Here is a 56,098-nt window from a genome sequence, read left to right on the forward strand (position 1 = left end):
AAGCGGTCGCGTCCTACATCGAGGCGGGCTTCACCGAGATCGCCCTGATCCAGATCGGCGGCGACCACCAGGAGCCCTTCCTCGACTGGTCGCAGAAGACGCTCCTGCCCGCCCTGCGCGCCCTCTGACTCCGCCGAGGGCCGCGCCGACGTACGGCTCGGCCGCTGCGACCGGGGCCCTCGGTCCTACGCGGATGCCGGGAGCGGCGGGCGCAGGCCCAGCCACTGCTCGGCGTCCCAGGCGTGGAACCGCTCCACCTCGGTGAACCCGAGCTTGGCCGCGAGGCGCATCGAGGCGAGGTTGGCGCTCTGGGTGGCCAGGATCACCGGCTCGCCGGGCAGGACGCCGTCGAACCAGTCGAGCGCCGCCGCGCACGCCTCGGTGGCGTACCCGAGGCCCCACGCCCGCGGCAGGAACAGATAGCCGAGATCGGCCTTCCCCCGGGCGGCCGGGCGGTGGCTCTCCGCCGCTCGCCTGAGCAGGAGCTGGCCGATCATCGCGCCGTCCAGCTCCACGACGAAGCTTCCCGGCCACTGCTCGGGCACCTCGGGCAGCTCGCGCTCCAGCTCGGCACGCGGCCGGGGGCCGCCGAGGTAGGTATGCACCTCCGGCGACGCCAGCAGCTCGATGAACGCCGCCCGGTCACGCGCCTCGGACCCGCGCAGTACGAGCCTCGCGGTCCTGATCGGCTCGGGCGGCCAGACGACGGGCCCCAGGTTCGGCATGCGCGGAGCCTAGCAACGGGGGAAGTGCCGGTAGGCGGGGCGACGGAACCTTTGCATAATACTGCGTTGAAACGTATAGTCATGCCATTGACGAGGAGGGTTCGATGGTGGTGCGGGCAGCGGTGGCCGGGGGCAGCGGGTACGCGGGCGGGGAGGTGCTGCGCCTGCTCGCGGGGCACCCCGAGGTCGAGATCGGGGCGGTGACCGGGAACTCCAACGCCGGGCAGCGGCTCGGCGCGCTTCAGCCGCACCTGCTGCCGCTGGCCGGACGGGTGCTGGAGCCGACCACGGCGGAGGTGCTGGCGGGACACGACGTGGTCTTCCTCGCGCTGCCGCACGGCCAGTCCGCCGCGGTCGCGGCGCAGCTCGGCGACGAGGTGCTGATCGTCGACATGGGCGCCGACTTCCGGCTGACCGACGCCGCCGACTGGGAGAGGTTCTACGGCAGCCCGCACGCCGGGACCTGGCCGTACGGGCTGCCTGAACTGCCGGGCGCCCGCGCCGCGTTGGAGGGGTCCAAGCGCGTCGCGGTGCCCGGCTGCTACCCGACGGCGGTCTCGCTCGCGCTGTTCCCCGCGTACGCCGCCGCGCTGGTCGAGCCGGAGGCCGTCATCACCGCGGCCTCCGGCACCTCGGGCGCGGGCAAGGCGGCCAAGCCGCATCTGCTCGGCTCCGAGGTGATGGGCTCGATGAGCCCGTACGGAGTCGGCGGCGGCCACCGGCACACGCCGGAGATGATCCAGAACCTCAGCGCGGCGGCCGGCGAGCGGGTCAGTGTGTCCTTCACGCCCACCCTCGCCCCCATGCCGCGCGGCATCCTCGCCACGTGCAGCGCCAAGGCCCGCCCCGGCGTCACCGGCCACGACCTGCGGGCGGCGTACGAGAAGGCCCTCGCCGACGAGCCGTTCGTGCACCTGCTCCCCGAGGGGCAGTGGCCCGCGACCGCCGCCGTCTACGGCTCGAACGCCGTCCAGATCCAGATCGCGTACGACGAGAGCACCCACCGCCTGATCGCGATCAGCGCCATCGACAACCTGACCAAGGGCACCGCCGGCGGCGCGGTGCAGAGCATGAACATCGCCCTGGGACTCCCCGAGGCGACAGGACTCTCCACCATCGGAGTCGCACCGTGACGCGCGGCGCGGCTCTGTGCCGGGCGGGCGGAGAAGGGAACGAGGAGAACCGGTGACCGACGCACGCGAGGCCGCCGGGCGGCAGGCAACGACGATCGGCGCGGGTTCGTGCCGGGCGGGCGGAGAAGGGAACGAGGAGAAGCAGTGAGTGTCACGGCAGCCAAGGGATTCACGGCGGCGGGGATCGCCGCCGGGATCAAGGAGAACGGCAACCCGGACCTGGCCCTCGTGGTCAACACCGGACCGCGCCGCGCCGCCGCGGGCGTCTTCACCTCCAACCGCGTGAAGGCCGCGCCGGTGCTCTGGTCGGAGCAGGTCGTCAAGGGCGGCTCCGTCGCCGCAGTGGTCCTCAACTCCGGTGGCGCCAACGCCTGTACGGGCCCGCAGGGCTTCCAGGACACGCACGCGACCGCGGAGAAGGTCGCCGAGGTCCTCGGCGCCGACGACCACGGCGCGGGCGAGATCGCGGTCGCCTCGACCGGCCTGATCGGTCTGCCGCTCCCGATGGACAAGCTGCTGCCGGGAGTCGAGAAGGCCGCGGCCGAACTGTCCGAGTACGGCGGCGAGAAGGCCGCCATCGCCATCAAGACCACCGACACCGTGCACAAGACGGCCGTCGCGGGCGGCGCGGGCTGGACCGTCGGCGGCATGGCCAAGGGCGCGGGCATGCTCGCGCCGGGCCTGGCCACCATGCTGGTCGTCCTCACCACGGACGCCGACGTGGAAGCCCCCGCCCTGGACACGGCGCTGCGCGCCGCCACCCGGCTGACCTTCGACCGGATCGACTCCGACGGCTGCATGTCGACCAACGACACCGTGCTGCTGCTGGCCTCGGGGGCGTCCGGAATCGCCCCGGAGCACGAGGAGTTCGCCGAGGCGGTCCGCGCGGTCTGCGGCGACCTCGCCCGCCAGCTCATCGGCGACGCCGAGGGCGCCTCGAAGGACATCAGGATCGAGGTCGTCAACGCGGCCTCCGAGGACGACGCCGTCGAGGTGGGCCGCTCCATCGCCCGTAACAACCTCCTCAAGTGCGCGATCCACGGCGAGGACCCCAACTGGGGCCGTGTGCTGTCCGCGATCGGCACGACCTCGGCCGCCTTCGAGCCCGACCGGCTCAATGTCGCCATCAACGGCGTGTGGGTGTGCAGGAACGGCTCGGTCGGCGAGGACCGCGACCTGGTCGACATGCGGTTCCGCGAGGTGGTCGTCACGGCGGACCTCGCGGCCGGTACGGAGTCCGCGGTGATCTGGGCGAACGACCTCACCGCCGACTACGTCCACGAGAACAGCGCGTACAGCTCATGACCGACGATCGGAACCCCGGAGCCGCGAAGCCGGAGGGCCGGCCCACCGCGCGCAAGCACACGGCGCTGCCCAAGGCCCAGATCCTCATCGAGGCGCTGCCGTGGCTGACCCGCCACAACGGCAGGGTCGTCGTCATCAAATTCGGCGGAAACGCCATGGTGGACGAGGAGTTGAAGGCCGCCTTCGCGCAGGACGTGGTCTTTCTGCGGCAGGCGGGCCTCAAGCCGGTCGTCGTGCACGGCGGCGGCCCGCAGATCAACGCGCAGCTCGACCGGCACGGCCTGGTCAGCGAGTTCAAGGCCGGGCTGCGGGTGACCACGCCCGAGGCGATGGACGTGGTCCGGATGGTGCTGGCGGGCCAGGTCCAGCGCGAGCTGGTCGGACTGCTCAACCAGCACGGCCCGTTGGCCGTCGGCATGACCGGCGAGGACGCCCACACCATCACCGCCACCCGCCACCGCCCGCGTATCGACGGCGAGTTGGTCGACATCGGCCGGGTCGGCGAGATCACCGCCATCGACACCGGCGCGATCGAGGCGCTGCTGGCCGACGGCCGTATCCCGGTCGTCTCCTCCATCGCGCGCTCCGCAGACGATCACCACGTCTACAACGTCAACGCCGACACGGCCGCCGCCGCCCTGGCCGCCGCGCTGGGCGCCGAGACGCTGATGGTCCTCACCGACGTCGAGGGCCTGTACGAGGACTGGCCGAACAGCGACGACGTCATCAGCCGCCTGACCGCGACGGAGCTGGAGAAGCTGCTGCCCGACCTGTCCAGCGGCATGGTCCCCAAGATGCGGGGCTGCCTGTTCGCCGTGCGCAACGGCGTGAACACCGCCCGCGTCATCGACGGCCGGGTCCAGCACTCGATCCTGCTGGAGATCTTCACCGACGAGGGCATCGGCACGATGGTCGTGCCGGACGACGTCACCGACGCGGCCGGCGCACCGGCCGCGGGCACCGTATCCGACCAGGGAGAAGGAGAAGCGCGGTGAGCGGCAACGAGGGACTGACCCAGCGCTGGCAGGGCTCGCTCATGGACAACTACGGCACCCCGCGCATCCCGCTGGTCCGCGGCGCGGGCGCCAGATTCTGGGACGCCGACGGCAAGGAGTACGTCGACTTCCTCGGCGGCATCGCGGTCAACTCCCTCGGCACCGCGCACCCCGCGGTCGTCGAGGCGGTGACCCGGCAGATCTCCTCGCTCGGCCATGTGTCCAACCTCTTCGTCGCCGAACCGCCCGTCGCGCTCGCCGAGCGGCTGCTCCAGCTCTCCGGCCGCCCCGGCCGGGTCTTCTTCGCCAACTCCGGCGCCGAGGCCAACGAAGCGGCCTTCAAGATCGGCCGGTTGACGGGGCGTCAGCACATGGTCGCCACCGACGGCGCCTTCCACGGCCGCACGATGGGCTCGCTCGCGCTGACCGGCCAGCCCAAGAAGCGCGAGGCGTTCGAGCCGCTGCCCGGCGACGTCACGCACGTGCCGTACGGCGACGCGGACGCGCTGCGGGCGGCCGTCACCACCGACACCGCGCTGGTGATCATCGAGCCGATCCAGGGCGAGAACGGTGTGGTCGTGCCGCCGCCCGGCTACCTCGCCGCCGCCCGCGAGATCACCGCGGCCACCGGCACGCTGCTGGTGCTCGACGAGGTGCAGACCGGCATCGGCAGGACCGGCCACTGGTTCGAGTGCCAGGCACAGGGTGTCGAGCCGGACGTGGTGACCCTGGCCAAGGGCCTCGGCGCGGGCCTGCCGATCGGCGCCGCCCTCGCCTTCGGCCCGGCCGCGGAGCTGATGACGCCCGGCGCCCACGGCACCACCTTCGGCGGCAACCCGGTCGCCTGCGCCGCCGCGCTCGCCGTCCTCGACACGATCGCGGCCGACGGCCTGCTCGACCACGTCAAGCGGCAGGGCGAGAAGCTGCGGCAGGGCGTCGAGGCGCTGCGACACCCGTTGGTCGATCATGTGCGCGGTTCGGGCCTGCTGCTGGGTATCGTGCTCACCGAGCCGCTCTCAGCGCAGATCCAGAAGGCGGCTCAGGATGCCGGGTTCCTGGTCAACGCCGCCGTGCCCGACACGGTACGGCTCGCGCCCCCGCTGATCGTCGGCGACGACGACACGGACGCGTTCCTCCAGGCGCTGCCCGGCGTCCTCGACCAGGTGCACCGGGCCTCCGGGGCGAGCGGAGCCGGAGAATGACGGAGTTGACACGACGATGACCGAGGCGCAGCAGCACAACGGCAGCCAGGCCGTACCGCAGACCCGTACCGCGCGGCACCGCAGGATCGTGGACATCCTCGGCCGCCAGCCGGTCAGGTCGCAGAGCCAGCTCGCCAAGCTGCTCGCCGACGACGGGCTGAGCGTCACCCAGGCGACGCTCAGCCGCGACCTCGACGAACTCGGCGCGGTCAAGATCCGCACCAATGACGGCGAACTCATCTACGCCGTCCCCTCCGAGGGCGGCTTCCGCACCCCGCAGGCCCCGCTCGGCGAGTCCGTCAAGGAAGAGCGCATGCGGCGCCTGGCCGCCGAACTCCTCATCTCCGCCGAGGCGTCCGCCAACCTCGTCGTCGTCCGCACCCCGCCCGGCGCCGCCCAGTTCCTCGCCTCCGCCATGGACCAGGCCGAGGTCTACGACATCCTCGGCACCATCGCGGGCGACGACACCGTCGTCCTGATCAGCCGCGACCCGGCCGGCGGTCAGAAACTCGCCGACCACCTGCTCCGTCTCGCCCAGGGCGAGGCATAGCTCCGGTCCGGCCGGTTATACGGTCTCACACCCCCTCTGACCTGCCGCGTTGACGAAGCATACGGTCGAGTGCATACTTATACCAGTCAGCGTATGCATCGTAAGGAGAGCCCCGTGACCGAGCGCGTCGTACTCGCCTACTCCGGCGGTCTGGACACGTCCGTCGCCATCGGCTGGATCGCCGAGGAGACCGGCGCCGAAGTCATCGCGGTCGCGGTGGACGTCGGCCAGGGCGGCGAGGACCTGGACGTCATCCGCAAGCGGGCGCTCGCCTGCGGGGCGGTCGAGGCCGAGGTCGCGGACGCCAAGGACGAGTTCGCCGACGAGTACTGCCTCCCGGCGATCAAGGCCAACGCCCTCTACATGGACCGGTATCCGCTGGTGTCCGCACTGTCGCGGCCGGCCATCGTGAAGCACCTGGTGGCCGCAGCCAACAAGCACGGCGCCACCACCGTCGCGCACGGCTGCACCGGCAAGGGCAACGACCAGGTGCGGTTCGAGGCGGGCATCTCCTCGCTGGCGCCCGACCTGAGGTGCATCGCGCCGGTCCGCGACTACGCGATGACCCGCGACAAGGCCATCGCCTTCTGCGAGGAGAAGAACCTCCCGATCGCGACCACCAAGAAGTCGCCGTACTCCATCGACCAGAACGTCTTCGGGCGGGCCGTCGAGACCGGCTTCCTGGAGGACATCTGGAACGCGCCGATCGAGGACGTGTACGAGTACACGCAGAATCCGGCCGAGCCGCGCGAGGCCGACGAGGTGGTCATCACCTTCAAGCAGGGCGTCCCGGTGGCCATCGACGGCAAGCCGGTCAGCGTGCTCGAAGCCATCCAGCAGCTCAATGTGCGGGCCGGGGCCCAGGGCATCGGCCGGATCGACATCGTCGAGGACCGGCTGGTCGGCATCAAGTCCCGTGAGATCTACGAGGCGCCGGGCGCCATCGCGCTGATCACCGCGCACCAGGAGCTGGAGAACGTCACCGTCGAGCGCGAACTGGCCCGGTACAAGCGGCAGGTCGAGCAGCGCTGGGGCGAACTGGTCTACGACGGCCTGTGGTTCTCCCCGCTCAAGCGGGCGCTCGACGGCTTCATCGCCGAGGCCAACGAGCACGTCTCCGGCGACATCCGGATGACCATGCACGGCGGCCGGGCCGTCGTCACCGGCCGGAAGTCCGGCGAGTCGCTGTACGACTTCAACCTGGCGACGTACGACACCGGCGACACCTTCGACCAGTCGCTGTCCAAGGGCTTCATCGAGATCTTCGGCATGTCCAGCAAGATCGCCGCGAAGCGGGACCTGACGAAGTGACGGACACGAACACCGGCGGCCCCGGCGGCGGCAACGACAACCTGCGGCTGTGGGGCGGCCGGTTCGCCGACGGCCCCGCCGAGGCGCTGGCCAAGCTCTCCGCCTCCGTGCACTTCGACTTCCGGCTCGCGCCGTACGACATCGCGGGCTCCCGCGCGCACGCCCGGGTGCTGCACAAGGCGGGGCTGCTGACCGCCGACGAGCTGGACCGGATGATCGCCGGACTCGACGCGCTCGAAGCGGACGTGGCCTCCGGCGACTTCGCCGGCGCCATCGCCGACGAGGACGTGCACACCGCGCTGGAACGCGGCCTGCTGGAGCGGGTCGGCGCCGACCTCGGCGGCAAGCTGCGGGCCGGACGCTCGCGCAACGACCAGGTCGCCACGCTCTTCCGGATGTACCTGCGCGACCACGCGCGGACCATCGGCGGGCTCATCGCCGACCTCCAGAGCGCGCTGGTCGGCCTCGCCGAGGCGCACCCGGACACCGCGATGCCCGGCCGCACCCACCTCCAGCACGCCCAGCCCGTGCTCTTCGCACACCACGTACTCGCCCACGTACAGGCGCTGTCACGGGACGCGGAGCGGCTGCGGCAGTGGGACGACCGCACGGCCGTCTCCCCGTACGGGTCCGGCGCGCTCGCCGGGTCCTCGCTCGGCCTGGACCCGGAGGCCGTCGCCAAGGAACTCGGCTTCCAGCACGGCTCGGTGGGCAACTCCATCGACGGCACCGCGTCCCGCGACTTCGCCGCCGAATTCGCCTTCGTCACCGCGATGATCGGCGTCAACCTCTCCCGGATCGCCGAAGAGGTCATCCTGTGGAACACGAAGGAATTCTCCTTCGTGACCCTGCACGACGCCTTCTCCACCGGCTCGTCGATCATGCCGCAGAAGAAGAACCCCGACATCGCGGAGCTGGCGCGCGGCAAGTCCGGACGGCTCATCGGCAACCTCACCGGACTGATGGCCACGCTCAAGGCGCTGCCGCTCGCGTACAACCGCGACCTCCAGGAGGACAAGGAGCCGCTGTTCGACTCCTGCGACCAACTGGAGGTGCTGCTCCCGGCGTTCACCGGCATGATGGCCACGCTCACCGTCCACCGGGAGCGGATGGAGACCCTGGCACCGGCCGGTTTCTCGCTCGCCACCGACATCGCCGAGTGGCTGGTCAAGCAGGGCGTGCCCTTCCGGGTCGCGCACGAGGTCGCGGGGGAGTGCGTCAAGGTCTGCGAGGCCGAGGGCATCGAACTCGACCAGCTCACCGACGAGCAGTTCGCGAAGATCTCCGCGCATCTGACGCCCGAGGTACGCCATGTCCTCGACGTCCCCGGCGCGTTGGCCTCCCGCAACGGACGCGGCGGCACGGCGCCTTCCGCCGTCGCCGTACAACTCGCCGAGATCAAGGCGGATCTGACGGTGCAGCACACCTGGGCGCACGCCTGGGACGGGGCGGACGGCGACGCCGTCTAGTCGCGGTACTGGGCGGCTCATCGGTGAAACGTGGGCCGGTCAGTGTGGTGTTGGGGTCCCGCGCGGCCAGTCCGATCAGGATGGTGTCGTCGGTCGAGGCCGCGTCGACCTGGCCGGGCTGCATCAGCATCAGGCAGTCCGTCCAGTCGTCGACACCCGCGATCAGCCGGCCGCGGCGAGCCGCCAAACCGGCCACCGCCAGCCGCGAAACCGGCCCCCGCGAACCCGCCATGTCACAGCGGGCGCCGGGCGCGGCCCCCGCTGTGTCAGGCGGCCTTGGCCTTCGTCGCGTAGATGTCCACGTACTCCTGGCCGCCGAGCCGCATGACCTCGCTCATGACCTCGTCGGTCAGGGCGCGCAGCACATAGCGATCGCGGTCCATGCCCTCGTAGCGGGAGAAGGTCAGCGGGGAGCCGAAGCGGATGGTGACCGGGGCGATCCGGGGCATCCCCTTGCCGCCGGGCTGCACCTTGTCGGTGCCGACCATCGCGAAGGGCACCACCGGGGCGCCGGTCATCAGGGCCAACCGGGCGATTCCGGTCCGGCCGCGGTACAGACGGCCATCGGGGGAACGGGTGCCCTCGGGGTAGATGCCGAAGATCTTGCCCTCGTCCAGCACGCGGCGGCCGGTCATCAGCGCCGCGACACCGCCGTGGCCGCCGTCCCGGTCCACCGGGATCATGCCGCAGGTGGTGAAGAACCAGGCCATCAGCCGGCCCTTGACGCCCTTGCCCGTCACGTACTCGTCCTTGCCGATGAAGTACACCTGCCGGTCCACCACCAGCGACAGGAACATCGAGTCCACGAAGGTGACGTGATTCCCGGCCAGGATCACCGGACCGTCACCGGGGATGCCGTCCACGCCCTCGACCACGGGGCGGTACAGGACGCGCATGAGCACTCCGAGAATCGCCTTGAGCAAGCTGCGGGACATGCGGGACAACGGATCCTCCGGTTCGGACACGCCTGGGCGGGACGGACGGCGGCGGTGCTGCGATGTCGCGGTACGACGGCAGCCTGACCGCAGGACCGGCGGGACCGCGGGACGCCGCACCGTACACAAGGACGATACTTCCGCGCGGGGCCCCGCCGCACGCCGGGTTCACACGTCCGCTACGCAGTGTTGACACGCGTTAGGTGTGTGTTACGGCTGATGTCGACGGGGCGACAGACTTTCACGGCACGATGCGCGCATGACGGATGACCAGCACAAGACCGGCCTCGGCAGGCGCACTGTCCTGTCCGCGGCGGCACTCGGCGCGGGCGGCGCGGTACTCGGCACGGCCGGTACGGCGCAGGCCCGGGAACAGTCCACCGCCCGGCCCCGGCACGGCGCCCCCGGCCACGGCGGCGCGCCCAAGCTGCCGGTCCCTACCATCGTCGGGCACCGCGGCAGCGCCGGATACCGGCCCGAGCACACCTTCGGCTCCTACGAGTACGCGCTGGAGATCGGCGCGGACGTCGTCGAGCAGGACGTCGTACCCACCAGGGACGGCCACCTCGTCTGCCGCCACGAGCCGGAGATCGGCGGCACCACCGACGTCGCCGACCACCCGGAGTTCGCCGGCCGCAAAACCACCAAGACCATCGACGGCACCCCCACCACCGGCTGGTTCACCGAGGACTTCACCCTCGCCGAACTCAAGCGGCTGCGCGCCGTCGAACGGCTGCCCGCCGTCCGCCAGCGCAACACCGTCTACAACGGCCGCTGGGCGATCCCCACCTTCGAGGAGGTGCTGGCCTGGGCCGACCGCGAGGGCCGCAAGCGCGGCAAGCCGGTCTGGCTGCACACCGAGACCAAGCACCCCACGTACTTCCGCGGCATCGGCCTGCCGCTGGAGGAGCGGCTGATCAAGCTGCTCAAGCAGTACGGCAGGCACCGCGCCGACGCCCCGCAGTTCCTCCAGTCCTTCGAGGCGCAGAGCCTCCAGCGGCTCGGCGCGCTCGGCGGCGCCGCGCCCAAGATCTTCCTGCTCAACGGCCTCACCTCGCGGCCCTGGGACTTCGTCGTCTCCGGCGACAAGCGGACCGTGGCCGACCTCGTCACCCCGGCCGGGCTGCGCTGGATCGCCGGATTCGCCCAGGGCATCGGCCCGACCACCGACGTGATCATCCCGCGCGACGCCTCGGGCAGGCTGCTCCGGCCCACCGCCGTCGTCAAGGACGCGCACAAGGCCGGTCTGGTGCTGCACCCCTTCACCGCGCGCAACGAGAACCAGTTCCTGCCCGCCGACTTCCAGGTCGGCACGGACCCCAACGCGTACGGCGACCCGCTGGCCGCCTTCAAGACGTGGTTCGCGACCGGCATCGACGGCCTGTTCACCGACAACGCCGACACCGCCGTACTGGCCCGCGAGGACTTCTGGACGTCCTGAACCCGGACGTCCTGAACCGCCACCGCCACTCCATGTGGTGAAAACGGCCGCGCCGGGCAACCGCCCGGCGCGGCCGTCTCGTGCCAGCGGATATGCAGATCCCCATGGACCACCCCGACCTGCCCGCGGCCCCGCACGCCGACGACCGCGCCCGCCGTCCCGCGGACGCCCCCGCGGACCCCTACGCGCCGCTCGGGCCGCTGCTGGCCGCCGAGGCCGCGGCCGAGGCGCTGCCCGGCGGCGGTGTCGAGGCCGCCGACCTCGAACAGGCCGTCTGGCTGCGGCTGCTGGAACTGGGCGGCCCACCGCCCGAGCCGGACCGCTGGGTGCGCCGCGCGGTCCGCGCCGAGGCCCGCGCCCACGCCCGCCGCATCCGCAGCGAACGCCCGTACGGGGACCCGGACGCCGCGGGCCAGCCCGCGCAGCTGCGCGGGGTCGAGGAGTTGGTGCTGGCGGCGGAGCAACACCGTACGGTCCAGGCGGCGGTACGGCGGCTGCCCGGCCGCTGCCCGCAGGTCGTCACGGCCCTGATGTCCCGTTCCGACCCCACTTACCGGGAAATCTCCCGCGAGTTGGGAATCTCACAGGGCAGCATCGGACCGCTGAGGTCGCGCTGCCTCGGCTGTCTTCGGACGATCCTGAATTCGAGGGTTGGATCCCCGGTGAGACGGGGTAATGCACGGTAAACAGTCGGCGGCAGTGGGCACCCTTGGCGCGCCCGTACGAGACTGAACTGGGTGGGGCGCAGGCGGTACCCCACCGAAGGGTTTGTGCGATCATCGGCGCCACGGAGGCGGCGCATATCCGCACCAACTCCGTTCAGGCACTCGTTCCGGGCGCATACCTCACCCTCAAACTGCCCGGACGGATTCGAAGGGGAGGCCTGCGCGCATGGGCATGAGCGTGACCATCTCTACGGCGGAGCACTCGGACGCCGAGAAGATCCTCAAACTCCAGTACCTCTGCTACCAGAGCGAGGCGGAGCTGTACGGCGACTACAGCATCGAACCTCTCACCCAGACCCTGGACGAGCTGCGTGCCGAACTCGCCGGGGGGTGCGTCCTGGTGGCGCGCCTGGGCGACGAGGTCGTCGGCTCGGTACGCGGAGTCGTCGACGACGACGGCACCGCGCGGATCGGGAAACTGATCGTCCACCCGCGACTTCAACGACACGGCCTCGGCGGGCGGCTGCTCAACGCCGTCGAGGAGCGACTGGCGGCCGAGGAGGAGGCCAAGCGCTACCGGCTCTTCACCGGCCACCGCAGCCAGGTCAATCTGCGGATGTACCGCAAGCTCGGTTACGAGCAGGTGGGCGCCGCGGAGCCGGTCAGCCGTCGGCTGAGCCTGGTGACCATGGAGAAGGCCGCCGCCACGGCGGGCTACGCGGCCACGGCCTGAGCCGCGTTCCACGGCGCCTCGCGTACGGATCAGGCCCCGGACCCGGTCTGCTGTTCCTGTGGCCGCCCCGCCTCGCGGGCGGCACGGCGCAGCCACAGCAGACCGGCCACGGGGAGGGCCAGCGGCAGGAAGAGGTAGCCGATCCCGAAGTCCGACCAGACGGTCGCGTCGGGGAAGGCCGAGGAGTCCACGACCGTCAGGGTGCCCACCGCGATCACACCGGCCAGCTCGGCCGAGCAGCACACCAGCGCCACCTTGCGGGCCGCCTCGCCGCCCTTCCACAGCGCGACGGTGATCACCGCGTAGACCACGCCCGCGACGCCCGACAGGACGTACGCCAGCGGTGCCTCGTGGTACTTGGTCGCGATCTGCACGATCGACCGGGACAGCGCCGCGACGGTGAAGACCGCGTAGAGCGAGAGCAGCAGCCGGCCGGGGCCCTGGCCGATCCGCGTCCCCGGCGCGTCCTGGGCCGCCTCGGCCGCGGTGCCGTCCCCCGTGTCCTTCATGCCGTCCGTGCCCTTCGTCAGCGTCTTCGTCCGTGCCCGTGCCCGTGTCGCGCGTGTGCCGTCAGCCATGGCCGGCTCCCCAGATCTCGTTGAGCCGCAGTTCGAGCACGGCCAGCACCACACCGCCGGCCGCCACGATCGCCGAGCCCCAACGCGTCCGCTCGGCAAGGGACATGAAGGCCGCCGCCGGGATCGTCACGGCCGCGCCCAGCAGATACGGGAGGAAGACCGCCATCCCGTGCTGCGGCCGGTCGCCGCGGGCGAGCTGCACGATCGCGATCACGAGCTGCACCAGCGCGGCCGCGGTGACCACGGCCATCGCGATGAAGTGCCAGTCGTTGGTCGGCTGGTCACGGTACGCGGCGAAACCGCACCACGCCGCGAGCAGCAGCGCCGTGACCGAGACCGTGATGAGGACCGCGTCGAGCATGCGGCGACTCTATTACGGGGCGTGACGCCCGGATCTCCCACCCCTGCCCGCCCGGATCTCCCGTCCCCGCCCGCCCGGCCGCCCGCCGGGGCGGCCCCGTGAGTGTGTCCGCATAATGAACAATCGGACCGGATTTCGGAACGCGGCCACCCGTCTGGTTTACTGGAACGCATGACCACGACGAACAGCCGCAGCCGCGCGACCGAGGCGATCACGCCCGGTGTTCGTTGTGCGTGTCGAATGTGTGACTGACCGAGGGCCCACCTCCACGCCTCGCGCCCCGAAGCGAGTGCCCCGCGTCACGCACCGGCGCAGCGCCCAGAGCGCCGCCGAAATCCTTTGAGGCCCGCCGCCCTTTCCGGTGTGCCGCCGCGTGCCGCGTCCCGAGAAGAACGCCCCCGTGCGCGGTGGTACGTCCGCCGCGCGCTCGACCCCGATGGACGCTCCTGTGATCACCACCACCGACCTGAGAAAGGTCTACCGCTCGCGCGACCGTGAGGTCACCGCCCTGGACGGGGTGGACCTGCGGGTACGCGAAGGCGAGGTCTACGGCGTCGTCGGCCGCAGCGGCGCGGGCAAGAGCACCCTGATCCGCTGCGTGAACCTGCTGGAGCGCCCCACCTCCGGCACCGTCGAGGTGGCGGGCCGCGACCTGACCGCGCTGGCCGGACGCTCCGACCGCGCCCCCGCCGCCCTGCGCGCCGCCCGCGCCGGGATCGGCATGGTCTTCCAGCACTTCAATCTGCTCTCCTCGCGCACCGTGCAGGACAACGTCGAACTCCCGCTGGAGATCCTGGGGATCTCCGGCCGCCAGCGGGCCCGCAAGGCCGGTGAACTCCTCGACCTGGTCGGCCTGTCCGACAAGGCCCGCGCCTACCCCGCGCAATTGTCCGGCGGCCAGAAGCAGCGCGTCGGCATCGCCCGCGCCCTGGCGGGCGACCCCAAGGTGCTGCTCTCCGACGAGGCCACCTCGGCACTCGACCCGGAGACCACCCGGTCCGTGCTGCGGCTGCTGCGCGACCTCAACCGGCAGCTCGGCCTGACCGTCCTGCTGATCACCCACGAGATGGACGTCGTCAAGCAGGTCTGCGACTCGGCGGCACTCATGAAAGGCGGACGCGTAGTGGAGTCAGGCACCGTGGCCGAACTGCTGGCCACCCCCGGTTCCGAACTGGCCGACGAGCTGTTCCCCGTGGACGGCGACGCGTCGGGCCCCGACCGTACGGTGGTCGACCTCACCTTCCACGGCGACAGCGCGACCCGGCCGGTGATCTCCCGGCTGGCGCGCACGTACAACGTGGACATCTCCATCCTCGGCGCGGCCATGGAGACCTACGACGGACGGCAGATCGGCCGGATGCGGATCGAGCTGCCGGGCCGCTTCGAGGACAACGTGGTGCCGATCGGCTACCTGCGCGAGCAGGGCCTGGACGTTGCCGTCGTCGCCGCCAAGGCCGAGCCGGTCGCGGCAGGAGACACGGCGGGGAACACGGCGGGGAACACGGTGGGGAACACGGCGGGGGAGAAGGCCGGGAACACGGTCGGGGAGACGGCGAAGTGACCTGGTCCGAGATGCACCCGCTGCTCACGCAGGCGGGTGGCGAGACGCTGCGCATGGTCGCCTGGGCCACGGTCATATCGGTGGCCGCGGGGCTGCCGATCGGTGTCCTGCTGGTCCTCACCGACCGGGGCGGCCTGCTGCGCTGTCTGCCCGTGAACCGCGTCCTCGGCGTCGTCGTGAACATCGGCAGGTCGCTGCCGTTCGTGATCCTGATGATCGCCCTGATGTCCTTCACCCGGGCGATCGTCGGCACCACCATCGGCTGGGAGGCGGCCGTCGTCCCGCTGGCCGTCGGCGCGATCCCGTTCTTCGCCCGGCTGGTCGAGACGGCGGTCCGCGAGGTGGACCACGGCCTGGTGGAGGCCGTCCAGGCGATGGGCGGCAGTACGTGGACGGTGGTCCGCAAGGTGCTGCTGCCGGAGTCGCTCGCCTCACTGATCGCCAGCGCCACCACCACCGTCATCGCGCTGATCGGCTACTCCGCGATGGCCGGGGTGGTCGGCGGCGGCGGCCTCGGCGACCTCGCGCTGCGCTACGGCTACCAGCGCTTCGAGACCGGCTTCATGTGGGTGATCGTCGCCGTGCTCGTCGTCGTGGTCACCCTCGTCCAGCTCGTCGGGGACTTCGCCGCCCGCACCGTCGCCCGCCGCGGCCGGTCCGGCGCCGCCCCCCGGCTGCGCCTGCTGCGCCCGGCGACAGCCTCCTGACCGCCCGACTCTCCCGTCCCGACCCGCTTCTGTCCCCCTGGCACCGCAGCGTCGCGGCGCCGCACCACCCAGCACGACCCGGATAAACCAGAAAGAGGCACTTTTCGTGCGAAAGAACACCACCATCACCGCCGCCGTCCTCGCCGCCGCCGCGCTCTCGCTCGGCCTCACCGCCTGCGGCTCCGACTCCGACTCCAAGGCGAGCGCCAAGGACACCAGCGGCCCGCTCGTGGTCGCGGCCAGCCCCACCCCGCACGCGCAGATCCTCGACTACGTCAAGGACCACCTGGCGAAGAAGGCCGGACTCGACCTCCAGGTCAAGGAGTTCTCCGACTACGTGCTGCCCAACACCGCCACCGAGCAGGGCGAGGTCGGCGCGAACTTCTTCCAGCACAAGCCCTACCTGGACGACTTCAACAAGAAGAACGGCACCCACATCGTGCCCGTCGTCAACGTCGAGCTGGAGCCGCTGGGCCTGTACTCCCACAAGATCACGTCGATCGGCGCGCTCAAGGACGGCGCGAGCGTCGCCGTACCGAACGACACGACCAACGAGGCACGCGCGCTCAAGCTGCTCGCCGACAACGGCCTGATCACCCTCAAGGCGGGCACCGACCAGACCGCGACCCCCGCCGACGTCACGGCCAACCCGAAGCACCTGAAGTTCAAGGAGCTGGAGGCCGCCCAGCTCCCGCGCTCCCTGGACGACGTGGACGCGGGCGTGATCAACGGCAACTACGCGATCCAGGCCGACCTCAGCCCGGCCAAGGACGCGCTGGCGCTGGAGAAGGCGGACGGGAACCCGTACGCCAACTTCCTGGCCGTCAAGAAGGGCAACGAGAACGACCCGCGCGTGAAGAAGCTCGCGGAACTGCTCAACTCGCCCGAGGTGAAGCAGTACATCGAGACGACCTTCAAGGGCTCGGTGATACCGGCCTTCGGCGCCCCGGCGGCCTGACCGCCGCGCACGGGCCCCGCTCCCCCCGAGGGCGCGGGGCCTCAGCCGTGCCGCACCCAGTACACGTCCGTCACGTACGGCATCTCGATCGCGCCGCTGCTGCGCGTCGCGTGGTGCGCCCCCAGCACCGCCTCCAACTCCGCGCGCACCCGCCCCTGGGCGGTCGCGTCGAGGACGGCGATATGGCTGGACGACATCATCCGGTCGACGATGTCCGCGACCGTCGTGGAGTGCGGATTGGGCCAGTGCCGCTCCTCGATCGCCCCCCAGCCGGGCCGCGACTCGAACGGCTTGCGCCAGCCCGCGTCGCCGAGGCCGGAGGACAGCGGCGGGCGGGGCAGATCGCGCGGCGCCAGCCGGAAGTAGATGTCCTGGAAGTCGCGCATCCACGGCTCCGAGGTGTCGAAGGTGTTCCACACCAGCGCCAGCGCGCCGCCCGGCCGCAGCAGCCGCTCCACCTCGGTCAGCGCGGCCGGCTCCTCGAACCAGTGCCAGGACTGCGCCGCCACCACGGCGTCCGCGCAGCCGTCGGGCAGCCCCGTCGTCTCCGCCGTCCCCGCGTTCACCGCGACCGCGGGCAGCAGCTCGGCGAGCCGCTCCCGCATCTCCTTCACCGGCTCCACCGCGAGCACCTCGGCCCCGGTCAGTGCCAGCAGACGGGTGAACTTCCCGGTGCCCGCGCCGAGATCGACCACGGTACGGCCCGCTTCCAGGGGCAACGCGTCCGCCAGCGCGGCGAGCGCGGCGAGCGGATAGGAGGGCCGGGAGCTCTCGTAGACCTCCGCTGCCCGTTGGTAGCCGACTCCTGCTGCGTGGTGCACTGTCACGCGGGCTGACGGTAGCAGGATCGGATGACGTTCACGGATACCCGCCCTGACCGGCATTCGCCCTACTCTGGAAGGGCGTTCGCCGCCGCGCACCCCACTCCCGCCCCGGCGACCCTGCCCGGCCCATGCCGTGCGGGATGCTGCATGCTGTGCAATCCACACATGCCCTGGTTACGGAGCAGCGAATGACGCCCACCTTTCCGGACATCTCCATCAGTACGGAGCGGCTGGTGCTGCGCGCGTACGAGGAGGCCGACATCCCCGCCCTGGCGGAGATGATGAACGACGAGCTGATCATCGCGTGGACCGGCGTACCGCAGCCGTATTCGCAGGACGACGCCCGCGCGTTCGTCACCAGGACCGCGCCGGCCGAGCGCGAGTCCGGCCGCGGCATCGTCCTGGCCGTCACCGAATTCCTCACCCAGCGGCTGGTCGGCACCGTCCACCTGCACAACACCGACTGGCGGATCCGCGGCAGCGAGGTGGGCTACCTCACCGCCGCCTGGGCGCGCGGCGAGGGATACGCCAGCGAATCGGTGCAGGCCGTCTGCCACTGGCTCTTCACCGACCAGCGCTTCGAACGGCTGGAGCTGCGCACCGCGGCCGACAACACCGCCTCCCAACAGGTCGCGCAGAAGATCGGCTGCGTCAGCGAGGGCGTACTGCGCAACGCGGGCATCGTCCGCAGCCAGACCGAGGACGGCCGCTGGGCCGAGATCCGCACCGACCTGCTGGTGTGGAGCGTGCTGCCCGAGGACCTGGACGAGGGTCCGGGCCAGGCTTCCGGCGACGGCGGATACGACGCCCACGCCGACTTCAGCGCGTACGCCGACTGGCGCTGAGCCCTCCCGCCCACCGGCTCCGAGGACGCCGTGGCGGATACCTGCCCCCTCGCCTCGTCCCCGGGCACCCGGGCCCGGATAGTGTTCTCCCCCCGGGACCGGGGCGCGCCACGCCGCCGTGCCGTGACCTGGTCCGCAGCGATCCGCACAGCCATGGAGGCAGACGACGATGGCCGACCGGGTCACCGTGATCGGATGGGACGGCTCACCTCCGTCCGACGCGGCCCGCGCCGCACTGAACGCCGCCACCCTGGTCGCGGGCACCAAACACCATCTCGCGCTGTCGCACGTCCCCGAGCACGCCGAGCGGATCGTGCTGGGCAGCATCGAGATCGCCGCCCGCAGGATCGCCAAGCACCGCGGCAGCGCCGTCGTACTCGCCGACGGCGACCCCGGCTTCTTCGGCGTCGTCCGCGCGCTGCGGGCGCCGGAACACGGCCTGGAGATCGAGGTCATCCCCGGCGTCTCCGCCGTCGCCACCGCCTTCGCCCGCGCCGGAATGCCCTGGGACGACGCCCGCGTGGTGGTCGCGCACGGCCGCTCCCTGCGCCGCGCGGTCAACGTCTGCCGCGCCTACCCGAAGGTCGCCGTGCTCACCGCGCCCGGCGCGGGCCCGGTCGAACTCTCCCTGCTGCTCACCGGAGTCCACCGCACCTTCGTCATCTGCGAAGCGCTCGGCACCGAGCAGGAGCAGGTGACAGTTCTCACCTCCGACAACGTCGCCGACCACATCTGGCGCGATCCGAACGTCGTCCTGGTCGTCGGCGGCACCACCTCCGCCGGTTCGGGAGCGGCCGGTCTCGGCGTACCGTCGGCGGAGCGCGGCGGCTGGATCGCCGGGCGCGACCCCGGATTTCCCGGCCCGGTCCGCGGCTGGGCGCTGCCCTCGTCCGAATACGGCGGCGACACCTCGGCGCATCTGCGCGCCTTCCAACTCGCCCGGCTCGGCCCGCGCACCGGCGACCTCGTGTGGGACATCGGCTCCGCGGACGGCGCCGTCGCCGTCGAGGCCGCGCGCTTCGGCGCCGCCGTCATCGCCGTCGACCGGGACGCCGACGCGTGCGACTGGATCACCGCCACCGGCCGCAGGGCCGGGGTCCAACTCCAGGTCGTACACGGCCCGGCGCCCCAAGTGCTGGACGACCTTCCGGAGCCCGACGCGGTACGGATCGGGTGCGTCGACGCCGAGGTGACGGCCGCCTGCGCGGCCCGCCGCCCGGAGCGGATCGTGACCGGCGCGACCACCCGCGACGAGGCCGAAGCGGTCAGCAGGGCACTGGAGGAAGGCGGTTACGAGGTGGAACGCGCTCTCCTGCAATCCGTCGAACTGGATTCCGAGTGGGCCGAGCGGGAACGCTCGGTGACCTTTGCCCTCTGCGGCACGCGCCGCTGATCTGTGCATGATCAAAAACGCCTGCGCAGAAGGCGTTTGCGCCGGTCGCGGACGTGTGTCGGGGCATCGTACGCGGGGCGTCCCGAGGTGCGGACCACCGGACGGGCCGCCGCGCCGAGCGGGGTAGGCTGGCGGATCGTTGTGCCGTCGTCGTGCGTTGACGGGTCGTCGAGAACCGCGGCGTCCGGCGCTCACGTGCCCGCTGCTCCGCACGCTCGTTCTCTTGCGTGAGGGGGTCGGGCCGCGCGCGGTGCAGCGCTGGAAGGAGCGAAACCGATGGGCGAGGGGCACGCATGACGGACACCGGTCGGATCCCCGGCGAGGGGCTGCCGGAGAACGCAGTCGGGGAAGCGGTTCGCCAGCCGCACTCCGAGCTTCCCGGCACTGCCGTACCGCAGCCGTCCGTCCCCGGCTGGGGCGCGGAACCGCTTCCCGACGAACAGGGCGCACCCGCGTACACCTACCTCGACCAGCCCGCCGCTCCCGGCGCGGGCATCGACGACGAGGACGACGTGCTGCTCATGCCTGGCCCGCAGGGGTCCTGGAGCGACCCGCAGCCGGTGCCGCCGCAGCCCGTACCGGCCCACGCCGACGCGCACGAGGCGGGCGGCCGGGACTCCGGCTCCATCGACTACGCGGCGGTGCTCGCGCCGCAGCCGTTCCCGCAGGGCGTGCCCCAGGACGTCCAGCAGGCCGCCCAGCAGGGCGGCGAGGCGCTGCCCCCGGCCGTGCCGCCCGTGGCCGAGGCCGCGACGCCCGCCGCGGGGAATCCGGCGCCCGGCTACGGCTTCGACACCGGTACCGAGCACGCGGCCCCGGCCGCCGAGTTCGCCGGCCCCGGCGACACGGGCGCGGTCCCGATGCCGTCTGCCGGTGTGCCGCAGCCGGCCGGCGCCCAGGCCGCCCAGACCGCCGCGCCGCGCCGCCCGCTGCACATGGGCCCGCCGATGCCCGACAGCATCGGCGGGGGCGTCTCGGTACGCTCCCTGGCCGACCGCGGTCCCGCGCACGCCCAGGCACCGGCGCAGACCCCGGTACGGGCCTCGGGCCCGCCGACCTCCGGCCCCGAATACCTCGACGTGCCTCAGGACGACACCTCCGGCATCCCGGCCCAGCAGACCGGCGAGGCCGCGGACCGGACTCCCGCCTCCGGTACGGCGGGCGCCGAGCAGGTCGGCGGCTGGCCCGCCGCCCCCGCCGCCTCCCAGCCGTCGCTGATCCCGCACGCCGACAGCGTCGTACCGCCGCGGCCCGCTGACCCGTTGCGCGCGTTCCTCGCGCCCGACGACGCGCCGGAGGAGACCGCGGCTCCGGTCGCCGCCGCCCCGGTCGCCGCCGTCCCGGCCCAGGCCCCGGCGCCGGTGGCCGTCCCCGAACCCGCCGCGCAGCCCGAACCCGCCGCGCAGCCTGAGGCCGTGGCGCAGCCCGAGGCCGTGGCGCAGCCCGTGGCCGTCGAGCCGGTCCGGCCCGTGCCGCCCGCTCAGCCCGTCGCAGCCGAGTACGCGCCCGCTCCCGAGCAGGCCGCGCCCGCGGCCCCGGTCGAGCAGGAGGCGCCGCACGTCGCGCCCGAGCAGCAGCCGTCGGCGGCCGTACAGGCTCCGGCGCCGTTGCCCGAGGCCGTACCGGTGGAAGCGGCGCCGGCCGAGGCCGCGCCCGTGGAAGCCGTACCCGTGGAGGCCGTCCGGCAGACGCCCGCCGAGGGGACGCCCGCGCCCGCCGCGGCCGAGCCGGTCGCCGTGCCGGAACCGGCGGACGTACCGGAACAGGCCGCTGCTCCGGCGCAGTCGGCCGAGACCGCGCCCGAGGCGACTCCCGAAGCCGAGGCGACTCCCGAAGCCGAGGCCGCGCCCGTGGAGGCCGTACCCGAGGCCGTCGTCGCGGAGCCCGTCGCCCCCGAGCCGGTCGCCGCCGCTGTCGCCGAGGCCGAAGAGGCCCAGCCGCTGCCGGTCGCGGTCGCCCCGCAGCAGGGGCCCGCGGCGGAGGCGTACGAGCCCGCCGTCCGGGACGCCGTGCACCGGGTGATCCGCGAACGGCGAGACATCCGCAACGGCTTCCGCTCCGACCCGATCCCGCACGACGTGCTGCTGCGCGTCCTGGAGGCGGCGCACACCGCGCCCAGCGTCGGGCACTCGCAGCCGTGGGACTTCGTCGTCATCAGGTCGGCGAAGACCCGCGAGAAGATGCACGAACTGGCCATGCAGCAGCGGGAGGCGTACGCCAAGTCGCTCCCCAAGGGCCGGGCGCGGCAGTTCCGCGAGCTGAAGATCGAGGCGATCCTCGACACCCCGGTCAACATCGTGGTGACCGCCGACCCCACCCGTGGCGGTCGGCACACCCTCGGCCGCCACACGCAGCCGCAGATGGCGCCGTACTCCTCCGCGCTCGCCGTGGAGAACCTGTGGCTCGCCGCCCGCGCGGAAGGACTCGGCGTCGGCTGGGTCTCCTTCTTCGACGAGCGCCAGATGGTCACCGAGCTCGGCCTGCCCGAGCACCTGGAGGTCGTCGCCTACCTGTGCGTCGGGTACGTCGACGAATTCCCCGACGAGCCCGAGCTGATGCAGGCCGGGTGGTCGCAGCGCCGCCCGCTGTCGTGGGTCGTGCACGACGAGGAGTACGGCAACCGCGCGCTGCCCGGCGAGGAGCCGCACGACCTGCTGGAAGAGACGCTGCGCGGCATCCGCCCGCTGGACGCCAAGGCGCTCGGCGAGGCGTGGGAGCGGCAGAAGCGGATGACGAAACCGGCGGGCGCGCTGGGCATGCTGGAGATCATCTCCGCGCAGCTCAGCGGGCTTTCGCGGCAGTGCCCGCCGCCGATCCCCGAGCCCGCGGCCGTGGCGATCTTCGCCGGCGACCACGGGGTGCACGCCCAGGGCGTCACCGCGTGGCCGCAGGAGGTCACCGCGCAGATGGTGGCCAACTTCCTCGGCGGCGGCGCCGTCTGCAACGCCTTCGCCAACCAGGTCGGCGCCGAGGTCTGCGTCGTGGACGTCGGCGTCGCCTCCGAACTGCCCAGCACCCCGGGGCTGTTGCCGCGCAAGGTCCGCGCGGGCACCGCCGACTTCACCGCGGGGCCCGCGATGACCCGCGAAGAGGCGCTGCGCGCCATCGAGGTCGGCATCGAGACCGCCCGCGACCTCGTCGCCGCGGGCAACAAGGCGCTGCTCACCGGTGAGATGGGCATCGCGAACACCACGACGTCCGCCGCCCTCATCGCCGTCTACACCGGCGTCGACCCCGCCGAGGTCACCGGGCGCGGCACCGGCATCAACGACGAGATGCACGCCCGCAAGGTCGAGGTCGTCCGGCGCGCCCTCGACCTGCACCGGCCCGACCCCGGCGACCCCATCGGCGTCCTCACCGCCATCGGCGGTCTCGAACACGCCGCCATGGTCGGGCTCCTGCTCGGCGCCGCGGCCCTCCGTACCCCCGTCATCCTCGACGGCGTCAGCGCCGGTGCCGCCGCCCTGGTCGCTCGCGCCATCGCTCCCGAGGTGCTCGCCGCCTGCATCGCCGGGCACCGCAGCGCCGAGCCCGGTCATGTCGCCGCGCTCACCACGCTGGGGCTGCGGCCTCTCGTCGACCTCGACCTCCGCCTCGGCGAAGGCACCGGGGCCTTGCTCGCGCTGCCCCTCGTCCAGAGCGCGGCGCGCGTCATGCACGAAGTCGCCACCTTCGACGCGGCGGGCGTCACCGAGAAGGGGTAGCCCCCGCACGGGGTGCCGCCGCCTGAAGCTCAGGCCCTCACCGGGCCCTGCTCCTCCTCCCCGCAGGGGGCGCCGCTGACGGCGGCATGCACCCCGGCGGCGCGGTCGTGGCCCCAGGGGGTGCCGCCTGCTGTGGCGTGCACAGTCGCGGTGCGTCCTGGCCGAGTGCGCAATTCCCCGCGCCCCCAGGAGGTGCCGCCTGCTGTGGTGTGCACAGTCGCGGTGTGTCGTGGTCGGCCGCGCGGTTCCCCGCGCCCCCAAGAAGGACCGCTCACCCTTCTGCGGAAGAGGACGCGTCCCGGAGGGCGCGGGGAACCGCGCGGCCGGGCACGGTGGGGCCGACCGGGTCCGGGGCCGAACGTAGGATCGCCGCACGCAGTGGAAACCGTTGAGAAGGAGCCGGACCGCATGGATCGCAAGGACGCCCCGGCGTACCCCGTAGGGCTGCGCCTCGCCGGACGGCGCGTCGTGGTGGTCGGCGGTGGCCAGGTGGCGCAGCGGCGGCTTCCGGCGCTGGTGTCGGCGGGGGCGGACATCGTGGTGGTGTCGCCGACGGCGACGCCGTCGGTGGAGGCGATGGCCGACGCGGGCGAGCTGCGCTGGGAGCGGCGGCCGTACGAGGACGGGGACCTGGAGGGCGCCTGGTACGCCCTGGTGGCGAGCACCGACGCGGCGGCGAACGCGGCGGCGTCCGCGGAGGCGGAGGCCCGCCGGGTGTGGTGCGTGCGCAGCGACGACGCGGAGGCGGCCACGGCGTGGACGCCCGCGACGGGCCGTTCGGAGGGCGTGACGGTGGCAGTGCTGACCGGCAGGGACCCCCGGCGGTCGGCGGCGGTACGGGACGCGGTCGTCGAGGGGCTGCGGGACGGCACGCTGGTGGCGCCGCACCACCGGACGCGGACGGCGGGCGTGGCGCTGGTCGGCGGCGGCCCCGGCGACCCGGACCTGATCACGGTGCGCGGACGCCGCCTCCTGGCGGAGGCGGACGTGGTGATCGCCGACCGGCTCGGCCCGCGCGACCTGCTGGACGAACTGCCGCCGCACGTCGAGGTGATCGACGCGGCGAAGATCCCGTACGGCCGGGCGATGGCCCAGGAGGCCATCAACAGCGCGCTGATCGAGCACGCCAGGGCGGGCAAGGCCGTGGTCCGGCTCAAGGGCGGCGACCCGTACGTCTTCGGGCGCGGTATGGAGGAGGCCGAGGCGCTGGCCGCCGCCGGTGTCCCGGTCACCGTCGTACCCGGCATCTCCAGCTCCATCAGCGTGCCGGGCGCGGCCGGTATCCCGGTCACGCACCGGGGTGTGGCCCACGAGTTCACGGTGGTCAGCGGCCATGTCGCGCCCGACGACGCGCGCTCGCTGGTCGACTGGACGGCGCTGGCCCGGCTGCGCGGCACCCTCGTGCTGCTGATGGCGGTCGAGCGGATCGGCCCGATCGCGGCGACGCTGGTGGCGGGCGGCCGGTCCGCCGACACACCCGTGGCCGTGGTGCAGGAGGGCACGACGGCCGCGCAGCGCCGGGTGGACGCCACGCTGGCGACCGTCGCGGACGTCGTGGAAGCGGAAGGCGTACGTCCCCCCGCCGTGATCGTGATCGGCGACGTGGTCACCGTGGGCGGCGGCGTCGCACAGGGCCGTACCGGCCGGTGAACGGCTTGTGGATGCGCCGTTGGCAGGTGCCGGAGGACAGGGCAGTATCAGGCTGTGGCTGAGCTCATCACGATCGACGACCCCGACGACCCGCGCCTGCACGACTACACGTCGCTGACCGACGTGGACCTGCGGCGTCGTCGCGAACCCGCCGAAGGTCTCTTCATCGCCGAGGGCGAGAAGGTCATCAGGCGGGCCCGGCACGCCGGTTACCGCATGCGCTCGATGCTGCTGTCCGCCAAGTGGGTGGACGTCATGCGCGATGTCATCGACGAGGTGCCCGCTCCCGTCTACGCCGTCAGCCCCGACCTCGCGGAGCAGGTCACCGGCTACCACGTGCACCGGGGCGCCCTCGCCTCCATGCAGCGCAAGCCGCTGCCGACGGCCGAGGACCTGCTCGCCGCCGCCCCCGCCCAGGGCGCCGGACGCCGCGTCGCGATCTTCGAGGACATCGTCGACCACGCCAACCTCGGCGCCGCCTTCCGCAGCGCCGCCGCCCTCGGCGTGGACGCCGTCTTCCTCTCCCCGCGCTGCGCCGACCCCCTCTACCGGCGCGCCGTCAAGGTCTCCATGGGCGCCGTCCTCCAAGTCCCCTGGACCCGCCTGAGTTCCTGGCCCAAGGACATCGAACGCTTCCGCCAGCAGGGCTTCGTCACCGCGGCGCTCTGCCTCGCCGACAAGTCGATCACCATCAACGAACTGGCCGCCCGCCGCTACCCCAAACTCGCCCTCATGCTCGGCACCGAGGGCGACGGCCTCTCCGTGGACGCCCTGCGCGCCGCCGACGAGTGGGTCAGCATCCCGATGGCCCCCGGCGTCGACTCCCTCAACGTCGCCGCCGCGTCGGCCGTCGCCTTCTACGCCACGAGGCTGTAGCCGCGCGGGGCGGCGGCCGGGGCCAGGTCTTCAGGCGCGCTGGGGGCACCTCCAGCGCGCCCACGGGCCCGCGTCCTCACGGGCGGGGCGGGAGCCCCACCAAAGAGGCCAGCGCCGCGCGGTGGTACCCCGGTGTGCCGAGGGCGATCTCGTCCGCCTTGGCGCGCTTGAGGTAGAGGTGGAGCGGATGCTCCCACGTCATGCCGATGCCGCCGTGCAGTTGAAGGGCCTCTTCCGCGGCGTGGACGGCCGTGGCGGCGACGTACGACTGCGCGACGGCCACGGCGACGGCGGTGTCGGGCGCGCCGGTGGCCAGGGCGTCGGCGGCGGAGCGGGCGGCGGCGCGGGCCGAGACGACCTCGAGCCAGAGGTCGGCGAGCCGGTGCTTGAGCGACTGGAAGGACCCCACCACGCGCCCGAACTGGTGGCGCTCACCGAGGTAGCGGACGGTCTCGTCCAGGCACCACTGGGCGATGCCGAGCTGTTCCGAGGCGAGCAGCCCGGCGCCGGTGAGCAGGGCGCGGTCCAGCGCGGCGGCCGGGTCTGCGGCGGGCAGGAGACGCCCGGCGGCGCCGGAGAGCTCCAGATCGGCGAGCGGCCGGGTGAGGTCGAGGGAGACCGGCCGTACGGTACGGACGTCGGCCGCCGCGACCTCGTAGAGCCCCGGGCCTTCCGGGCCGACAGCGGGGACGACGAGCACGTCCGCGACGAGGGCTTCCACGACGCTGGTGACCCGGCCGGTCAGCGGACCGCCCGCGTCGGCGCGTACCGCTGTGGGGAAGGCGCCGCCGGGAGCGGCGGACAGCGGGACGGCCAGCGCCGCCGTGGCCGTGCCTGCGGCGAGGCGGCCGAGCAGCGCCGCCGTCCCCGCGTCCTCGGTGTCGCAGCCGAGCAGCGCGGTGGTGGCGAGGACGGCGCTGCCGAGGAAGGGCGTGGGCGCGGCGCCGCCGCCCAGGACTTCGAGGACGACGGCGGCCTCCCGCGCGGAGGCGCCCTGGCCGCCGAGCTTCTCCGGCACCAGCAGCCCGGCGAGGCCGAGTTCGGCGGCGAGCACCCGCCACAGCGCCGGGTCGTACGGTGTGTCGGTCTCGATCGCGGCCAGCACGGCCGTCGGCGGGCAGCGGTCGGCGAGGACGTCGCGCACGGCGGCCCGCAGGTCGTCCTCGACCTCGGAGTAGAGGAGGTCGGCGGGGCCGGGGGAGGGGACGGAGGCGGCGGTCATCGGGGGAGGTCCTTCCAGGCGGCGTCCTTGTCGGTGCGGGGCTCGGAGGGCAGGCCGAGGACCCGCTCGGCGACGATGTTGCGCAGGATCTCGGAGGTGCCGCCCTCGATCGAGTTCCCCTTGGCCCGCAGATAGCGGTAGCCCGCGTCGCGGCCGTAGAAGTCGACACTGCGCGGCCTGACCATCGTCCAGTCGCCGTAGCGCAGACCGTCCTCGCCGAGGAGTTCCACCTCAAGGCCGCTGATCTGCTGGTTGAGCCGGGCGAAGGCCAGCTTGAGCCCGGAGCCCTCGGGGCCCGGCGCGCCGGACACGAGCTGCTGGCGGACCCGCTCGGCGGTGAGCCGCGCGACCTCCGCGTCCACCCACAGCCGCATCAGCCGGTCGTGCAGCTCCGGCGTCCGCAGCTCGGGCCGCTCGCGCCAGGTCGCGGCGACGGGGCCCATCATGCCGCCCTCACGCGGCAGGCTCTGTCCGCCGATCGCCACCCGCTCGTTCATGAGCGTGGTCTGCGCGACCCGCCAGCCGTCGCCGACCTCGCCGAGCCGGTGCGCGTCGGGAATCCGCACCCCGCTGAGGAACACCTCGTTGAACTCGGCCTCACCGGTGATCTGCCGCAGCGGACGCACCTCGACGCCGGGGTCGGTCATGTCGCACACGAAGTACGTGATCCCTCGGTGCTTGGGCACATCCGGGTCGGTACGGGCGATGAGGATCGCCCAGCGCGCGGTGTGGGCGCTCGACGTCCAGACCTTCTGGCCGTCCACGACCCACTCGTCGCCGTCGCGGACCGCCCTCGTGCGCAGTCCGGCCAGGTCCGAGCCCGCGCCCGGTTCGCTGAAGAGCTGGCACCACACCTCCTCGCCGGTCCACAGCGGTCGCAGAAAGCGGGACTTCTGCTCCTCGGTGCCGTACCGCAGGATGGTCGGCGCCGCCATGCCGAGCCCGATGCCGATTCGCCGGGGATCGTTGTCCGGTGCCCCGGCCGCCGTCAGCTCCGCGTCCACCGCCGCCTGCGCCGCCCTCGGCGCTCCCAGGCCCCCGAGGCCCTCGGGGAAGTGCACCCACGCCAGCCCCGCGTCGAACCGCGCCCGCAGGAACTCCAGCGGCTCCGTCCGCCCCGGCTCCCACGCCGCCAGCAGCGCCCTGGCCCGCCGGCGCAGCTCCTCCTCGCCGAGGCCGTCCTTCGCGGTGGTGGTCGTCATGCGCCGCGTCCTTCCGATCGCCCGAGCCTACTAAGCAAGCGCTTGGAAACCTAGCCGAAGTCCGCCCACCCACGCCAGCCCCCCTGCGGGGGAGGCTTCACGAGTACGGACGCCCGCGCGAGTGCCACATCCCGTCGCGGAGACAGCCCCGCCCCGCCCTGGCCACCCGCGCAGTTCCCCGCGCCCCTTCGGGCCTCGTACCTGCCGTCCTTCACCCGCGCCCCGGCGTGGCCTGGTCGCGCAGTTCCCCGCGCCCCTCAAAAGCCCGCCCCACCCGGCGTCCGCACTGGGGCCCCGTAGGGGCGCGGGGAACTGCGCGGGCAACCACAGCGGACCGGTGTTGCTCGCGCGGCGGAATGTCGCACCCACCTGGGGGCGCGGGGAACTGCGCGACGAGCCACGTCATGGCGGGACTGTCTACGCGACGCCGGGTGGGGCCCCGTAGGGGCGCGGGGAACTGCGCGACGAGCCACGGCCGGCCGGGACTGTCCGCACGGTCGAAAGTGGCACCCCACCCGGGGGAACGGCGCGATCGGCCGTGACGGAAGCCGACATCGGGCCGCCCGGGCGGCAGCCCTAGGGGCCTGAATCCCCGGCGGAAGCCGAGACGGTGACCGTGGGCGGGACGCCGAGTCCACGGGAGAGCCGGTGGCACCCCTGGGCGGCGGCGATGATGACGGCCGCGAGAAGGGTGACGATGACGAAGACGAAGACGCGCTGGCGCAACAGGCGCCGCTTCGGGCTGGCACCGGGACGCCGCCCGGTCGGCGTCCGGGCGGCGGGGGTGCGGGTCCCGGAGGACCGGGGGCCGGGCGGCCGAGGCGGCGGCGTACGCGACCCGGAGCGCCCCCCTGACGTGCCGGCGCCGCCCTGCCCCCCGGCACCGGCCCCGGTGCCGTGCGGCCCCTGGCCACCGCCCGTACGGCTGCCGCGGCCGGGCGCGGTACCGGGACCCGTACGCCCGTTGGTCGGCCCGCCGGCCGGCCGCCGTTCGGTGTGCTGCTGCGCGTACTCCTCGGCCCTGCGGCCGGTCGGCCGCTCCGGGCGCGGCCCGGCCGCCTTCGGCAGCCCCTCACGGCGCGGCGCGCCGATCCCGCGGGCCTCGCGGGCGGCGATCTCGGCGAGCCGTTCCGAGAGCTGCACGGTGCTCGGCCGCTCCTCGGGGTCCTTGGCCAGGCACGCGTAGACCAGCGGCGCGAGCGCGTCGGGCACGCCGGTCAGATCCGGCTCCTCGTGCACCACGCGGTACAGCATGACCTCGGAACTGCCCTGCCCGAAGGGCGAGTCGGCGGTCGCCGCGTACGCCAGGGTGGCGCCGAAGGCGAAGACGTCGGTGGCCGGGGTGACCGCGGCGCCGCGCACCTGCTCGGGCGCGAGGAAGCCGGGCGAGCCGACCGCCGTACCGACGTGCGTCAACGTGCTGGCCCCGGTCGCCCAGGCGATGCCGAAGTCAATGATCCGCGGGCCCTTGGGGGACAGCAGGATGTTTGACGGCTTGAGGTCGCGGTGCACGACCCCGGCCTCGTGCACGGCGACCAGCCCCTCGGCGAGGGCCGCGCCGATCGTGGCGACCTCGGCGGCGGGCAGCGTGCCGCCCTCGGCGACCTTGTCGTGCAGGGAGGGCCCCGGCACGTACTGGGTGGCGAACCACGGGCGTTCGGCCTCGAGGTCGGCCGCCACCAGCCGGGCCGTGCAGCCGCCGCGGATCCGCCGGGCGGCGGACACCTCACGGGCGAACCGCGAGCGGAACTCCTGATCCTCCGCCAGCTCGGGCCTGATGACCTTCAGCGCGACGCGCTGCCCGCGCTTGTCCGCGCCGAGGTAGACCACGCCCATGCCGCCCGCCCCGAGCCGCCGGTGCAACCGGAACGCGCCGACGACCCGCGGATCCTCGCGCCGGAGCCGCATCATCGCCATGTCCGTCCGTCCCCTGCCTCCGGTGGGGGAGGCCCCACTCCACTGAACTGACCCGCCGCTGGGCCGGCCGCCCACAGCTTACGGACTCAAGTCCCCCCGCGCGCTGATGCCCCGCAGGCGCGCGGGCGCTAATTGTCAGTGCCCGGTGGGATCCTTGAGAGGTGGGAGCGCGCCCGTCCGACGGGTGGTCAGCACCGCGCCCGCTTCGCCAACGGACCGTCTGCCAAGGGGGAATGACGCCGTGAAAGGTGATCGTGTGGAGATAGTCGTCGACGCGGGGGACACCACCCGCACCTATGAGGTCATCGCCACCCGGGCGGGCCGCAGAGTGGAGACGGCGGTGCGCCGAGGTGTCGTGGAAGTGAGTGAAGTCACCCGCAATGGGACGGTGGTCCGCACCGCCCGCTTCATGTCCACCAGGGTGCTCGCCCTGGTGGAGCAGCCGGTACCGCGCGAGGTCGAGCAGGCGGGCTGAGCGCCGCCCCGCCACCGCACCGTCGCCCGACCCCGTCACCGCCCTGTCACCCGCCCCGCTACCGACGCCGTCCCGGACCCCTTCTCAGGAAAGCCGCCCCTCCGGCCGGGTGTCCCCTCCGGGATACCCCTGGTGACCTAGGTCGCCTCCTCCACCCAGGGGAGTATCCGGGCCGCTCGCCGTCATCCTCCGGGAGGCCGGTAAAGGGGTACGAGGGCATGACGACCGGCCGCCGTCGCGCCCCTAATGTTGAGGTCAAGCGGCGGGCGAAGCACTCGTCCCCCGAGGTCAAACGTCCGCCGCCCCAAATCTGACAACAGAAGATCTGACCACACCACACCTCTGGAGAGGGCCATGGCGAACACGGTGGAACGCACCGCGCGTGCCGTGCGCGGCGGCAGGGCGCTGATCGTCGGCGCCCGTCCGACCGGCACCCGGCATCCGCTGGTGGCGGCGGCCATGGTGCTGCCGCTGGCAGCGCTGCTCGCCTACTTCTTCGGTGGAGTGGACGCGGTGGTCACACAAGCGTCGTCCGTAGCCGGCCTGATGGGGCGCTGACACAACGCCCCAGGCCCGGAAGAGCGGTCCGGGCCGGGGACATACCGGTGAACCCCGTGGGGACGGGGGTACGGCGGACGACTGCGTTTGCCCGGGTATCGCGAGATACCCGGGCATTGCGCTTTTCCGGGGTCAGTTGACCCCGATCCCGACGACGGAGGCGGTCCTCCCGCGACCGAGGGGACCCGCACCGCCGAGGGACCCGCACGACCGAGTGGACCCGCACGACCGAGGGCCGGAAGCTCGATCGCTTCCGGCCCTCGGTGTCCTGCGCGTGGACGATACTGGGATTGAACCAGTGACCCCTTCCGTGTCAGGGAAGTGCTCTCCCGCTGAGCTAATCGTCCTCGGTCGTGCGGGTGACGCGGATGGTGCTGATGACGCGTGCGCGATACTGGGATTGAACCAGTGACCTCTTCCGTGTCAGGGAAGCGCTCTCCCGCTGAGCTAATCGCGCGGGATCTTTCTCCAGGACCCTGTGGGGTCCAGTGGACGATACTGGGATTGAACCAGTGACCTCTTCCGTGTCAGGGAAGCGCTCTCCCGCTGAGCTAATCGTCCTTGGAGGTGGAGACGGGATTTGAACCCGTGTAGACGGCTTTGCAGGCCGTTGCCTCGCCTCTCGGCCACTCCACCAACACAGCGGGGGTTCGGGAAGATCCCCCACGTCGAGCGGACGACGAGATTCGAACTCGCGACCCTCACCTTGGCAAGGTGATGCTCTACCAACTGAGCCACGTCCGCAGGCGCCGTAGCTCCGGGGCACTCTCGTGTCCCGGCGACGTGGTGAACTCTAGCGGATTCCCGGTCAAGCTCAAAAACTGGTTTCCGCAGCGTGCCGGGCCAATGACGGGCGCATGACCGGCGGAGCACCGCGACGGCGCCCCGCCTAGACTCGGCTCCACCTGCCGCCGAGCACCGGTTCGGCCCTCTCGTCGTCCACTCGCCGTCCACCAGGGAAGCCCCGTGCGTGACCTCGCCCCCATGGCCCGCTTCGGCGGCCTCGTCGCCTCCGACCTGCGGGATGTCACCGCGGACCTGAGCGCGCTCGACTCCACGGGCTTCTGGGCGGTCGCCGCCGACTTCGAGGGCCGTACGGTCTGCGCCCGCTTCGGCGACGTACGCCGCGACCCCGCCCCCTCCACACCCCGGACCCGCCCCTGGCGCGGCCCCGACCCCGCCGCGTGGACCTCCTCGCTGGACCGCGCGGCCTATGTGGCCGGGGTGCGCGCGATCCGCGAGCGCATCGCGGCCGGAGAGGTCTACCAGGTCAACCTCTGCCGGGTCCTGACCGCGCCGCTGCCCGAGGCGGAGAGCCGGGGCGGGTACGGCGGCCCGGACATCGACGCGCTGTCCGCGGTCCTGGCCCGCGGCAACCCGGCCCCGTATGCCGGAACGATTCGGCTGCCCGCGCACGGCGTCGAGATCGCCACCGCCTCGCCCGAGTTGTTCCTGCGGCGCGACGGCGCGACGGTCGAGTCGGGGCCGATCAAGGGCACCGCGCGGACCGCGGACGAGCTGCTGCCCAAGGACCACGCGGAGAACGTCATGATCGTCGACCTGGTGCGCAACGACCTCGGCCAGGTCTGCGCCACCGGCTCGGTGACCGTGCCCGCGCTGTGCGCGATCGAGCCGCACCCCGGCCTGGTGCACCTGGTCTCCACCGTCCGCGGCGAGCTGCGCCCCGACGCCGGATGGCCGGAGCTGTTCGCCGCCGCCTTCCCGCCCGGCTCGGTCACCGGCGCGCCCAAGTCGAGCGCGCTGCGGGTGCTCGGCGAGCTGGAGACCGCCCCGCGCGGCCCGTACTGCGGCGGGATCGGCTGGGTCGACGCCGACCGGCGGACCGGTGAACTGGCCGTCGGCATCCGGACGTTCTGGATCGACAGGACGGGCCCCGGCGCCCCCCTGCTGCGCTTCGGCACCGGTGCCGGGATCACCTGGGGTTCGGATCCGGAAGGCGAGTGGGCCGAGACCGAATTGAAGGCGGCCAGGCTGCTGGCGGTAGCGTCGGGAGTCCAGGAGACAAGCGGAGGGATGCTTCGGTGAAGATCTGGGTGGACGGCGGACTGCGGGACACCGCGGACGCCACCGTGTCGGTGTTCGACCACGGACTGACGGTCGGCGACGGCGTGTTCGAGACGCTCAAGGCCGTCGAGGGCCGGCCCTTCGCGGTCACCCGCCACCTGGAGCGGCTCGCCAGGTCCGCCCGCGGCCTCGGCCTGCCGGAGCCCGACCAGGACGAGGTGCGCCGCGCCTGCGACGCCGTGCTCGCCGCGAACCCGATGCCGCTCGGACGGCTGCGGATCACGTACACCGGCGGCCCGTCGCCGCTCGGCTCCGACCGCGGCGACGCGGGCACCACCCTGGTCGTGGCGCTCGGCGAGGCGTCCGTACGCCCCGACACCACCGCCGTCGTCACCGTCCCGTGGGCGCGCAACGAGAAGGGCGCGCTGTCCGGGCTCAAGACCACCTCCTACGGGGAGAACGTCGTCGCTCTCGCGCGGGCGCACGAACACGGCGCCAGCGAGGCGCTGTTCGCCAACACCCGGGGCAGGCTCTGCGAGGGCACCGGGTCCAATGTCTTCGTCGTCCTCGACGGCCGGCTGCTGACCCCGCCGCTGGCGTCCGGCTGCCTGGCCGGGATCACCCGCGAGCTGGTGATCGACTGGACCGGCGCGCAGGAGACCGACCTGCCGCTCGACGTCCTCGACCGGGCGGAGGAGATCTTCCTGACCTCGTCGCTGCGCGATGTGCAGGGCGTGCACCGGACGGACGACCGTCGGCTGTCCGCCGCTCCGGGGCCCGTCACGGCCAAGGCCATGCGGATCTTCGCCGAGCGCGCGGCGGCCGATCCGAACCCGTAGGTCCCCCAAGTCCCGGCACGGCGGCCGCCGGGCGCGGTAGAACGTCACCCGGCACCCCATGCGATCGGTACGGCGACATCCCGGGAGCGCGACCATGACGACGACCCTCAGACCCGCGGGCCCGGAGCGGCGCGCGCCCGACGGCGGTCGCGCCCGCGCCTTCACCGTCTGCGTCAACGGCCGCCCGGTCGGCGGTGTCGAGCTGAGCGCGGAACCGGGGCTCGGCCCCGGCACCGGGCGGATCGCGGCGCTGGCCGTCGACGAGCCGGACCGGCGGCGCGGGCGCGGCACCGTGGCCGCGCTGGCCGCCGAGGAGGTGCTGCGGCTGTGGGGCTGCGCGCGGGCGGAGGTCTCGGTCCCTGCCGCCGCCGAGTACGGGCTGCGGCTGGCCACCGCGCTCGGCTACGTCGAACGCGCCCGCGGCATGCTCAAGTCACTGCGCGAGCCCGCCCCGCCGCACCCGCTGCCGCCCGGCAGCCGCACCCGCCCGCTGACCGCCGCCGAGTACGGGCCGTGGCGGGCGCACAGCGCGGAGGAGTTCATCGCCTCGCTGGTCGACCGCGGCATGCCGCGCGAGCAGGCGGCGGCCCGCGAGGCCGCCGCCTTCGACCACGTGCTGCCGCGCGGCCGGGAGACTCCGGGCGCCGCGCTGTACGCCCTCGCGCACGACGGTGTGACCGTCGGCCGCGTGGCGCTGCGGCTGTACGACGAGGCCGACCGCGCCGCGCCCGCGTGGGTGCTGGCCGTCGAGGTCGACACCGCGCACCGGGGCCGCGGACACGGCCGTACGCTCATGCTCGCCGCCGAGAACGCCTGCCGCGAGGCCGGGGCCCCCGCCGTCGCCCTCGACGTCTTCGCGGGCAACGCACCGGCGCTGCGGCTGTACGAGTCGCTGGGCTACGGCACGACGGTGCGGCACCTGTCGAAGCCGCTGCTGTAGCCCGGACCCGAGCCCGGACGGTGCCCGCGTCTGAGCCCGGACCCGTGCCCGCTGCCCGCGTCTGATCCCGACCCCGATGGGCCCGGCGCCGGTCTAGTCGCGGCCGGGGATCCGGCAGACCTGCGCGTCGTCGCCGGTGGCCGGGCCGGGGCCGGGGACGGCCGAGCCCGCCTCGGCCAGCAGGCGGTCGGCGATGGCGGTGATCCGCTCGCGCAGCCCGTCCTGGCTCTTGCCGCCGTCCAGACGCTCGCCGCCGATCACATACGTGGGCGTGCCGGTGACGCCGATGGCCTTGCCCTCCGCCTCGTCGGAGTCGACGACCAGCAGGTGGCGGCCGTCGATCAGCGCGGTGTCCACCTCGTCGGCGTCCAGGCCGAGATCGCGCGCCACCTCGACCAGCACCGCCTCACCGCGGCTGTCCAGTTCCTCGACCCTGGCCAGCACGGCCTCCGCGTACGGCCAGCCGCTGCCCTGCTCGTACGCCTCCTCGTACGCCTGCGCGGCGGCCAGGGCGTGCGTGTGCTTGGGCAGCGGGAAGTGCCTGAGCTGGATGTCGAGCGTGTCGCCGTACCGCTCGCGCAGCGCGCGGACGTCGTCCAGGGCGGTGCGGCAGTCCGGGCACTGGAGTTCGCACCAGACCTCGAGTACGGGGGGACGCGACACGGCGGGGGAGGGTTGATCCATGGTCCAAGTCTCCCACTCGGGGAGGAGGCACCCCCGAGATCCCCCTGAACCCGGCCCCCCGCCGTGGCCTCGCACGCCCGTGTCGAGGCAGGATGGGAGGACGCGACCTCGTGCGGGCCCTTGGCCGGACCTCACGGGGCCATCCGCAACTGCCGCAGGAGCCTCGGGATGCTGACCACCGCCCTATGCGCCGTCCTGTCCGCCGCGGGCCTGGCCATCGCCGTGCAGACCGCCTACCGCCGACGCTATCTGCGGGCCACCCGCATCGCCGCCGTGTCCCTGCTGCCGGTCGGCCTGGCCATGGCGGGGCTCGTGACCCTCGGCCGCAAGATCGGCACCGCCACCGGCGACTGGGCGGCCGACCTGATCTTCAAGCCCACCGTCTGGCTCGGCTTCGGCGTCATCGGCGTCTCCGTGCTGCTGTACGGCGTCACCCGGCTGATCGCCGCGCGCGTCGGACCCGAGGAGGGGCAGCAGCCCCCGGCGGCCGTGCCCGGCGCCTCCAGCCCCGCGCTGCCCGCCTCCTCCCGCCCGAGCACGAAACGGCGCGCCTCGGCGGACAGCGGTCTGTCCGACTTCGCCGACGTCGAGGAGATCCTCAAGCGGCGCGGTATCTGACCGGAAGGCGTGGGCCGCACGGCCCTCTTCGAACGGGTGTGGGGGTCCGAAACACCCCTGGGAGTTGGCGTGTTGGGAGACGAGTGATCGTTCTCTGCGCGATCATCGGCCTGTGCTGCCCACCTCCGGGGATCGTCTCTCCCCTCCGCGGCCGGACCGTGCCGAATCCACTGTCGAGAACGTCGTTCCAGGCCCGCGCGCCGAGGGTCGTGAACCCGCCGCGAGGGCGGGGGAGGGAGAGCCGCAGGGGTGCCTGTACGCCCTCTCGCAGCCCCCGCTGATGCTGTTCCTGTGCGTGATCGGAGGGCTGCTCGGGGCAGGCGCGATCTACGACCTGCTGCTGCTCTGACGCCGCGGGACGGGGGCGGACGCCCGCGGCGGCGTCCGCGGTCGGCTGTTCGCGCCGCCCGCGCTCAGGCGCTCGCCTCGCGCTGGCGGGCCCGGTAGGCCGCCACATGGAGCCGGTTGCCGCAGGTGCGGCTGTCGCAGTAGCGGCGTGAGCGGTTGCGGGACAGGTCGACGAAGGCCCGGCGGCAGTCGGGCGCGTCGCACCGCCGCAGCCGGTCGCGTTCCCCGGCGACGATGAGGAAGGCCAGGGCCATGCCGCAGTCCGCGGCGAGGTGGTCGGCCAGCGAGGCGCCCGGCGCGAAGTAGTGCACGTGCCAGTCGTAGCCGTCGTGGTCGGTCAGCCGCGGCGTGGTGCCCGCCTCGGCGACCATCGCGTTGAGCATGGTGGCGGCCGTCGCGTTGTCGGCGGCGCCGAAGACGGCGGTGAAGCGGGCGCGTACGGCGTGGACGGCGGTGAGGTCGCGCTCGTCGAGCCGTCCGACCTCGCTGACCTGGTTGCGCTCCACGAAGCCGCGGAGGTCCGCGACGTCCGCGAGCGATTCCCGGCCCTCGATCTGCGGCGCGGTGTTGACGAGGTCGACGACGCTGTCGAGCGCGCACCTGGTGTCATGGTTGATCAGCACGGAACTGCTCCCTGCCGGCGTGATCGGTCGGCTGCGTTCCGGTGACTCTAGCGCGCGAAAGCCGCCGCCGTGGGGGTGCAGGCCCCACGGAGACGGCTGTCGTGCGTGTCTCGTACGCGACGGGTGACGGTGTCGTGCGTGTCGCGGCGAGCGACGTCACGAGCGATGTCATGAGCGAAATCGCGTGCGAAGTCGTGTCGAGATGACAGGCGGCCGGGCCGGGCGCGAGCGTCCGGCTCCGCTGGTCGGGTCCGGGCGTCCCCCCGAGTAGGACGGCCGCGGACTGCGGTGACGGGCTGGGTCTCAGCTCTCCGCGAGGATGTGGGAGAGCTCGGTGTCGAGGTCGAAGTGACGATGCTCGGTGCCCGGCGGAACCGCGGCGTCCGTCCGCTTCAGGAAGGACTCCAGGGCCCGCGCCGGTGCTTCCAGCAGCGCTTCGCCCTCGGGGGAGCTGAGGGCGATGCAGACGACGCCCTGACCGTGGCTGCGGGACGGCCAGACTCTGACGTCTCCGGTGCCGGTGGGGCGGTGCAGCCCCTCGGCGAGCAGGTCGCGGGCGAACACCCATTCGACCGTCTCTTCGGCTCCGGTGTGGAAGGTGGCGTGCACGGCATACGGATCGGCCGTGTCGTACCGCAAGCCCGCGGGTACAGGCAGTGAGGATTCGCTCGACACAACGAGGCGCAGGTGCAGCTCGCAGCTGACCGTGGTGTTCATAAGCGCCAGGGCCTTTCGCTCAGTGTGCGCTCGGGGATTCGCACGTCGGCGAAATCGACATGCCACCTGCGAGGACGTTGTAAACCCCTCTGAGGGGTTTGTGAGGCTTCTGGTACCTCGTCCGGCCTAGTCCCGAGACGGGCCGATCAGCCATTTCGGTGACGAACGCCGGTCGGGTAAATTGTCGGTATGACTGCGGAGAGTGACGAGTTCGATGGAGCCGTGGCCAAGGATTCGCGGCTGGGGTCACGGGCCCCCGGCTTCATCAGGAAGTCACGGCTGCTGCACCAGTCCTGGCGGGTCGGCGTCTTCCTCGTCGGCCTCGCCGTCGTCGCGGGCGGAGTCGTCCTGCTCCCGCTGCCCGGCCCCGGCTGGGTGGTGATCTTCGGCGGCATGGCGATCTGGGCCACCGAGTTCGCCTGGGCCCAGCGCGTCCTGCGCTGGACCCGCCGCAAGGTCGCCGACGCCGCCAGGGCCGCCCTGGACCCCCGCGTACGGCGGCGCAATCTGCTGCTCACCACCGCCGCCGTGCTCGCCCTGGCCGGACTCGCCGGGTGCTACCTGTGGCAGTTCGGCCTCGACACGCCCTGGGCCGACAGCTAGGCCCCGCGCGCCCGTCGCGGGCCCTCGGGAGCCTGGTCCGAGGCCCCTCCCACGTGCGGTAAAGTTGTCCACGCGTCCGGGCGATTAGCTCAGCGGGAGAGCACTTCGTTCACACCGAAGGGGTCACTGGTTCGATCCCAGTATCGCCCACCGGATTCGAGGATCCCGGGGACCGGTTTCCACACCGCTCCCCGGGATCCTTTGCGTTCCCGCGCCGTACGCGGATTCGATCGCGCACACTTGCGGTATGGACTGGAGTCACTACCGATTCCGCAGGACGTGGCAGCTCGACGCGGACCCCGACGCCGTCTACCGGGTGCTGGAACGGCCCGACGACTACCCCGTCTGGTGGCCCCAGATCCGCGAGGTGCGGCAGACCGGCGACACCACCGGCATGCTGCGCTTCCGCTCCCTCCTCCCGTACGACCTCGTCGTCAGCGCCAGATCCGTCCGGCACGACCCGAGTACGCGGGTCCTGGAAGCCGCGATGACCGGCGACCTGGAGGGCTGGTTCCGCTGGACGATCACGCCGGGCGGCCTCCCGGGGACCCGCACCCGGCTGCTCTACGAACAGGAAGTCGTCGTCCGCAAGCCGTTGATGCGGCTGCTCGCCGTCCCCTGCCGCCCGCTCTTCCTCGCCAACCACGCGCTGATGATGCGCGGCGGACGCCACGGGCTGCTCGCGCGGCTCGCCGCCGACGCCGCGCATGTGGTTTGAACGGCGGGCCCGTCGCGCTGTATGGTTCGAGGCGTCCCGGGCGATTAGCTCAGCGGGAGAGCACTTCGTTCACACCGAAGGGGTCACTGGTTCGATCCCAGTATCGCCCACCGAGGCCCACCGGCCTCGAAGTACCGTGACGGCCCGCCGACATCAGTCGGCGGGCCGTTGTGCGTTCCGCGGCGGCCGTCGCGGAACGCCGGCCTGTGAGACCGTCAGGCGGCAGCGCCGGGCGCGGCGAACGCCGAGATGTCGTCGGTGGATTCACCGTCCAGCGCCAATTCGGCGAGGATGCGGCCGATGGCCGGGGTGAACTTGAAGGCGTGGCCCGCGCCGAGGGCGACGATGATGTCGGGGTACCGCGCGAGCGGGCTCAGCACGAATTCCCGGTCGGGCGTGATCGCGTACTGGCAGGTGACGGTGCGCAGCACATGGCCGCTGGCGGGGATCGTGGCGCCCATGAACGCCGAGAGCTGGTCGAGCAGTTCGGCGGACGGCTCGAAGGTCCGGTCCTCGGGCGTCATCAGGTTGTTCGACACGTCGCGGGCGGCTTTGACGGTGGGTTCGCCGTAGGCGGGGAATCCGTAGAAGCAGTCGGTGTCCTCCCAGATCCACACCGGGAAGCGGTCGGGGTCGAACGCCTCGGCGTCGGCGGGCTTGAAGTACGTGACCTGCTCCTGCATCGTCTCCAGCGGTATCGCGGCGTCCAGCGGGGCGAGCAGCCGGTTCGTCCACGCGTCGGCCGCCAGGACCACCTTCCTCGCCCGCACGGGACCGGCCGCCGTCTCCAGTACGGTGCCCGCGCCGTCCGGCCTCAGCGCCGTCACGGGCGTGCGCGCCCGCAACTCGGCGCCGTGGGCCCGCGCCTGCATCTGGAGCGCGGCCACCGTACGGGAGGCGTTCACGATCCCGGTGTCGGGCGTGTAGACGGTCTCGACGTTCTCGGGGATGTCGAACTGCGGCCACCGCGCCCGGACCTGGTCCGGGTCCAGCAGCTCGTACGGGACGCCGACCTCGTTCAGGCTGCCGGTGAAGTCACCGGAGCTGTAGGGGCCGTCGGCGGGCAGGAAGATCACCCCGCCGGTCACCGTGACCAGCCGCTCGCCCGCGACCTTCTCGAAGTCCGCCCAGTCCTGGTACGCGGACGTGGCGAGCCGGACGTATCTGGTCGCGCCGTAGGACGTCCTGATGATGCGTGAGGTGTCGTGCGACGCGCCCCGTACGTGTCCGAGGTCGAACTGCTCGAACGCGACGGTGCGGACTCCGCGCTTGGCCAGGTGGTACGCGGCGGCGCTGCCGAGGGCGCCCAGGCCGACGACGGCCACGTCGAAGGTCTCCAGCGGGTTGCTCACGGTGCTTCCTTCCGGATTCGATGAGTTGTCATGACAGGACCTTCGCCAGGAAGGAACGGGTGCGCTCGTGCCGCGGACTGCCCAGCACCCGCTCGGGAGGGCCGCTCTCGACGACCACGCCGTCGTCGAGGAAGGCCACGGTGTGGGCGACCTCGCGGGCGAAGCCGATCTCGTGGGTGACCACGATCATGCTCATGCCGTCCGCGGCGAGACCCCGCATCACGTCGAGCACCTCGCCGACCAGCTCCGGGTCGAGCGCGGAGGTGGGCTCGTCGAACAGCATCAGCTTGGGGCGCATGGCGAGCGCCCGTGCGATCGCGACCCGCTGCTGCTGGCCGCCGGACAGCGCCCGCGGGTACGCGTCCGCCTTGTCGGCGAGCCCGACGCGGGTGAGCAGCGCCCGCGCGTGTTCGACGGCCGCCCCGCGCTTCTCCCGGCGGACCCGGAGCGGGGCCTCGATCAGGTTCTCCAGCACCGTCATGTGCGGGAAGAGGTTGAAGTGCTGGAAGACCATGCCGATCTCGCTGCGGCGCTTGGCGGTCTCCGCGTCGCGCAGTTCGTGCAGCCACCCGTTGTGCTCGCGGTAGCCGACCAGGTCGCCGGCGACGCTGATGCTGCCCGCGTCGATCTTCTCCAGATGGTTGACGCAGCGCAGGAACGTGCTCTTGCCCGACCCCGACGGGCCGATGAGACACAGCACCTCGCCCTCCGCGACCGTCAGGTCGATCCCCTGGACGACGCGATTGCCGCCGTAGGACTTGTGCACGCCCACGGCCTCGACCATCGGCCGGGTGGAGACGGCGGTCATGCGCGGCCTCCCTCGGTGCCGGCCGGGCCCGTCGGCGCGGCGGCCTTCGCCCTGCGCGGGACGATCCCGGCCCGCAGCGCCGCCAGCAGCGACGGCTCGGGGGATTGGGTGTCACCGCGCTTGAAATGCCGTTCGAGGTAGAACTGGCCGGTGCTCAGCACGGTGGTCACCACGAGGTACCAGAGGCTGACGGTGATCAGCAGCGGGATCACCTCGTACGTCCGCGAGTAGATCTCCTGCACCCGGAAGAGGATCTCCGGGATCGCGATGACGCTGACCAGCGACGTCGTCTTGAGCATCGAGATCGTCTGGTTCCCCGTCGGCGGGATGATGACCCGCATGGCCTGGGGGAGCACGACGCGCCGGAAGATCTGGCCCCTGCGCATGCCCAGCGCCTGCGCGGCCTGCGTCTGGCCGGGGTCGACCGACTGGAGCCCGGCCCTGACGATCTCGGACATGTAGGCGCCCTCGTTCAGCCCGAGGCCGAGGATCGCCGCGACATACGGCGTGATCAGCGTGTTCGCCTCACCCGACACCAGCGTCGGGCCGAACGGGACGCCGATCGACAGCACCGGGTACAGGGCGGCCAGGTTGAACCAGAAGATCAACTGCACCAGCAGCGGCGTGCCGCGGAAGAATCCGGCGTAGGCCAGCGCCGCGGCGGCGACGGACCGGTTCCTGGAATCACGGCAGACCGCGACCAGGACGCCGATGACGATTCCGACGACCATGGCGACGACGGTCAGGACGATCGTCGTGACAAGTCCGTGCACCACCTGCACATCGCGGAAATAGCTGAATACGACGTCCCACTGATAGCGGGGATTCGTGATCAGCGAATTGACGACGAGGGCCGCCAGGGAAATGATGACGAAGGTCGCGATCCACTGACCGTAATGCCGGGTGCGCGCGACCTTGAGCACGCCGCCGTCCGGGCCGCCGGTTCTTTGCGCGAGCGAGGGCATTTCAGCGTTGGCCATCGGTGTGCACCTCTGACTTCGCGATCTCGCCCTGGTTCACTTTCCACTTGGCCAGGATCTTGCCGTACGTGCCGTCGGATATCAGATTGTTCATCGCGGCGGCGACCGCGGGCGCCAGGGCGGAGCCCTTCGGGAGCGCGTAGCCCCATGTGGTCGGCAGGTAGTTCGCGTTCAGCACGTCGAGCCGGCCGTTGGACTGCCCGGCGATGTAGGACAGCGGGCCGTAGTCGGACATGCTGGCGTCCGCGCGGCGGCTGCTGACCGCGAGCGTGGCGTCGGCCTGGGCGGGGAACACCGAGACGGTGATGGCGGGCTTGCCCGCACGCACGCAGTCCCGGTCGAACGTCGGCATGTAGTTCTCGGCGTAGATGCTGCCCTTCATGACGGCGATGGTGTGTCCGCACATCGTGTCGAGGGTCAGCTTCTCGGGGTTGCCCGCGTCCACGATCAGCGAGGTGCCGCCGGAGTACTCGCTGACGAAGTCGACCTGCTTCAGCCGGGCGGGCGTGATGCTGAGCGCCGCGGCGACCATGTCGTAGCGGTTGGTCTGGAGGCCGGGGATCATCGCGTCGAACTTGACGTCGGCGAACCTCACCTTCAGCCCCAGCACGTCGGCGACGGCCCGCAGAAGCTCGGGTTCCGCGCCTGCCAGGGTCTTGCCGTCCTCGGCGAGCAGCAAGAACGGCGGATAGCCGGGCCCGCTCGCCACGTCGATCCCGCCCTTTCCCGCGATGTCCGAAGGAACCAGTCGTGCGACGCTCTTGTCGTACGTCCCCCGGATGAAATCCTCGCCCACGGAATCGGCGGTCGCGGTGGCATGCGAGGTGCAACCGGTGAGGACGCCGACGGTCATGGCGAATCCGGCCACTACTGTCACGGCTGTCGCCGGTCTACCAGTAAGGTGTTTGCTGAACACGTGAGTCGGGCTCCTTGCGGCAGTCGGGAACAACATGCGAGGACCGATACGCCGTTTTCCGTTCTGTGGAAAAGGGAAATCCGGCGGTGCTCAAAACGAGTTGGCTCACTATAAGCACCGCGGAAGTGCTGTCACGCCGCGCGATGCGTTTCCGGCAAACCGCGGCACGGCGAATTGACGGTTCTGCGCGAACGCCCGGGCCGGGCGGTCGCCGCGGCGGCGCACCACCGGGCGCGCGGGCGGGCCACTGCTACGGTGCGGGGAACGCACGTCGCCCCGGCCACGACGGAAGGCCCACGCGACACGGATCGTCGAGGACCCGGTGATGACGACACATGTGTTGTCGGGACTGAACGCGGTGCAGCAGGTCGGCAATCGTCCCGACCCCACCCTGCCGATGCCGGTCGGGGAGATCGCCGGACGGTTGGGCACGGTGCTGAGCAGCGCTTCCCGGCTCTGTGGTGAACTGGCGGAACTCGAACTGCTGGAGCGCGGGAGCGCGTACGGGACCTACCGCATCGGACGGCGGGCCATCGAGCTCTCCGGCCGCGCGGCGGCCCCGTTCGCCAGGTCCGTCCGGTCCGCGCTGACGCTCGTCGCGACGCTCACCGGCGAGACCGCGTGCCTGGCCGCACCGACGGCGCAGGGCATGCGGGTGGTCGCCTCGGTCGAGTCGGTGTGGCCCCTGCGCGCGCACGCCAAGGTGGGCGAGTCGGTCGACGACGCCCGGCGCGCGATCGTGCGCGCGGCGCGCCTGGAAGCCACCGACGGCCCGTCGCGGGCGCTCCGCGCCGAGTCGACCATCGGCATGGGCGTGGAGATCGCCGTGCCGGTCATGAGCCCCGTCGGCGAATGTGTCGCCGTACTGGCGGCCCGGCTGCCGGTCAGCCGCGCCGCCAAGGTCGTACCACGGGCGCGCCGCGTGCTCGACGAGGCGCGGCGGCTGCTCGAACGCACGGTGGACGACGAACTGGACCAGCCGAACATCGCGGCCGGAGGTCCGCTCGGCCGCGACGGCAGCCCGCTGGGCCTTGAGGCGGCACTGCGGATCGTGTGGCATCTGTCCGCGGGGCGCGACTCGTTGGCCGGTATCGCGACCGGGACGGGGCTGCGGCCCGACCGGGTCCGCCGCCTGCTGGAGTCGTGCGGCCGGGCGGGAGTCGTCCGCAGGAGCAAGGACGGCGCGCGGTTCGAGGCGAGCTGGGCGGTGCACGGCTGGCATCGCGCCGCGACCCTGCCGATGATCCTCGAAAAGGGCCGGCCGCTCGTGGCCGAAGCGGCGGCGACGACCGGGGTGTGCGCGTTCATCACCGTGCTGAACGGGATGCACAGCCTCACGCTCGTCGAAGAACTCCAGAGCGTCGGCGAGGGGTTGAGCATGACGCCGTGGCTCGGACGCCTCGCCCCCATCATCGGCTCCGACGGCGGACCGACCCTGGCCTCGGACTTCGAGGCCGACGAACTGCGCCGGGTCCTGCCGAACAGGCACCCGCCGGAGCAGGTCGAGAAGTTCCTGCGGCGCTTCGCCCGCGCCGGGCGCGACGGCGTGCTGTCGATGAAGTCCATCGACGAACTGGGGATCATCTCCATCTCCGCGCCGGTACGCGACTCCAGCAACTCGGTCGCCGCCGCGGCCTGCCTGGTCGGCTCGACCGACAGCATCAGGCCGCGGACACGGGAACTGGAGGGCGTCGCACGGCGGTTGGGCGCCCGCGTGTCGCGGCTGATCGGCGCCCCCGAGGACGCGCCCGGCCCGTAGGCAAGCCGTCGCCGGGGACGGCACCCGACCGCGGCCGGGCGGGCCCGACGCGGGGGCGGCCCCTCAGACCGACCGGTGCGTGAGCGTGCCGCCGACCATCGTGGTCAGCACCGGCATGGTCCGCAGCGCGGCGCGGTCGAACGCGCGCGGGTCCCCGCCGATGACCACGAGGTCGGCGACGTCGCCGACGGACACCGGACCCCGGCCCGCGGCGGCCGCCGCGAACGCCACCTCCAGCGGGACGCTCTGCTCGGGGTGCCACGCGGGCCGGTCGTCGTCGGTGCGGAAGACCGCGTCGGCGATGGCCAGCCTCGGGTCCAGCGGGCTGACCGGCGCGTCGGAGCCCAGCTCAAGCCGGGCGCCGGCGGCGTGCAGGGAGCGGAAGGCGTAGGCCCGGTCAGTGCGGCCCGGCCAGTGCAGGTCGGCCACGTCCCGGTCGGTCACGGCGTGCTGCGGCTGGACCGACGCGACCACGCCGAGCCGGGCGAAGCGCGGCATGTCCCGCTCGCTCACCAGTTGGGCGTGCTCGATCCTGCCGGGGCACCCGACCCGCTCGAACACGTCGAGTACCGCGGAGTTCGCCCGGTCGCCGATCGCGTGCACCGCGGGTTCGAGACCGGCCGCCCACGCCCTGCCCATCAGCTCGACCAGCTCGTCGAGCGGCACCAGCGACAGCCCGCACGCGTCACCGGCCCCGGCCGGGTGCGGATACGGATCGACGCACCACGCCGTCCTCGTGTTGAGCGACCCGTCGCTGACGATCTTGTACGGCCCGACCCGCACCCGCCCGTGGGTTCCCGCGACGACCTGCCCCGTACGGAACCCCGCGGCGATGGCGCCGTCCAGCCACGGCGTCCAGATGCCGGCCAGCACCCTGACCGGCACCGCGCCGGGCCGGGACCGGCGGCGCCACGCCTCGACGTTGTCCGCGTAGGCGAGGTCGGTCAGGCCGGTGACGCCCAGCGCGGGCAGCGCGGCGACGGACTCCCCTACCCAGGCGTCGAGTTCCTCGGGCGGCACCATCGCCGCCAGCCGCGCCTTGGTCTCGATCGACGCCGTCTCCCGCAGCACCCCCGTGGGGTGCCCGCGCAGGCCGACCAGGTCGAGCGCGGCGCTGCTCAGCCACGTGGTGTGCAGGTCGATGGTGCTGACGGCCACCGCCGCGTCGCCCACCAGCTCGTCCAGGACACGCTTGTGCGGAGCCTCCTCCCACAGCGCGGGCACAATGCCCTGACCCCAGACGATCCCGGTACGGTGCGCCGCGCGTATGCCGTCCCGCATCATGACCGCGGCCTCGCGCGGGCTCCGCGCGGCGCCGAGATCGACGGCGCGCAGATTCCGTACCCACTGCTCGATGTGCACATGGCCGTCGACGAAACCGGGGACGAGGGTGGCGTCGGCGAACGCGATCACCTCGGTGTCCGGCTCGGGCGGGACGCCGCCGACGGCGCCGATCGCCGTGACGCGCCCGTCGCGGACCAGGACGTCGCGAGGTGGGCCGCCGAGGCCGACGCGGACGTGGGCGAGCAGGGTTGATGTCATCTGATTCCTCCGTTCCGCCCCGAACGGTAGAAGGCGCGGGCGCCCCCGCCGTTGTCGTCAGGCCACGGGCCCGACCCCGCGACTTGTCGGTCCCGACAAGGGCCTCAGCCGCGTGCGCCCCGGGGGCCGCGCACGGCGTTGCGCAGTTGGAGCCACGTCACGAGCGTGTCGTCGCCCGCGTCCAGGGCGACCCCGAACATCTCGGTCAGCCTGCGGACCCGGTAGCGGGCGGTGTTCTCGTGGACGCCGAGGGCACGGGCGGTCGCGGCGACGCTCCCGGCGGACCCCAGATACGCCAGCAGCGTCCCGGCGTAGTCGGTGCCCTGGTCCGCGTCGTGGCGCAGGACGGCGCGCACGGCGGGCAGCCGCAGCACGTCCTCGTCGATCGGCGCCCCGGACCGCAGACAGGCGAGGACGACCTGAGGGCGCACGTCGTGGAGGGTGGCGACACCGCCGTGGGGCGGGTCGGCGCGCGGGTCGAGCAGCGTGTCCACGACCCGCCGGGCGAGCGGCCGGGACCCGGCGACGGCAGCGAGGCCGTCGACGACGGCGCCGAAGCCGACGACCAGTTCCACCCCGGCGGACCTGCGGGCCGCCGTCACCAGGTCCGTGCCCAGCCTGCGCAGCCGCGCGGCCAGCCGCGCCTGGCCCCGGTCGTCCTGGGGCGGGTCGAGCACGGGCAGCAGCAGGACGACGTCGCCCGCCTCCAGCACGGCCGCCGACTCCGGGTGCCAGTGCTCACCGTGCAGCGTGATCAGGTCGCGGACGCGGGCGGCGTCGGCGGCCCGCAGCTCACTGGCGACCGGTCGTACCGTCGCGAGGACGAACGAGGCACGCGCGGGCAGCGCCAGCGCCGCGGCGGCGCTCGCCGCGTCCAGCGAGGAGGCCAGCAGACCGCGGAGCGCGTCGCCGCGCCGCTCCCGCTCGGGGCTGACCGCCTCCCGCGACCGCAGCAGGTGCAAGGCGACGCTGCGGGCGGCGTCCAGCAGCGCGCGTTCCGCGTCGTCCACCAGCTTCGGCCGGTCCGCCAGGACGAAGATCACGCCGAGCACCTGGTGCCCCGCCCGTACGGCGACGGACATCCGGTCGGCGTACTCCGGACCCGAACTGGCGAACCGCACCGGGCCCTGCGCGGCGATCACGGCCTGGTACTTCGCCGCGTCGCCAGGCCGTTCCGGTGTCCGGCGGCCGAGGATCGCCAACCGCCGGATCTCGTCGATCTCCTGGTCCGGCAGGTTGGAGTACGCCAGGATCCGGCCGTCGACCTCCTCGATCGTGACCGGCCCGCCCAGCGACGCCGCGATCGCGTTGGCCAGGCCGAACAGGTCGCCGATGCCGCCCGCCTCCCCGGGGACGGCGGCCCGAGCGGCACCGGCCGCGGTGACGAACGCGTCCAGGCGCCGCCAGGCCATCTCGTCGGGCGTGCACAGCAGGGCGATGTCCGCCTCGCGGGCGGCCTCGACGGCCCGGCCCAGATCCCGGCCCCACGCCTTCACCACGACCGCGCTCGCGCCCGCGGCGGCGGCCTGCCGTATCCGATCGGTCACCTCGGCGGGATCGGAGCTGCCCCCGGTGAGCAGTACGACAGCCCCCGCCACGTCGTGGATCGGCTCGTCGGGACCGTGGACCACGGGCTCGCCCGCGGGCCGGGCCAACCGCGCCCGGTCACCGCCGACGAGCCGCAGCGTGTGCGGTCCCAGGCTCTCCAGCAGGTCGCGCAGCGTGCCCACGGCCGCCGAGGACGCGGCGGCGGGGGTCACCGACCGCGCGACGCCCTCGCCAGTGTCCATCACCCCAGGCTATCGGCGCCCTTTGTGGCTGAGCACAAGTCGGCGCCGCCGAGTGCGTGGGCAACTCCAGGGCGGCGCCGGGGCTGTCCTGGAGACGATGCCACCGCGCCCCCGGCGCACAAGTGGCCCGGTTCCGGGGCCGAGACCGACGTCTTCGAGGAGACCGCGTGCCGACAGGAGATTCCGTGCCGACGCGATACGCGGCCCCGCGCGGCGGTCCGCTGGCGGGCACCGTCGTGATCGACTGCACGTCGGTGGTGATGGGGCCGTACGCGACCTCGCTGCTGGCCGACCTCGGCGCCGAGGTCGTCAAGGTCGAGCCGCCGGGCGGCGACATCGGGCGCCGGATCGGGCCGACGGCGGCCGACGGTCTCTCGGCCCTGTCGCTCCGGCTGCTGCGCAACAAGACCTCCGTGGTGCTCGACCTGGCCACGGGGGAGGACCGACGCCGCTTCACCGACCTGGTGACCGGGGCCGACGCGGTGGTGACCAACATCCTGCCGAGCGCACGCGAACGGCTCGGCCTCGACTACGACGCGCTCGCGCGGGTCCGTCCCGACATCGTGCTCTGCACCGGACAGGCGTACAGCTCCCGCTCCGGCCTGCGCGACGTCTCCGGCTACGACGACACGGTCCAGGCGCTGTCCGGCATGGCCGACAGCTACCGCCTGCGCGGCGGCGAACCGGCGTACTCGCCGTCGGTCACGGCCGACAAGACCTGCGGCCTCCTGATGGCGCTCGCGACGGTCTCGGCCCTGTACAGCCGCCTGCGCGACGGCCACGGCCAGTGGGTGGACGTGCCGATGGTCGACAACATGGCCGCGTTCAACCTCGTCGAGCACCTCGCGGGCCACACCTTCGACCCGCCGCGCGGCGACATCGGGTGGGCGCGGTCGCTGGCACCCGCCCGGCGCCCGCATCCGGCCCGCGACGGCTGGGTCTGCGTCATGCCGTACACCGACGCCGACTGGCGGCGCTTCCTCGTGCTCGCCGGGCGCGACGACCTGCTGGACGACCCCCGGTTCGCCACCGCGGGACAGCGCGGCGGCCGGTCGGACGAGGTCCAGGCGGTCATCGCGGACTACGTGTCCGGCCGGACCGTCGCGCGGATTGTGTCGGCGTGCCGGACCGCGAGGATCGCCTGCGCGCCCGTACGCACCCTGGAGTCCCTGGCCGACGACGACTATCTGCGCGAGCGGCGCACCGTGGAGACCCTGGAGCATCCGGCGGTCGGCCGCTACCGGAACGTGCGGCTGCCGCTGGACTTCAGCCGGACACCGCTCGGCGACGACGCCCCGGCACCGCCGCTCGGCGGCCGTCCCCAGGGTCGTCCTCAGGACCGGCCCCAGGGATGAGGACCGCGATGCGGCCGGTCGTCGGGGCTCACGGCACCTCGCGCCGCCACCCCCGCGGGTTATCGCTTCGCGGGCAGCCCTCGCGGCTCGGTACGATTCAGCGGTGCGGCGCCCGCCGCCGCCGAGTCACCACAGCCAGCAGGACCTGAGTCAGGAGCAGACCGGTGTCAGATGTCCGTGTGATCATCAAACGCGATTCCGTTGAGCTGGAAGAGCGGACGGTCACGACGGGCACGACCGCGGCCGAACTGTTCCCCGGCGAGCGGTCCGTGATCGCCGCCCGCGTCGGCGGCGAGCTGAAGGACCTCGCGTACGCCCTCGCCGACGGCGACGAGGTCGAGCCGGTGGACATCACCAGCCAGGACGGCCTCAACATCCTGCGGCACTCCACCGCGCACGTGATGGCGCAGGCCGTACAGGAGCTGCACCCCGAGGCCAAGCTCGGCATCGGGCCGCCGGTCAAGGACGGCTTCTACTACGACTTCGACGTCGAGAAGCCGTTCACCCCCGACGACCTCAAGGCCGTCGAGAAGAAGATGCAGGAGATCCAGAAGCGCGGCCAGCGCTTCTCGCGCCGGGTCGTGACCGACGAGGCCGCCCGCGAGGAGCTGGCCGACGAGCCGTACAAGCTGGAGCTGATCGGCCTCAAGGGCGGCGCCGCGTCCTCGGACGACGGCGCGGACGTCGAGGTCGGCGCCGGCGAGCTGACCATCTACGACAACCTGGACGCGAAGACCGGCGAGCTGTGCTGGAAGGACCTCTGCCGGGGCCCGCACCTGCCCAGCACCCGCAACATCCCGGCCTTCAAGCTGATGCGCAACGCGGCGGCGTACTGGCGCGGCAGCGAGAAGAACCCGATGCTCCAGCGGATCTACGGCACCGCCTGGCCCACCAAGGAAGAGCTGAAGGCGCATCTGGACTTCCTGGAGGAGGCCGCCAAGCGCGACCACCGCAAGCTGGGCAATGAGCTGGACCTCTTCTCCATCCCCGAGCAGATCGGCTCGGGCCTCGCGGTCTTCCACCCCAAGGGCGGCATCATCCGCCGCACCATGGAGGACTACTCGCGCAGGCGGCACGAGGAGGAGGGGTACGAGTTCGTCTACACCCCGCACGCCACCAAGGGCACCCTGTTCGAGACCTCGGGCCACCTGGACTGGTACGCCGACGGCATGTACCCGCCCATGCAGCTCGACGAGGGCACGGACTACTACCTCAAGCCCATGAACTGCCCGATGCACAATCTGATCTTCGACGCCCGCGGCCGGTCCTACCGCGAACTGCCGCTGCGGCTCTTCGAGTTCGGCACCGTGTACCGGTACGAGAAGTCCGGCGTCGTGCACGGTCTGACCCGGGCCCGCGGCTTCACCCAGGACGACGCGCACATCTACTGCACCAAGGAGCAGATGGCCGACGAGCTGGACACCACGCTCACCTTCGTGCTGAATCTGCTGCGCGACTACGGACTGACCGACTTCTACCTGGAGCTGTCCACCAAGGACCCGGAGAAGTTCGTCGGCTCCGACGAGGTCTGGGAGGAGGCCACCGAGACGCTGCGCAAGGTGGCCGAGAAGCAGGGGCTGCCGCTGGTCCCCGACCCGGGCGGCGCCGCCTTCTACGGCCCGAAGATCTCCGTGCAGTGCAAGGACGCCATCGGCCGCACCTGGCAGATGTCGACCGTGCAGCTCGATTTCAACCTGCCCGAGCGGTTCAACCTGGAGTACACCGGCCCCGACGGGACCAAGCACCGCCCGGTGATGATCCACCGCGCGCTGTTCGGCTCGATCGAGCGGTTCTTCGCCGTGCTGCTCGAGCACTACGCGGGCGCCTTCCCGGCCTGGCTCGCCCCGGTGCAGGCGGTCGGCATCCCGATCGGCGACGCGCACGTGCCGTACCTCCAGGAGTTCGCGGCGGAGGCCAGGCGCAAGGGCCTGCGGGTCGACGTGGACGCGTCCTCCGACCGCATGCAGAAGAAGATCCGCAACCAGCAGAAGCTGAAGGTGCCCTACATGGTCATCGTCGGCGACGAGGACATGTCCGGCGGCACGGTCTCCTTCCGCTACCGCGACGGCTCGCAGAAGAACGGCATTCCGCGCGACGAGGCCATCGCCGAGATGGTGGACGCCGTGGAGCGCCGCATCCAGGTCTGACGGCGCCGACGTCCGCCGCCCGTGAGATCCGGGACTTCCCCCGCAGCACGCGTGCTCCGGGGGAAGTCCTATGCTGAACGGCATGACGAGTGAGCCGGAACAGCAGATCGGAGCGGGGGTGCCGGACGCGTTCCAGCGCCTGTGGACCCCGCACCGGATGGCGTACATCCAGGGCGAGAACAAGCCCACCGGCCCCGGTGCCGGTGATGGATGTCCGTTCTGCGCGGTCCCGGCCGAGTCCGACGAGGACGGCCTCGTCATCGCGCGCGGCGAGCACGTGTACGCGGTGCTCAACCTGTACCCGTACAACAGCGGGCACCTCATGGTGGTGCCCTACCGGCACGTCGCGGACTACACCGAGCTGGACGGCGCCGAGACGGCGGAACTGGCCGTGCTGACCAAGCAGGCGATGACCGCCCTGCGGTCCGCCTCCGGCGCGCAGGGCTTCAACATCGGGATGAACCAGGGCGATGTGGCGGGCGCCGGGATCGCCGCGCACCTGCACCAGCACGTGGTGCCGCGCTGGGGCGGCGACGTCAATTTCATGCCGGTCGTCGGACACACGAAGGTGCTGCCGCAGCTCCTCGCCGACACCCGCAAGATGCTCGCGGACGTCTGGCCCTCCTGACGGACGTCCCGTCGCCCTGAAACGTCCCGTCCCCCTGAACCCCGCATGAGCGGGAGCCGGAGCCGGAGCCCGGACAGGTCCTAGGCGTCGTACGCGTCGGCCTTCCTGGGCTCCACGCTCTGCGACAGACCGCTCAGCATCATCGAGCGGCTGGTGAAGTGCGAGGTGTCCACGCCGTTCTCGCTCATCACCTGGATCGCGGCGGCGTGCACCGCCCGCAGCACCGGAGTGGCCGCGCGCAGCGCGTCGTCGGCCATGAACCGGTGCTTCCACGGCTTGTCGGCCCACGTGTGCCGCAGCCCGAACGGCTCGGGCAGCTTCAGCGTGCCGCCGAGGTAGTCCAGCACGGCGGGGAAGCGGGTCAGCGGCGCGCGGGCGGCCAGCCGTACCACCTCGTCCGACTCGATCAGCGGGAGCTGTACGGTCCTGGTCTCCCAGAACTTCACCGGCTTGGTGATCGTCTTCTCCTTCGCGGGCGGCCCGGAGGTGAAGATCCCGTGGATCGGGCCGAGCGCGTGCCCGGTGACCTCGATCCGCAGGGTGTGCGCCAGCACCGTCACCGTCGTCATCAGCGTGATGACGAGATTGCCGTCCCAGAGGGTGAACTGGATGCCCAGATAGTGCCGGTTGCCCTTGCCGAACTGCTGCGTGTTGCAGATCCGCTGGATCTCGAAGTCCTTGACCGAGAACGAGTCGACCTCAGGCCCGGTGGGCCGGGAGATCTTGCCCGCGCCCTCGCCGACCGGCACCACGACCCAGTGCTTTATCGACGGCTTGGGGAAGCCGCCGGTGTGCAGCGGGCCGCGCTCGATCATCCGTAGCTGGTCGTGGATGGCGCGGATGACGTCCCAGCTCCGGAACGGGTGGATCTCGGCCAGTCCCTCGCGCGGGATCAGCTCCTCGGCCATCTGCCAGTTCGCCCACCGGCTGCCCATGCCGAGTATGCCCTTGGGCCCCGCGTAGAAGACGACATTGCTGTTCTGCTCCGCGGACAGCTTGGCCAGGCTCTGCCGCAGCAGCTCCGCGCGGGTCTGGTTGGGGTTGCGCGGCACCGCCTCGGGGATCTTCGCGCCGACCGCGGTGCCCGCGACCAGGCCCGCCCAGCGGCTGCGCAGATCCTTCGCGGTGGCCTCGCAGATCCGCTTCGCCCAGAACCAGCCGATGATCGGCGCGATCATCAGGACGCGGAAATACTGCTGCCAGAAACCGCTGAACGGCGGCCGTACCGCGAGCAGCACGGTGAAGGCGGCGGCCACGGCCAGCACGACGGCCCCGAAGGCCCCCGACTTGTTGCCCCGCGCCTTCAGCGACCCGAGCGACTTGCGCAACTGGAAGGCGCCGAGCCAGAGCAGCACGCCGGGCAGGAACAGCACCCCGCACACGCCCATCACCACGGTCAGCCGGTTGTCGCGCTCCTGCCGGATCCGGTTGGCGGCCAGCGCGTGCTCCACCACGGTCTGCGGCACCACACCGAAGGACTGCACCAGTTCACTGCGCGCCGCGCCCAGCATCCTGACCTGGATGGCGCGGGAGAACGCCTCGCCCAGATTCGGCGCGAACAGCGACAGCCGCGGCGCCTTGACGCTCGCCTCGCTGTTGGCGTCGACCAGCGTCGTCACCGGAGTGTCGCGGTACGCGGCGGACGCCAGCGCCTGGGTCGCACCGGTCTCACCGTCGCTGCCGGTCAGCGGAATCTGCGCACCTGGGCTGAAATCGAACCCGATACCGTCCGTCACCACAGGCCCCCAGTCGCCAGTCCCGTACATCCACCGGTTCACCGGTCCATACGGCTCCGACCGGCCCATTCCCCGCACGGGTGAACGTCACACGTTCGGAGCAGTCTCCAGATTAGCGGCGCGACGGCCCGCGGCGTGGCCGCGAGCCGCCGATTGGCCAGCGGACATGTCCACTTGGCGACTTACCGGCGCTGTTCCGGCGTCCGCCGGCGCTGATTCTCCGTCGCGCGCCCGTCATCTGCCGTGCGCGGTCGCCTCGTCCTTCTCCTCCTGCCGGCGCAGTCTCGTGGCCAGTTGGGCGGGCATCGGCTCGTGCCGCGCGTAGTGCCGGCTGAACCGGCCGGTGCCGTGCGACAGCGACCGCAGATCGACGGCGTAGCGGCCGATCTCGATCTCCGGGACCTCGGCGCGCACCACCGACCGCCCGTCTGCGGCCGGTTCGGTGCCCAGCACCCGGCCGCGCCGCCCCGACAGATCGCTCATCACCGAACCGACGTACGCGTCCGGCACCAGCACGCCGACCTCGCAGATCGGTTCCAGCAGATGGATGGGCGCGCCCGCGGCGGCCTCGCGCAGGGCGAGCGCGCCCGCGGTCTGGAAGGCGGCGTCGGAGGAGTCCACCGAGTGCGCCTTGCCGTCGGTGAGGGTGACCCGGATGTCGACCACCGAGAAGCCGAGCGCGACCCCGCGGGCGGCCTGGGTGCGGACGCCCTTCTCCACCGACGGGATGAACTGCCGCGGCACCGCCCCGCCGATCACCTTGTCCACGAACTCGATGCCGGAGCCGACCGGCAGCGGCTCCACCTGGATGTCGCAGATCGCGAACTGCCCGTGCCCGCCGGACTGTTTGACGTGCCGCCCGCGGGCCGTCACCGGCTCGCCGAAGGTCTCCCGCAGCGACACCTTGTGCGGCACCGCGTCGACCTGCACCCCGTACCGGTTGCGCAGCCGCTCCAGGGCGACGTCGGCGTGCGCCTCGCCCAGGCACCACAGGACGACCTGCCGGGTGTCCGGATTCTGTTCGAGACGCATCGTCGGGTCCTCGGCGACCAGCCGCGCCAGGCCCTGGGAGAGCTTGTCCTCGTCGGCCTTGCTGTGCGCCTCGATGGCGATCGGCAGCAGCGGGTCCGGCATCACCCACGGCTCCATCAGCAGCGGCCCGTCCTTGGCCGAGAGCGTGTCGCCGGTCTCGGCGCGGGTCAGCTTGGCCACGCACACCAGATCGCCCGCACCCGCCGAGGGCACCGGCCGCTGGTGCTTGCCGAAGGGCGACGACAGCGCCCCGACCCGCTCGTCCACGTCGTGGTCCTCGTGCCCGCGGTCCTCCATGCCGTGGCCCGACACGTGCACCGTCTCGTCCGGCCGCAGGGTGCCGGAGAAGACCCGCACCAGACTGATCCGGCCCACGTACGGGTCCGAGGACGTCTTGACCACCTCGGCGGCCAGCGGCCCCTCCGGGTCGCAGACCAGCGCGGGGCGCCCGCCGCCGTCCGGCGTCGTGACCGGCGGCGCCTCCCGCTCCAGCGGGGTCGGGAAACCGCCGGTGATCAGCTCCAGCAGCTCCACGGTGCCCAGGCCCTGCCGGGCGCCGTCCGCGGCGGGCGCGGCGGCCAGCACCGGGTGGAAGGAGCCGCGCGCCACCGCCCGCTCCAGGTCGTCGACGAGCGTCTTGACG

General features: G+C 72.5%; 51 protein-coding genes and 7 tRNA genes (2 of these 58 only partly in view). 34 read left to right on the forward strand and 24 right to left on the reverse strand.

Annotated elements, in window-relative coordinates:
* Positions 1-128: the 3' portion of an LLM class F420-dependent oxidoreductase gene (locus ACIO6U_RS21695; protein WP_401721391.1), read on the forward strand. It extends 838 nt beyond the left edge of the window; only the last 128 of its 966 coding nucleotides appear in the window; the start codon falls outside the window, past its left edge; its stop codon occupies positions 126-128.
* Positions 129-185: 57 nt separating this feature from the next.
* Here the strand turns inward: ACIO6U_RS21695 and ACIO6U_RS21700 are convergent, their stop codons facing one another.
* The gene (locus tag ACIO6U_RS21700) at positions 186-725 is read right to left on the reverse strand and encodes a GNAT family N-acetyltransferase (RefSeq protein ID WP_401721394.1); all 540 of its coding nucleotides are present in this window, start codon (positions 723-725) and stop codon (positions 186-188) included.
* A gap of 104 nt (positions 726-829) precedes the next feature.
* Between ACIO6U_RS21700 and argC the strand changes: the two genes are divergently transcribed.
* From argC to argH, 7 genes are all read left to right on the forward strand, one after another.
* Positions 830-1,858, forward strand: a complete 1,029-nt coding sequence (gene argC / locus ACIO6U_RS21705) for an N-acetyl-gamma-glutamyl-phosphate reductase (protein WP_355332655.1) — start codon at positions 830-832, stop codon at positions 1,856-1,858.
* A gap of 144 nt (positions 1,859-2,002) precedes the next feature.
* Positions 2,003-3,163: a bifunctional glutamate N-acetyltransferase/amino-acid acetyltransferase ArgJ gene (gene argJ, locus ACIO6U_RS21710; protein WP_391160883.1), complete on the forward strand. Its 1,161-nt coding sequence runs from the start codon at positions 2,003-2,005 to the stop codon at positions 3,161-3,163.
* On the forward strand, positions 3,160-4,158 hold the full coding sequence (argB, locus tag ACIO6U_RS21715; RefSeq protein WP_391160881.1) for an acetylglutamate kinase: 999 nt from the start codon (positions 3,160-3,162) through the stop codon (positions 4,156-4,158). Before argJ ends, argB begins: the two co-directional genes overlap by 4 nt.
* Positions 4,155-5,360 carry an acetylornithine transaminase gene (locus ACIO6U_RS21720; protein ID WP_391046505.1) on the forward strand — a complete coding sequence of 402 codons (1,206 nt, stop codon included), beginning with the start codon at positions 4,155-4,157 and terminating at the stop codon, positions 5,358-5,360. Before argB ends, ACIO6U_RS21720 begins: the two co-directional genes overlap by 4 nt.
* Before the next feature lie 16 nt (positions 5,361-5,376).
* Positions 5,377-5,910 (forward strand): arginine repressor, encoded by a 534-nt coding sequence (locus ACIO6U_RS21725; RefSeq protein ID WP_188280110.1) that lies wholly within the window; start codon positions 5,377-5,379, stop codon positions 5,908-5,910.
* Between the two features lie 114 nt (positions 5,911-6,024).
* On the forward strand, positions 6,025-7,221 hold the full coding sequence (locus ACIO6U_RS21730; protein ID WP_355332643.1) for an argininosuccinate synthase: 1,197 nt from the start codon (positions 6,025-6,027) through the stop codon (positions 7,219-7,221).
* Positions 7,218-8,690 carry an argininosuccinate lyase gene (argH, locus tag ACIO6U_RS21735; RefSeq protein ID WP_401721400.1) on the forward strand — a complete coding sequence of 491 codons (1,473 nt, stop codon included), beginning with the start codon at positions 7,218-7,220 and terminating at the stop codon, positions 8,688-8,690. Before ACIO6U_RS21730 ends, argH begins: the two co-directional genes overlap by 4 nt.
* 266 nt (positions 8,691-8,956) lie before the next feature.
* Here argH and ACIO6U_RS21740 read toward each other — a convergent pair whose 3' ends face one another.
* Positions 8,957-9,625, reverse strand: a complete 669-nt coding sequence (locus ACIO6U_RS21740) for a lysophospholipid acyltransferase family protein (RefSeq protein ID WP_355332639.1) — start codon at positions 9,623-9,625, stop codon at positions 8,957-8,959.
* A gap of 259 nt (positions 9,626-9,884) precedes the next feature.
* On the opposite strand from ACIO6U_RS21740, the gene ACIO6U_RS21745 reads away from it, so the two are divergent.
* The 3 genes from ACIO6U_RS21745 (at position 9,885) to ACIO6U_RS21755 (ending at position 12,464) form a co-directional block, all read left to right on the forward strand.
* Positions 9,885-11,066, forward strand: coding sequence for a glycerophosphodiester phosphodiesterase (locus ACIO6U_RS21745; RefSeq protein WP_401721403.1), 1,182 nt, complete (start codon positions 9,885-9,887; stop codon positions 11,064-11,066).
* Between the two features lie 104 nt (positions 11,067-11,170).
* Positions 11,171-11,752 (forward strand): sigma-70 family RNA polymerase sigma factor, encoded by a 582-nt coding sequence (locus ACIO6U_RS21750; protein ID WP_401721406.1) that lies wholly within the window; start codon positions 11,171-11,173, stop codon positions 11,750-11,752.
* 205 nt (positions 11,753-11,957) lie between these two features.
* Positions 11,958-12,464, forward strand: coding sequence for a GNAT family N-acetyltransferase (locus ACIO6U_RS21755; protein ID WP_355332631.1), 507 nt, complete (start codon positions 11,958-11,960; stop codon positions 12,462-12,464).
* A gap of 29 nt (positions 12,465-12,493) precedes the next feature.
* Here the strand turns inward: ACIO6U_RS21755 and ACIO6U_RS21760 are convergent, their stop codons facing one another.
* Together ACIO6U_RS21760 and ACIO6U_RS21765 are read right to left on the reverse strand one after the other, a co-directional pair.
* Positions 12,494-13,042, reverse strand: a complete 549-nt coding sequence (locus tag ACIO6U_RS21760; protein ID WP_391046519.1) for a hypothetical protein — start codon at positions 13,040-13,042, stop codon at positions 12,494-12,496.
* Positions 13,035-13,403: a hypothetical protein gene (locus tag ACIO6U_RS21765; protein ID WP_401307017.1), complete on the reverse strand. Its 369-nt coding sequence runs from the start codon at positions 13,401-13,403 to the stop codon at positions 13,035-13,037. The genes ACIO6U_RS21760 and ACIO6U_RS21765 overlap by 8 nt, the downstream gene beginning before the upstream one ends.
* A 448-nt stretch (positions 13,404-13,851) precedes the next feature.
* Between ACIO6U_RS21765 and ACIO6U_RS21770 the strand changes: the two genes are divergently transcribed.
* From ACIO6U_RS21770 to ACIO6U_RS21780, 3 genes are all read left to right on the forward strand, one after another.
* Positions 13,852-14,964, forward strand: a complete 1,113-nt coding sequence (locus ACIO6U_RS21770; RefSeq protein WP_401721411.1) for a methionine ABC transporter ATP-binding protein — start codon at positions 13,852-13,854, stop codon at positions 14,962-14,964.
* Positions 14,961-15,671 carry a methionine ABC transporter permease gene (locus ACIO6U_RS21775; RefSeq protein ID WP_355332624.1) on the forward strand — a complete coding sequence of 237 codons (711 nt, stop codon included), beginning with the start codon at positions 14,961-14,963 and terminating at the stop codon, positions 15,669-15,671. The genes ACIO6U_RS21770 and ACIO6U_RS21775 overlap by 4 nt, the downstream gene beginning before the upstream one ends.
* A 106-nt stretch (positions 15,672-15,777) precedes the next feature.
* Positions 15,778-16,629, forward strand: a complete 852-nt coding sequence (locus ACIO6U_RS21780; RefSeq protein ID WP_391126216.1) for a MetQ/NlpA family ABC transporter substrate-binding protein — start codon at positions 15,778-15,780, stop codon at positions 16,627-16,629.
* A 41-nt stretch (positions 16,630-16,670) separates the two neighbouring features.
* Here ACIO6U_RS21780 and ACIO6U_RS21785 read toward each other — a convergent pair whose 3' ends face one another.
* Positions 16,671-17,456, reverse strand: a complete 786-nt coding sequence (locus tag ACIO6U_RS21785; RefSeq protein ID WP_355332619.1) for a class I SAM-dependent methyltransferase — start codon at positions 17,454-17,456, stop codon at positions 16,671-16,673.
* A 185-nt stretch (positions 17,457-17,641) separates the two neighbouring features.
* Between ACIO6U_RS21785 and ACIO6U_RS21790 the strand changes: the two genes are divergently transcribed.
* The 5 genes from ACIO6U_RS21790 (at position 17,642) to ACIO6U_RS21810 (ending at position 25,921) form a co-directional block, all read left to right on the forward strand.
* Positions 17,642-18,298 carry a GNAT family N-acetyltransferase gene (locus tag ACIO6U_RS21790; protein ID WP_401307025.1) on the forward strand — a complete coding sequence of 219 codons (657 nt, stop codon included), beginning with the start codon at positions 17,642-17,644 and terminating at the stop codon, positions 18,296-18,298.
* 169 nt (positions 18,299-18,467) lie between these two features.
* The gene (gene cbiE, locus ACIO6U_RS21795; protein ID WP_401307028.1) at positions 18,468-19,691 is read left to right on the forward strand and encodes a precorrin-6y C5,15-methyltransferase (decarboxylating) subunit CbiE; all 1,224 of its coding nucleotides are present in this window, start codon (positions 18,468-18,470) and stop codon (positions 19,689-19,691) included.
* A 293-nt stretch (positions 19,692-19,984) separates the two neighbouring features.
* The gene (gene cobT / locus ACIO6U_RS21800) at positions 19,985-23,395 is read left to right on the forward strand and encodes a nicotinate-nucleotide--dimethylbenzimidazole phosphoribosyltransferase (protein ID WP_401721417.1); all 3,411 of its coding nucleotides are present in this window, start codon (positions 19,985-19,987) and stop codon (positions 23,393-23,395) included.
* 408 nt (positions 23,396-23,803) lie between these two features.
* A complete protein-coding gene (gene cobA / locus ACIO6U_RS21805; protein ID WP_355332608.1) occupies positions 23,804-25,045 on the forward strand; it encodes a uroporphyrinogen-III C-methyltransferase in 1,242 nt (413 codons plus the stop codon).
* Positions 25,046-25,099: 54 nt separating this feature from the next.
* Entirely contained in the window at positions 25,100-25,921 is an 822-nt protein-coding gene (locus tag ACIO6U_RS21810) for an RNA methyltransferase (RefSeq protein WP_355332605.1), read from the forward strand.
* A gap of 76 nt (positions 25,922-25,997) precedes the next feature.
* Here the strand turns inward: ACIO6U_RS21810 and ACIO6U_RS21815 are convergent, their stop codons facing one another.
* From ACIO6U_RS21815 to ACIO6U_RS21825, 3 genes are all read right to left on the reverse strand, one after another.
* Positions 25,998-27,143: an acyl-CoA dehydrogenase family protein gene (locus ACIO6U_RS21815; protein ID WP_401721422.1), complete on the reverse strand. Its 1,146-nt coding sequence runs from the start codon at positions 27,141-27,143 to the stop codon at positions 25,998-26,000.
* Positions 27,140-28,345 carry an acyl-CoA dehydrogenase family protein gene (locus tag ACIO6U_RS21820; protein ID WP_391160858.1) on the reverse strand — a complete coding sequence of 402 codons (1,206 nt, stop codon included), beginning with the start codon at positions 28,343-28,345 and terminating at the stop codon, positions 27,140-27,142. Before ACIO6U_RS21820 ends, ACIO6U_RS21815 begins: the two co-directional genes overlap by 4 nt.
* 576 nt (positions 28,346-28,921) lie before the next feature.
* The gene (locus ACIO6U_RS21825) at positions 28,922-30,262 is read right to left on the reverse strand and encodes a serine/threonine-protein kinase (protein ID WP_355332597.1); all 1,341 of its coding nucleotides are present in this window, start codon (positions 30,260-30,262) and stop codon (positions 28,922-28,924) included.
* A 241-nt stretch (positions 30,263-30,503) separates the two neighbouring features.
* Between ACIO6U_RS21825 and ACIO6U_RS21830 the strand changes: the two genes are divergently transcribed.
* Positions 30,504-30,737: a hypothetical protein gene (locus tag ACIO6U_RS21830; protein ID WP_188285447.1), complete on the forward strand. Its 234-nt coding sequence runs from the start codon at positions 30,504-30,506 to the stop codon at positions 30,735-30,737.
* A gap of 354 nt (positions 30,738-31,091) precedes the next feature.
* On the forward strand, positions 31,092-31,295 hold the full coding sequence (locus ACIO6U_RS21835; RefSeq protein WP_355332595.1) for a hypothetical protein: 204 nt from the start codon (positions 31,092-31,094) through the stop codon (positions 31,293-31,295).
* 275 nt (positions 31,296-31,570) lie between these two features.
* Here the strand turns inward: ACIO6U_RS21835 and ACIO6U_RS21840 are convergent.
* The 5 genes from ACIO6U_RS21840 to ACIO6U_RS21860 all read right to left on the reverse strand — a co-directional run bounded on the left by ACIO6U_RS21840 (position 31,571) and on the right by ACIO6U_RS21860 (position 32,039).
* A tRNA-Val gene (locus ACIO6U_RS21840) sits at positions 31,571-31,642 on the reverse strand.
* Positions 31,643-31,680: 38 nt separating this feature from the next.
* A tRNA-Val gene (locus ACIO6U_RS21845) sits at positions 31,681-31,752 on the reverse strand.
* 32 nt (positions 31,753-31,784) lie between these two features.
* Positions 31,785-31,856 (reverse strand) — tRNA-Val (locus ACIO6U_RS21850).
* Position 31,857: 1 nt separating this feature from the next.
* Positions 31,858-31,931, reverse strand: a tRNA-Cys gene (locus ACIO6U_RS21855).
* A gap of 35 nt (positions 31,932-31,966) precedes the next feature.
* Positions 31,967-32,039, reverse strand: a tRNA-Gly gene (locus ACIO6U_RS21860).
* A 222-nt stretch (positions 32,040-32,261) separates the two neighbouring features.
* Between ACIO6U_RS21860 and ACIO6U_RS21865 the strand changes: the two genes are divergently transcribed.
* The 3 genes from ACIO6U_RS21865 to ACIO6U_RS21875 all read left to right on the forward strand — a co-directional run bounded on the left by ACIO6U_RS21865 (position 32,262) and on the right by ACIO6U_RS21875 (position 35,099).
* A complete protein-coding gene (locus ACIO6U_RS21865; RefSeq protein WP_355332593.1) occupies positions 32,262-33,341 on the forward strand; it encodes a chorismate-binding protein in 1,080 nt (359 codons plus the stop codon).
* A complete protein-coding gene (locus tag ACIO6U_RS21870) occupies positions 33,338-34,159 on the forward strand; it encodes an aminodeoxychorismate lyase (protein WP_355332590.1) in 822 nt (273 codons plus the stop codon). The genes ACIO6U_RS21865 and ACIO6U_RS21870 overlap by 4 nt, the downstream gene beginning before the upstream one ends.
* Before the next feature lie 94 nt (positions 34,160-34,253).
* Entirely contained in the window at positions 34,254-35,099 is an 846-nt protein-coding gene (locus tag ACIO6U_RS21875; RefSeq protein ID WP_401721428.1) for a GNAT family N-acetyltransferase, read from the forward strand.
* A 93-nt stretch (positions 35,100-35,192) separates the two neighbouring features.
* Here the strand turns inward: ACIO6U_RS21875 and ACIO6U_RS21880 are convergent, their stop codons facing one another.
* A complete protein-coding gene (locus tag ACIO6U_RS21880) occupies positions 35,193-35,783 on the reverse strand; it encodes a DsbA family protein (RefSeq protein ID WP_401721431.1) in 591 nt (196 codons plus the stop codon).
* Between the two features lie 168 nt (positions 35,784-35,951).
* On the opposite strand from ACIO6U_RS21880, the gene ACIO6U_RS21885 reads away from it, so the two are divergent.
* Positions 35,952-36,401, forward strand: coding sequence for a hypothetical protein (locus ACIO6U_RS21885; protein ID WP_391046554.1), 450 nt, complete (start codon positions 35,952-35,954; stop codon positions 36,399-36,401).
* Positions 36,402-36,513: 112 nt separating this feature from the next.
* The gene (locus tag ACIO6U_RS21890) at positions 36,514-36,750 is read left to right on the forward strand and encodes a hypothetical protein (RefSeq protein WP_355332579.1); all 237 of its coding nucleotides are present in this window, start codon (positions 36,514-36,516) and stop codon (positions 36,748-36,750) included.
* Between the two features lie 64 nt (positions 36,751-36,814).
* On the opposite strand, the gene ACIO6U_RS21895 is transcribed toward ACIO6U_RS21890, so the two are convergent.
* Entirely contained in the window at positions 36,815-37,372 is a 558-nt protein-coding gene (locus ACIO6U_RS21895; protein WP_355332576.1) for a CGNR zinc finger domain-containing protein, read from the reverse strand.
* 303 nt (positions 37,373-37,675) lie between these two features.
* Positions 37,676-38,089 carry an SsgA family sporulation/cell division regulator gene (locus tag ACIO6U_RS21900; RefSeq protein ID WP_003959770.1) on the reverse strand — a complete coding sequence of 138 codons (414 nt, stop codon included), beginning with the start codon at positions 38,087-38,089 and terminating at the stop codon, positions 37,676-37,678.
* 189 nt (positions 38,090-38,278) lie between these two features.
* Between ACIO6U_RS21900 and ACIO6U_RS21905 the strand changes: the two genes are divergently transcribed.
* From ACIO6U_RS21905 to ACIO6U_RS21920, 4 genes are all read left to right on the forward strand, one after another.
* Positions 38,279-38,692, forward strand: a complete 414-nt coding sequence (locus ACIO6U_RS21905; RefSeq protein WP_391160845.1) for a TIGR02611 family protein — start codon at positions 38,279-38,281, stop codon at positions 38,690-38,692.
* A gap of 78 nt (positions 38,693-38,770) precedes the next feature.
* Positions 38,771-38,842 (forward strand) — tRNA-Val (locus ACIO6U_RS21910).
* 97 nt (positions 38,843-38,939) lie between these two features.
* Positions 38,940-39,410, forward strand: a complete 471-nt coding sequence (locus ACIO6U_RS21915; protein ID WP_355332571.1) for an SRPBCC family protein — start codon at positions 38,940-38,942, stop codon at positions 39,408-39,410.
* Positions 39,411-39,448: 38 nt separating this feature from the next.
* A tRNA-Val gene (locus ACIO6U_RS21920) sits at positions 39,449-39,520 on the forward strand.
* Positions 39,521-39,625: 105 nt separating this feature from the next.
* Here ACIO6U_RS21920 and solA read toward each other — a convergent pair.
* From solA to ACIO6U_RS21940, 4 genes are read right to left on the reverse strand one after another with little or no spacing between them, the layout of a single operon-like run.
* Positions 39,626-40,762, reverse strand: coding sequence for an N-methyl-L-tryptophan oxidase (gene solA / locus ACIO6U_RS21925; protein WP_401721437.1), 1,137 nt, complete (start codon positions 40,760-40,762; stop codon positions 39,626-39,628).
* Between the two features lie 28 nt (positions 40,763-40,790).
* Positions 40,791-41,546: an amino acid ABC transporter ATP-binding protein gene (locus tag ACIO6U_RS21930; protein WP_401721622.1), complete on the reverse strand. Its 756-nt coding sequence runs from the start codon at positions 41,544-41,546 to the stop codon at positions 40,791-40,793.
* A 20-nt stretch (positions 41,547-41,566) separates the two neighbouring features.
* Complete coding sequence (locus ACIO6U_RS21935; protein WP_401721440.1) at positions 41,567-42,550, reverse strand: amino acid ABC transporter permease; 984 nt, start codon at positions 42,548-42,550, stop codon at positions 41,567-41,569.
* Entirely contained in the window at positions 42,537-43,427 is an 891-nt protein-coding gene (locus ACIO6U_RS21940; protein ID WP_401721443.1) for an ABC transporter substrate-binding protein, read from the reverse strand. The genes ACIO6U_RS21935 and ACIO6U_RS21940 overlap by 14 nt, the downstream gene beginning before the upstream one ends.
* Positions 43,428-43,791: 364 nt before the next feature.
* Here ACIO6U_RS21940 and ACIO6U_RS21945 point away from each other — a divergent pair, with 364 nt between their 5' ends.
* Positions 43,792-45,225, forward strand: coding sequence for a hypothetical protein (locus ACIO6U_RS21945; RefSeq protein WP_401721446.1), 1,434 nt, complete (start codon positions 43,792-43,794; stop codon positions 45,223-45,225).
* A 63-nt stretch (positions 45,226-45,288) separates the two neighbouring features.
* On the opposite strand, the gene ACIO6U_RS21950 is transcribed toward ACIO6U_RS21945, so the two are convergent.
* A complete protein-coding gene (locus ACIO6U_RS21950; RefSeq protein WP_401721449.1) occupies positions 45,289-46,767 on the reverse strand; it encodes an amidohydrolase in 1,479 nt (492 codons plus the stop codon).
* A gap of 104 nt (positions 46,768-46,871) precedes the next feature.
* Positions 46,872-48,557 carry a PucR family transcriptional regulator gene (locus ACIO6U_RS21955; RefSeq protein WP_401721452.1) on the reverse strand — a complete coding sequence of 562 codons (1,686 nt, stop codon included), beginning with the start codon at positions 48,555-48,557 and terminating at the stop codon, positions 46,872-46,874.
* A 185-nt stretch (positions 48,558-48,742) separates the two neighbouring features.
* Between ACIO6U_RS21955 and ACIO6U_RS21960 the strand changes: the two genes are divergently transcribed.
* The 3 genes from ACIO6U_RS21960 (at position 48,743) to ACIO6U_RS21970 (ending at position 52,687) form a co-directional block, all read left to right on the forward strand.
* Complete coding sequence (locus ACIO6U_RS21960) at positions 48,743-49,912, forward strand: CaiB/BaiF CoA transferase family protein (RefSeq protein WP_401721455.1); 1,170 nt, start codon at positions 48,743-48,745, stop codon at positions 49,910-49,912.
* Between the two features lie 164 nt (positions 49,913-50,076).
* Positions 50,077-52,059, forward strand: a complete 1,983-nt coding sequence (gene thrS / locus ACIO6U_RS21965) for a threonine--tRNA ligase (protein ID WP_391160829.1) — start codon at positions 50,077-50,079, stop codon at positions 52,057-52,059.
* Positions 52,060-52,129: 70 nt separating this feature from the next.
* Positions 52,130-52,687, forward strand: coding sequence for an HIT domain-containing protein (locus ACIO6U_RS21970; protein WP_188285222.1), 558 nt, complete (start codon positions 52,130-52,132; stop codon positions 52,685-52,687).
* Positions 52,688-52,767: 80 nt separating this feature from the next.
* Here ACIO6U_RS21970 and ACIO6U_RS21975 read toward each other — a convergent pair whose 3' ends face one another.
* Complete coding sequence (locus ACIO6U_RS21975) at positions 52,768-54,453, reverse strand: hypothetical protein (protein WP_355332546.1); 1,686 nt, start codon at positions 54,451-54,453, stop codon at positions 52,768-52,770.
* Positions 54,454-54,657: 204 nt separating this feature from the next.
* Positions 54,658-56,098 carry the 3' portion of an elongation factor G-like protein EF-G2 gene (locus ACIO6U_RS21980; RefSeq protein ID WP_401721460.1) on the reverse strand. 794 nt of this gene lie beyond the right edge of the window, so 1,441 of the gene's 2,235 nt are visible here — the last part of the coding sequence; the start codon falls outside the window, past its right edge — the gene reads right to left on this strand; its stop codon occupies positions 54,658-54,660.

The organism is Streptomyces sp. NPDC087422 (assembly GCF_044744145.1).
In the GTDB taxonomy this organism is placed as follows: Bacteria; Actinomycetota; Actinomycetes; order Streptomycetales; family Streptomycetaceae; genus Actinacidiphila.

What these genes read in the sequence shown, in the direction of transcription:
- ACIO6U_RS21700 (WP_401721394.1), bottom strand. Translation starts at nt 725, where the DNA reads ATGCCGAACCTGGGGCCCGTCGTCTGGCCGCCCGAGCCGATCAGGACC.
- argC (WP_355332655.1), top strand. Translation starts at nt 830, where the DNA reads ATGGTGGTGCGGGCAGCGGTGGCCGGGGGCAGCGGGTACGCGGGCGGG.
- argB (WP_391160881.1), top strand. Translation starts at nt 3,160, where the DNA reads ATGACCGACGATCGGAACCCCGGAGCCGCGAAGCCGGAGGGCCGGCCC.
- ACIO6U_RS21725 (WP_188280110.1), top strand. Translation starts at nt 5,377, where the DNA reads ATGACCGAGGCGCAGCAGCACAACGGCAGCCAGGCCGTACCGCAGACC.
- ACIO6U_RS21740 (WP_355332639.1), bottom strand. Translation starts at nt 9,625, where the DNA reads ATGTCCCGCAGCTTGCTCAAGGCGATTCTCGGAGTGCTCATGCGCGTC.
- ACIO6U_RS21745 (WP_401721403.1), top strand. Translation starts at nt 9,885, where the DNA reads ATGACGGATGACCAGCACAAGACCGGCCTCGGCAGGCGCACTGTCCTG.
- ACIO6U_RS21750 (WP_401721406.1), top strand. Translation starts at nt 11,171, where the DNA reads ATGGACCACCCCGACCTGCCCGCGGCCCCGCACGCCGACGACCGCGCC.
- ACIO6U_RS21755 (WP_355332631.1), top strand. Translation starts at nt 11,958, where the DNA reads ATGGGCATGAGCGTGACCATCTCTACGGCGGAGCACTCGGACGCCGAG.
- ACIO6U_RS21760 (WP_391046519.1), bottom strand. Translation starts at nt 13,042, where the DNA reads ATGGCTGACGGCACACGCGCGACACGGGCACGGGCACGGACGAAGACG.
- ACIO6U_RS21765 (WP_401307017.1), bottom strand. Translation starts at nt 13,403, where the DNA reads ATGCTCGACGCGGTCCTCATCACGGTCTCGGTCACGGCGCTGCTGCTC.
- ACIO6U_RS21790 (WP_401307025.1), top strand. Translation starts at nt 17,642, where the DNA reads ATGACGCCCACCTTTCCGGACATCTCCATCAGTACGGAGCGGCTGGTG.
- cbiE (WP_401307028.1), top strand. Translation starts at nt 18,468, where the DNA reads ATGGCCGACCGGGTCACCGTGATCGGATGGGACGGCTCACCTCCGTCC.
- cobT (WP_401721417.1), top strand. Translation starts at nt 19,985, where the DNA reads ATGACGGACACCGGTCGGATCCCCGGCGAGGGGCTGCCGGAGAACGCA.
- cobA (WP_355332608.1), top strand. Translation starts at nt 23,804, where the DNA reads ATGGATCGCAAGGACGCCCCGGCGTACCCCGTAGGGCTGCGCCTCGCC.
- ACIO6U_RS21815 (WP_401721422.1), bottom strand. Translation starts at nt 27,143, where the DNA reads ATGACCGCCGCCTCCGTCCCCTCCCCCGGCCCCGCCGACCTCCTCTAC.
- ACIO6U_RS21820 (WP_391160858.1), bottom strand. Translation starts at nt 28,345, where the DNA reads ATGACGACCACCACCGCGAAGGACGGCCTCGGCGAGGAGGAGCTGCGC.
- ACIO6U_RS21825 (WP_355332597.1), bottom strand. Translation starts at nt 30,262, where the DNA reads ATGGCGATGATGCGGCTCCGGCGCGAGGATCCGCGGGTCGTCGGCGCG.
- ACIO6U_RS21835 (WP_355332595.1), top strand. Translation starts at nt 31,092, where the DNA reads ATGGCGAACACGGTGGAACGCACCGCGCGTGCCGTGCGCGGCGGCAGG.
- ACIO6U_RS21875 (WP_401721428.1), top strand. Translation starts at nt 34,254, where the DNA reads ATGACGACGACCCTCAGACCCGCGGGCCCGGAGCGGCGCGCGCCCGAC.
- ACIO6U_RS21880 (WP_401721431.1), bottom strand. Translation starts at nt 35,783, where the DNA reads ATGGATCAACCCTCCCCCGCCGTGTCGCGTCCCCCCGTACTCGAGGTC.
- ACIO6U_RS21885 (WP_391046554.1), top strand. Translation starts at nt 35,952, where the DNA reads ATGCTGACCACCGCCCTATGCGCCGTCCTGTCCGCCGCGGGCCTGGCC.
- ACIO6U_RS21900 (WP_003959770.1), bottom strand. Translation starts at nt 38,089, where the DNA reads ATGAACACCACGGTCAGCTGCGAGCTGCACCTGCGCCTCGTTGTGTCG.
- ACIO6U_RS21905 (WP_391160845.1), top strand. Translation starts at nt 38,279, where the DNA reads ATGACTGCGGAGAGTGACGAGTTCGATGGAGCCGTGGCCAAGGATTCG.
- ACIO6U_RS21915 (WP_355332571.1), top strand. Translation starts at nt 38,940, where the DNA reads ATGGACTGGAGTCACTACCGATTCCGCAGGACGTGGCAGCTCGACGCG.
- ACIO6U_RS21930 (WP_401721622.1), bottom strand. Translation starts at nt 41,546, where the DNA reads ATGGTCGAGGCCGTGGGCGTGCACAAGTCCTACGGCGGCAATCGCGTC.
- ACIO6U_RS21935 (WP_401721440.1), bottom strand. Translation starts at nt 42,550, where the DNA reads ATGGCCAACGCTGAAATGCCCTCGCTCGCGCAAAGAACCGGCGGCCCG.
- ACIO6U_RS21945 (WP_401721446.1), top strand. Translation starts at nt 43,792, where the DNA reads ATGACGACACATGTGTTGTCGGGACTGAACGCGGTGCAGCAGGTCGGC.
- ACIO6U_RS21950 (WP_401721449.1), bottom strand. Translation starts at nt 46,767, where the DNA reads ATGACATCAACCCTGCTCGCCCACGTCCGCGTCGGCCTCGGCGGCCCA.
- ACIO6U_RS21955 (WP_401721452.1), bottom strand. Translation starts at nt 48,557, where the DNA reads ATGGACACTGGCGAGGGCGTCGCGCGGTCGGTGACCCCCGCCGCCGCG.
- ACIO6U_RS21970 (WP_188285222.1), top strand. Translation starts at nt 52,130, where the DNA reads ATGCTGAACGGCATGACGAGTGAGCCGGAACAGCAGATCGGAGCGGGG.
- ACIO6U_RS21975 (WP_355332546.1), bottom strand. Translation starts at nt 54,453, where the DNA reads ATGTACGGGACTGGCGACTGGGGGCCTGTGGTGACGGACGGTATCGGG.